The sequence below is a fragment of the Gracilibacillus ureilyticus genome, assembly GCF_900111195.1.
Classification (GTDB): Bacteria; Bacillota; Bacilli; order Bacillales; family Amphibacillaceae; genus Gracilibacillus; species Gracilibacillus ureilyticus.
This window is the reverse complement of record NZ_FOGL01000020.1, coordinates 11468-69138: the sequence shown is the minus strand read 5'-3', so window position 1 is coordinate 69138 and position 57671 is coordinate 11468. Positions and strand designations below refer to the sequence as shown.

The window sequence follows — 57671 nt, the reverse complement described above, 5'->3', positions numbered from 1 at the left end:
CGTTCTTCCTGTTCTATTATGGGTGATTGCATTGTTAAAGGGGGGTTTGCGTAAAAAATGAAAAAAACATTTTTGTTATTATGCTTCCTGTTTATCATGGCAGGCTGCCAGGACAGGATAGAGCTGGAACAGCAGTCTTATGTTATTGCAATCGGTATAGACAGTACAGACGATAAAGGGACTTATGAATTTACTTATCAAATGGCCAACCCGGAAGTAGGATCAGCTGCAGGGCAAGGGGGCTCAGAGGAACCGGCAACAGAAACAGTTACTGTTCAGGGATCTGACATACTCAGTGCGACATTTACTGCTAATTCCTTTGTATCCAAGAAGCTGACCCTTGACCATACGAAGGTAATTGTAGTTTCAGAAGAAACGGCAAGATCAGATGATTTTATCCGTGTGATTCAGTCTGCCTCCCGTACACCACAGGTAAGAAGACAGGTTCAGATGATTGTCTCTAAAGAAAAAGCATCTGACTTTATTAATAATAATAAACCATTACTTGAGACGAGACCACATAAATACTACCAGACAATGCTCACGCGTGCAATTGAAACAGGGATTGTCCCTGAAGCAACATTGCACCGTTTCTTTCAGATTACAGAAGGGGATGCAGATTTATTTCTTGGTATTTACGCAACAACAGAGAAATCTGATCAGAAAAGTGCCAGCGAAGGTGCGGAAGATAAGTATATAGCAGGGGAGATCCCGCAGATCGGCGGTTCGCCGACACAGTTTATGGGTTCAGCCGTTTTTAAAGAAGGAAAAATGATTGATATTATTACCGGGGAAGAAACACGGCTCGCTCATGCATTAGATCCTACTTTAAGAATGGAAGGTTACCTGGCTACTGTGCCTGACCCAATGATGCCAGATTACCGGGTAAGCTATGAATATTCCCAGGCAGAAATGCCGAAGATTGATATTCACTACCATAAGGATAAACCTACAACAATTAATGTGGAGATAGAATTTCAAATTGAAGTGATCGCCATTCCAAGTTTAGTTGAATATACCCAAAATGTAGCATACCGGAAGAAATTAGAGAAGGAAGTTGTTACAAGACTGGAACAAAACACAAAAGCACTGATCGAGAAGTCCCAAAAGGAATACCGTTCCGATCCATTTTACTGGTCACTTTATGTAAGGAAGTACTTCAAAGACATTCCTTCCTATGAAAAGGCGGACTGGCATAAAAAAATCTATCCTAATGCCGAGATAAATGTAACTTATACGCTGGATAAACTGGAATTCGGAAAAATGATTAATGATTCAAAATTAGATGAGGTGAGGGATTAAGAGTGAAAATAGTGTTGTTTGTTTTACTTTCAATATTTGTCATCTACCGGTCAGTTATCCATAGTATGCAAACATTTCATGCAGGAAATAAAATGGGGGGAATAGCCATTCTTTCTGTTATTCCCCCCGTTATTATTGTAACAATATGTATTTTAATGTTCCGCTGATCTCCGGCTTAAATGAACTGTGGAAAGGAACGGCCCTAGCAGGATTCGAACCTGCGACGCATTGTTTAGGAAACAAACGCTCTATCCCCTGAGCTATAGGGCCATTATTTCATCTGCACTTTTGTTATTATATAAGGTTAGCGGAGAGAAAATCAAGCACGAGGTCTTCGTACTGTCATTTCTCAAAATTCTTCCGTAATTCTGCTGATTTGTCTGTCGCCTTGTGTAAGCAGGCAATAACTGCTTGCTGGAACTCATGATCTGCTAATGCCTTTAATCCAGCTTCTGTAGTGCCGCCAGGACTGGTTATTTTCTCGCGGAGAGTTTTTGTGGAGTCTGGGCTTGTATTCAGCATTTCTGCAACACCTTTTATTGTTTGTACAATGAGTGGTTTCGCAATCTCCATATCTAACCCTTTCTCGTGCACAAACTGCTCCATTGCCTCTAACATATAGTAATAAAAGGCTGGTCCGCTTCCGGCAATTGCTGTAAATGCGTCCATTTCATCTTCTTTAATAATTTCCGTTGTTCCAACAGATTGAATAAGTGTTTCTACCAGTTTCATATTCTCCTCTGTTGCAAATTGTCCGCCTGTTATCGTTGTTGCTGATAAGCCAATCGTTGCAGAAGTATTCGGCATCACCCGGATGACAGGATTACTCTCATTTAACTGATTTTCAATAAAAGTTGTCGAAATTCCAGCTAATAAGGAAACGATCACCTTATCTTTATTCAGCCAGCTTTTTATTTCATCAGTAGCCTTCCGGATATCTTTCGGTTTCATTGCAAGAATAATGACATCACTTTTCGAGACAGCTTCCTGCTTATTGGAAGTTGTCTGAATCTGATATTTCTCAGCTAATTCTTTTAACCGCTCCTTGTTGGAGTGGTTTGTTGCAATAATTTGTTTTGCAGGGACAATATTATTTGCTGTCATGCCCGCAATAATTGCTTCAGCCATAGATCCTGCACCAAGAAAAGTAATTATCTGTTCCATCAATTGTTCATCCTTTTTATCGTATTAGATGTATCACTATTCTTCTAGTATAAAATAAAAAAACCGTTATGCAATGATAACGATTTTTTATCTATGTAATCTCCAATTTTGTGTATAAATAATGGCGGAGGAAGAGGGATTCGAACCCCCGCGGGCTTTGACACCCCTGTCGGTTTTCAAGACCGATCCCTTCAGCCGGACTTGGGTATTCCTCCGTATCTGACGACAAGTAATAATATAGCATATTATAAACCTGCCGTCAACATTTTATTCAATATTTTTTAAATCACTTATGAAATAACGGTTTTTCCGCCCATATACGGTACAAGAACCTCCGGTACTTTTACTGTACCATCTTCCTGCTGATAATTTTCCAAGATTGCTGCAACCGTACGTCCGATTGCTAACCCGGAACCATTTAATGTATGCACAAATTCCGGTTTGCCTTTTTCCTCGCGACGGAATCTTATTCCTGCACGGCGCGCCTGAAAATCTTCAAAATTAGAGCAAGAAGAGATTTCACGGTACGTATCATTACTTGGCATCCAAACTTCAATATCATATTTTTTCGCTGCAGTAAAGCCTAAATCAGCGGTACACATGCTCATTACTCTGTACGGCAGTTTTAGCAGCTGTAATACTCTCTCCGCATGGCCTGTCAGCTCTTCTAACACCTCATAAGAATCTTCAGGCTTAACAAATTGAACAAGTTCTACTTTATTAAACTGATGCTGTCTAATCAATCCTCTTGTATCCCTGCCGGCAGATCCCGCTTCTGAACGGAAGCTTGCACTGAATGCTGTAAATTTTTGCGGCAAATCGCCCACTTTTAAAATGTCATCACGGTAATAATTCGTAACAGGCACCTCTGCTGTTGGTACCAGGAAGTAATCCCATCCTTCAAGCTTAAATGCATCTTCTTCAAATTTAGGCAGCTGACCGGTACCTGTCATACTTGTTCTGTTCACAATGTACGGTGGCAGCATTTCTTCATAGCCATGTTCATCTGCATGTAAATCCATCATAAAGTTCATTAAGGCACGCTCTAATCTCGCACCCAATCCTTTGTAAAAAACAAAACGGCTTCCGGTTACTTTTGCTGCCTTTTCAAAATCCAATATACCTAATTGTCCAGCAATGTCCCAATGCGGTTTGTGCTCAAAATGAAATTCTGGTACTTCTCCCCATTTTCTTGCTTCAACATTGTCATCCTCTGTTTCGCCAATTGGGGTAGATTCATGTGGGATATTAGGAATAGAAAGCATTAACATTTCTAATTCCTCTTCAACCTGCTTCAACTCCTGATCAATCGTTTTAATTCGGTCACCAACTGTTTTCATTTCCGCAATCATATCATCTGCATCTTTCTTTTCCTTTTTCAGGACAGAGATCTGCTTAGATACTTCATTACGCTTTGCTTTTAATTGCTCCGTTTCTGCAATTAATTCCCTTCTTTTTTCATCAAGATCACCGAATTTATCCAAGTCGGTTAAATCTTCTCCTCTGTGCTGCAGTTTTTGTTTCACTTCCACAAAATTGTTACGTAACATTTTCATATCTAACATACGAAAAACCTCCTAAATTTATTAAAATATTTCCATTGCTTATCCATGTATCGGGAAATGTGCCTATATAAAAAACTCCCGCCCCTAATAAAAGATAGGGACGAGAGTTAACCCGCGATACCACCCTGATTGGAGATTTATATCTCCCAGCTTGATTACAATTAACGGCTTGTCACCGGATAAGCTTTTATTCGCACTTCCGCTTATCACTCAAGGATGGATTCACTCTATATACTTGTCAGTTCCCACCAGCCACTGACTCTCTGAAAAGTATGGTAGAGTTACTATTTCCTTTCAACGTTTTGCTTATTATACTCCTTGTAAAACAGGTTCATTCGCTTTTTCAACCATTTCTTTGAAATACGCTGTTAAACGATGATCATCTGTTAATTCCGGATGGAAGGCACTGCATAAGAAGTGCCCTTGTTTTGCTGCAACAATACTTCCTTTATATGTTGCCATTACTTCAACCTCTGGTCCTACTTCTACAATATATGGGGCCCTGATAAATACAGCTTCAAAGTCACTTGCTACACCTTTAATTTCTAATTCAGCTTCAAATGATTCACGCTGACGGCCAAATGCGTTGCGTTCCACCTTCATATCCATTAAACGGAGGTGAGCATTATCATTACCAACTATATCATTTGCCAGAAGAATTAAACCGGCACAAGTACCAAAGATAGGTTTCCCTTGTTTCCCAAAGTTGATTAATGGCTCAAGGAAGTCATATTTATCAATTAACCGTCTCATTGTAGTACTTTCTCCACCAGGGAGAATTAACCCATCAATTTCTTCCAGTTGCTCTTTATGTTTTATCACAATTCCTTCTGCACCTACTGCCTCAACAGAACGTATGTGTTCACGAATAGCTCCTTGCAGACCTAATACGCCTATTCTTACCATTTGTGTTTACTCCTCACTATTTACCAGCCGCGATCCTGCATACGTTGTTCTGGAGCAATTGTGCTAATTTCCAACCCTTTCATTGCTGTACCAATTCCTTTTGATACTTTTGCAATTAATTCGTAGTCTTCATAATGTGTTGTAGCTTCTACAATTGCTCTTGCAAAATTCGCGGGGTTATCAGATTTAAAAATACCAGAACCAACAAATACACCATCAGCACCTAACTGCATCATTAATGCCGCATCAGCAGGTGTTGCAATACCACCTGCAGCAAAGTTAACTACAGGAAGGCGTCCATTTTCCTTAATATCTAAAAGCACTTCATATGGTGCTCCTAATTCTTTTGCGTATGTCATGACTTCATCAACAGACATGTTTACCAATTGGCGAACCTGTGCATTTACTTCACGCATGTGACGAACAGCTTCCACGATATTTCCTGTTCCTGGTTCACCTTTTGTACGAAGCATTGCTGTACCTTCACCGATTCGGCGTGCAGCTTCACCAAGATTACGACAGCCACAAACAAATGGTACAGTATAATCTCTTTTATTCAGGTGATATACTTCATCAGCCGGTGTTAAAACTTCACTCTCGTCAATATAGTCAACACCCATTGCTTCTAACACACGCGCTTCCACGATATGACCAATACGAGCTTTTGCCATAACCGGGATGGATACGGCATTCATAACCTCTTCCACAATTGTCGGATCTGCCATACGTGCAACACCGCCTGCTGCGCGAATATCTGAAGGAACTCTTTCTAGTGCCATAACTGCAACTGCACCGGCTTCTTCTGCAATTTTAGCTTGTTCTGCATTAACAACGTCCATAATAACGCCGCCTTTTTGCATTTCAGCCATACCTCTTTTTACTCTATCTGTACCTACTTTAGACATGCTATGTTTCCTCCTAAATGTATAATCACTATTGAATGAAATACGAATCCAAATTATATCTATTACATTATATAACAAAAAAAACTTAAATGCCAAGTGCTGATATTGGAATTAGGTTACGTTAAATAGCTACAGCTTAATCAAATAACCCTTTTACAAAATCTGCAATCGAACCAAATAAATTACCAAAGAAGTCTCCAATAGCACCCATTGTCAACATGAACCAGTTTGCTTTCTCTACTGTTTCCGATGCTACCAGATCAACCTTCTGCTGTGCACCTATCCCGTTAAGGTAAGCAATCTCTTCTTCTCCGCTGTAGGAAAGAACAGCCTCGCCTATTTTGTCACCTTTCTCAATTGGTGCGGTAAGTTCACCTTCTTCATTCAGCAGACTTTCATCAATTTGATATTCAATATGATATAATTCTTCTTCGCCGTTTTTAACCATGGCAGTGACAGATTCTGCTGTTTCCAAATCCACTTCTTCCTCTTTCCCTTTTGCAACAGAAAGAGTTGATTCTCCATCTAATTGATATCCGGCAGGGAATAATTCTGTCTGGCTAAATTGAGAGAATCCGTATTCCATCAGTTTCTTTGTTTCTAAAAAGCGTTCGCCTTTGCTGTCCGTTTTCATCACGACAGTAATAACTCTCCGGTCACCTTGCTGGGCAGTACCTGTGAAACAGTATCCTGCTTCGGTAGTATAGCCTGTTTTTAACCCGTCAACGCCTTCATAACCGAACTGTGTAAAGTTATTATCTTCCCATGGCAGCATCCAGTTTAAATTTTCAAGCGGTCGGCCGTCTAATTCAGAACTTATCATACTGGAAAAATCGAGCGCTTCCGGATAATCATTAATTAAATGATATGCAAGCAATGCTGCAGAACGTGCTGATAAGAGATTATCTGCATCTGGTTCTGTTCCTTCCGGATAGTTTGCCCCTAAGTCAGCATTTGACAACCCTGTAGAATTGACGAATTGATATTCAGGAAGTCCCATTTCTTCAGCTTTTGCGTTCATCATTTTTACAAATTCAGATTCTGAACCTGCAATGAGTTCTGTCAATGCGATGGTTGTAGCATTATCAGAAATAATAGACATCCCTTCATATAATTGACGAACCGTATAGTTCTGATCCTGGATCAGTCCAATTCCGGAAAATGTCGGATCTGCCGAAATACTAAATGGATAATCACTTATCTGTGTTGTTGTTTCCCAGCTGATATCCCCATTATTTATTGCTTCGAGTACAAGATACTCTGTCATCATTTTTGTCATACTTGCAGGAGGTAGTAATTGATCTGCATTTTTCTGGTATAATATTTTACCTGTTTTGGCATCCACTACAATAGCAGATTCTGCACTGACCTCTAAAGATGTTGCTGCTTGTCCTTCAATTGGTTTTATTGCAAATGAAGCAATAAAAAGTAGTGTGATCATAAAAAGTATACTAATTTTCTTTGACAAATTTCTCACATTTTTTACCTCCAACAATTTTTTGCACGAAAACATTTTACCATAACTCCTTCAAATAGAAAATGACGCTATGTAATCATTCTTTAAATAGACAAATGTTCTGGAGGATAAATAGAGAAAAGCCTGCTTCCGTAAAAGTTGAAACAGGCTTTTTCCAGCTTCCCATCCATCAAATTATCAAGATACCAGGAAAAACGAATTATGAAATAGAATAATTCGGTGATTCTTTTGTAATTTGGACATCATGCGGGTGACTTTCACGAAGACCGGCACCAGTCATGCGGATAAATCTCGCATCATTGCGTAATGCTTCGATATCCTTTGAGCCGCAATATCCCATACCGGAACGCAGACCTCCAAGCAGCTGGTGAATCGTATCAGACAACGGCCCTTTATATGCAACACGTCCTTCAATACCTTCAGGCACAAGCTTTTTCACTTCATCAGACTCTTGGAAATAACGGTCTTTTGATCCGGATTTCATGGAAGTAATCGAGCCCATTCCGCGATATACTTTATAACGGCGTCCCTGGAATATTTCTGTTTCTCCAGGACTCTCAGACACACCTGCAAATAAACTTCCTAACATAACCGCATGTGCTCCTGCAGCAATTGCTTTTGTAATATCACCTGAATACTTAATTCCACCATCAGCAATAACAGGGATATTATACTTCGCTGCTTCTGTCGCACAGTCATTCACTGCTGTAATTTGCGGCACACCGACACCTGCAACGACACGAGTCGTACAGATCGATCCAGGGCCAATACCAACTTTAATTATGTTTGCTCCTGCTTCAATCAGTGCTTTCGTTGCTTCCGCTGTGGCGACATTCCCTGCGATAATATCGAGTTCTGGGTATGTTTCACGTACTTTTTTCACTTGTTCAATCACACCTTGTGAATGGCCGTGAGCTGTGTCAATAACGATCACATCCACACCTGCCTCCACAAGCTTCTCAATTCTTAGCATTGAATCTCCTGTAACTCCAACAGCAGCACCAGCTAACAGACGTCCCTGCTGGTCTTTTGCAGAGTGAGGGAATTCAATTACTTTTTCAATATCTTTAATTGTAATAAGCCCTTTTAATACGTTATTTTTATCGACTAATGGCAGCTTCTCAATTTTATGCTTCTGCAATATTTTACTTGCTTCTTTCAGTGTCGTTCCTACCGGCGCTGTCACTAGATTCTCACTTGTCATTACATCTGCAATTTTTATAGAATAGTCTTCAATAAATCTTAAATCGCGATTCGTTAAAATGCCGACAAGGACCTGTTCCTCATTGTTATTAACAATTGGTACACCTGAAATACGGAATTTCCCCATTAAGTGCTCCGCATCGTAAACCTGATGATCTGGAAGGAGGAAAAACGGATTGGTAATTACACCACTTTCAGAACGTTTGACACGATCAACATGTTCTGCCTGTGCTTCGATCGACATATTTTTATGTATAATCCCGATCCCGCCTTGTCTTGCAATCGAAATAGCCATTTCTGCTTCCGTTACAGTATCCATACCAGCACTTAAAAATGGTATGTTTAATGTGATTTTTTCTGACAGTTTTGTTTTGACAGATACATCCCTTGGCAATACATTGGATTCAGCTGGAACTAACAGTACATCATCAAACGTTAAACCTTCTTTAGCAAATTTGTCTTCTCTCACGGATAGACCTCCTTATATTAATTAAATCGGTATAATTGTGGAAAAACTTGCACTAAAAAATGAGGAAATGCTAAGTCTATTATGTCCCAAATTGATGGTAGACATTTCGCATGATTGAGGCATTTTCTTCTTAACTATTGTTAATTACAATACGACATGTTCATAGGATTTTCAACCTTTTTTTCTGATAAAAATATAAGCAAATTCAGTGATTATAATAAAATCAGTAATGTAAGAGTTTACATTAGGAGAAAACAAATTTATCATTCCCTCTGCAGCTTTAGTATATTTTGATGATAAGAACAAAATGCTGTAAATGACGCTGGGAAAGAAAAAAAACGAACGATCATTTCAGAGTCGTTCGTTTCGCTCCGTTAAAATACTTCGCTTTCCGCGGGAGTCTTCGTATTTTAACTACGCTTAGTATCTGCGTTCTATATTGGTTTATTTTAGATCTGCCTTACTTACGTTATATCTCTTCTCTTTTTGCATGTTTATGCTGATATAATCTTCTCTATAAACAGTGCTGGTTTATCTTTTAGGGAAATGATTTCATCATCTTCTATCAGCCTGACTATTGGTCTAATCGGTGTTTCCGGTTTGACATAGACTATCACAGCTTCCCTGCCGTCCGATAATACAACATTAGTGCCAATCGAATAATTTAGTAAGGTTTGAGCAAAAGTCTGCAGTAAAACATAATCAAATTTAGTGTGAGCTAATACCAGCATTTCTTCAATAACCTTGAATGGTGACTGTTTCTTTTTGTAATATCGCTCAGATGTCATTGCATGGTAGGTATCACTGATTGCCAGAATCTTTGCAAAAGGATGTATCTTTCCTTCTTTTACCCCTAAAGGATAGCCACTTCCATCCAGACGCTCATGATGCTGTAATATACTCAGCTTCACTTCTTTTGACAGTGCATTAATATGCTCAACAAGCCTGTAGGAAAGTGTTGGGTGTTTTTTGATCACCTCATACTCTGCTAAAGTTAAGCTGCCTTCTTTCTGTAAAATGGAACTGTCTAATCTTGCCATACCGCTATCTGCAAGAATCCCTGCAAGACCAACCTGGATCCATTCTTTATGGTAACCTACTTTTTTGGCAAGGTGGGCAGAAAGTATAGCAACAGAAATCCCGTGATGGAAGAAATAATCTTCCTTAGAGGCATGTTTGTGCAATAAAAACACATCTAATTGTATATCTTCAATGCACTCAAACAAAGGAACCAGCATTTTACGCAGTTCAATTAAATTAATTGGTGAACCTGATTGCCATTGATTAAACATCTTTTTATAAAGCTGAACTGCTGCCCTGTACATTGAAGCGAAATCTGCTGGTTTAGTCTCCGTTTCTTCCTTTTCCTGTTCTCTATCTTTCGGCTTAAAAATTGCTCCTGATACAAGTCTTTCAGATACCTCGATCGCCTTCACATTAAAATGCTGCAATACTTCAATATGTTTCTCCTCGATCACCGTATTGTTTAATACAATTGGATGTTGCGTTTTACCAGCCACTGCTTTCATTACTATACATCCTGGAACTAATTGATTTGGATGTACCTGCAAACGGACCACACCCCTACTCGTTATTTTGGTCAATATCTTCTACTGCCTGTTCTGCTAATTCTTCTGCTGCCTCATCTTCTGCTTCTGCAGCTTCCAGTTCTTCTTCTGGGTCAATTTTTGCAACTGTTGCTACTTTTTCTTCTTCCTGTAAACGGATGAGCCTTACCCCTTGTGTATTCCTGCCGGTCGTAGAAATTCCCTCAACCTGCATTCGAATAAGCACACCGGAAATGGTCATAATCATAATATCTTCTTCACCTGTCACTGCTTTCACTGCCATGACACGGCCGGTTTTCTCTGTGATGTTACAAGTAAAGATCCCTTTACCGCCACGATTTGTCTTACGGTATTCTTCCTCAGGAGTTCGTTTACCATAGCCGTTTTCGGTAACGTTTAAAACATAATCTCCTTCATTCAAAATCTCCATTGATACGACTTCATCATCATCGCGTAAGGAAATTCCTTTCACACCAGCCGCTGTCCTTCCCATTGAACGGATCTGGTCTTCTTCAAACCGGATAACATAACCATTTTTCGTACCAATTAAAATATCCTTTGTGCCGTCTGTTAAACGGACAGAGATTAATTCATCTTCATCCCTTAAATTGAGTGCGATCAATCCGCCTTTACGGATATTGGCAAACTGGGAAAGGGAAGTACGTTTTGAGATCCCGTATTTAGTTGTAAAGAACAGATTCCAGTCAGCATTAAACTCACTTACTGTAATAACTGCATTTATCCACTCGCCCTGTTCAACTTCTAATAGATTGATAATCGGAATACCTTTTGCTGTACGGTTAAATTCCGGAATTTCATAACCTTTTGAGCGATATACCTTTCCTTTGTTAGAGAAGAAAAGTACGGTGTCATGGGTGGAACATGAGACAAGATGTTCAACAAAGTCATCTTCATTCGTCCCCATTCCCTGGATACCCCGTCCACCTCTTCTTTGAGCACGGTAAGTCGAAGCTGGTAATCTCTTGATATATCCGCGATGGGTTAGTGTAATTACAATGTTTTCTTCCGGAATTAAGTCCTCATCTTCAATCATTTCCACACCGCCGCTCACGATTTCTGTACGGCGTTCATCATTGAAGCGTTCTTTAATTTCGATTAATTCTTCACGGATAATCTCAAGAATTTTTTCTTCATTAGCAAGAATTGCTTTTAACTCTTCGATTAATGCCTGAAGCTGGTTATATTCTTCTTCGATCTTTTCACGTTCCAGTCCTGTTAAACGCTGTAAACGCATATCAAGGATAGCCTGTGCCTGTTTCTCTGATAGTTTAAACTTATTCATTAAACCTTCACGGGCGATATCTGTCGTTTGAGACTGGCGGATCAATGCAATAATTTCGTCAATATGATCCAGTGCAATTCTTAGTCCCTCTAAAATATGGGCTCTTGCTTCTGCTTTATCCAGCTCAAACTTTGTTCTTCTTGTAATAATCTCTTTTTGGTGTTCCAGATAATATTCCAGACATTGCTTTAAGTTTAGAACTTTTGGTTGTCCATCAACCAATGCCAGCATATTAATACCAAATGACGTTTGCAGTGAGGTCTGTTTGAACAGGTTGTTTAACACAACATTTGGATTGGCATCACGTCTTAATTCGATAACAATCCGCATACCATTACGGTCAGATTCATCCCGTAAATCAGTAATACCTTCAATCCGCTTTTCCCTCGCTAACTCAGCAATTTTCTCAATCAGCTTTGCTTTGTTCACCTGATACGGTAGTTCTGTCACAATTATCCGTGCTTTTCCATTTGCCTGTTCTTCGATCTCTGCCTTTGAACGAATCGTAATGGCACCTTTTCCAGTTTCATATGCCCTTCTTATTCCGCTTCGGCCGAGGATTTGCCCCGCTGTCGGGAAATCCGGACCATGGATATAGTCTTCCATTAATTCAGAAATAGTAATTTCAGGATTTTTACTTACTGCCAGTATGGCATCAATTGTTTCTCCTAAATGATGTGGAGGAATATTTGTTGCCATCCCTACGGCAATTCCTGAAGCACCATTTACTAGGAGATTAGGAAATTTTGAAGGAAGAACTTTCGGTTCCCGCTCCGATCCATCATAGTTATCCATATAGTCAATTGTATTTTTATTAATATCCCGTAAAAGTTCCATCGAGATTTTTGACATTCTGGCTTCTGTATAACGCATCGCTGCAGGCGGGTCGCCGTCCACTGAACCGAAGTTCCCATGCCCGTCTACCAGCATATAACGGTAACTGAAATCCTGTGCCATCCTTACCATTGCTTCATAGACTGCAGAGTCCCCATGCGGGTGATATTTACCGATAACATCACCGACAATACGTGCTGACTTTTTATAAGGCTTGTCTGCATGCATTCCCTGATCATTCAATGCATATAAAATCCTTCTGTGTACCGGCTTCATACCATCTCTTACATCAGGCAGAGCCCTGGAAACAATAACACTCATCGCATAATCCAAAAAGGATGTACGCATTTCCTGTCCGATATTTATTTCTTGAACTTGTGGACGATTATTATCCACCATACAACATTACCTCCTATTCACTACAGCATTGCTGCAATGATGCTTCCTTTACATTACAAGGTTGCTTAAATATCTAAATTCTTTACATAGATTGCATTATCCTGAATAAAGTTACGTCTTGGCTCAACCTTATCCCCCATTAACATATCAAAAATCTGGTCAGCTTCCATTGCATCTTCTAAATGAACCTGCAGCAATGTACGTGTTTCCGGGTCCATTGTTGTATCCCAAAGCTGCTCTGCATTCATTTCACCTAACCCTTTGTAACGCTGCAAACCAGGTTTTGGCTGACTTGGCAGTTCTCTCAGCAGCAGATCCAGTTCTTTATCACTGTAAGTGTAATGAACAGCCTTTCCCTGTTTTACCTGGTAAAGAGGCGGCTGAGCAATATAAACATATCCATGTTCGATTAATGGTCTCATGAACCGGAAGAGGAATGTTAATAGCAATGTTCGAATATGCGCTCCATCGACATCGGCATCTGTCATGATAACAATCTTATGGTAACGCGCTTTAGTTATATCGAACTCTTCTCCAATTCCTGTCCCTAAAGCAGTAATAATTGTACGGATTTCATTATTGGAAAGAATTTTATCAAGTCTCGCTTTTTCCACATTCAGTACTTTCCCGCGTAATGGCAAAATTGCCTGGAAGTGTCTGTCTCTCCCTTGTTTCGCAGATCCGCCCGCAGAATCCCCCTCAACGATATACAATTCACTGATTGAAGCATCACGTGAAGAACAGTCTGCCAGCTTTCCTGGTAAACTTGAAACCTCCAAAGCTCCTTTACGCCTTGTTAACTCCCGTGCTTTCTTAGCAGCAAGCCGCGCTCTTGATGCCATCAAACCTTTATCAACAATAATCCGGGCAGTATTCGGGTTTTCGAAAAGAAACTTAGAGAAAAGTTCACTGAATGCAGCATCTGTAATAGTTCTCGCTTCACTGTTTCCAAGCTTTGTCTTTGTCTGTCCTTCAAATTGAGGATCAGGGTGTTTGATCGAGATAATGGCAGTTAATCCTTCTCTGACATCATCACCAGTCAAGTTAGGGTCATTCTCTTTAAACAGATTTTTCTTTCTTGCATAGTCATTAATTACTCGAGTTAGTCCTGTTTTAAAGCCGGATTCATGTGTTCCGCCTTCATGTGTACTAATGTTATTGGCAAAAGAATAAATATTGCTCGCAAATCCGTCATTATACTGCAGAGCAACCTCTACCTGAATGCCTGATTCCTCTTTTTCTGCATAAAACGGCTCATGAAGCACTTCTTTCGAACGGTTTAAATGCTCAACATATGATTTAATACCGCCTTCGTAGAAGAAGGTTTCCGGTTCTCTTTCCGGATCTCTCTTGTCTTCAATCGAAATAGTCAGCCCTTTATTTAAAAAAGCTAGCTCACGTAATCTTGTTGCTAACGTTTCATAACTATATACAGTTGTCTCTGTGAAAATCTCCGGGTCTGGTTTAAAATTTGTCCGCGTACCTGTTATATCAGTATCTCCAATAACCTTTAAGTCATCGTTTGGTTTCCCTTTTGAAAAACTTAAATGGTGTAACTTGCCGTCTCTATGAACAAATACTTCCAGGTCACTGGAAAGGGCATTTACAACAGATGCACCAACACCGTGCAGTCCGCCGGAAACTTTATAACCGCCTCCGCCAAATTTACCACCGGCATGTAATACGGTCATAATTGTCTCTACCGCAGGACGGCCTGTTTTTTCATGCAAACTTACAGGAATACCACGGCCATTATCCACTACTGTAATACTATTATCCTCTTCAATAATTACTTGTATATGGTCACAGTAACCAGCTAATGCCTCGTCAATACTGTTATCAACAATTTCCCATACTAAGTGGTGTAAACCTTTTTCATTTGTTGAGCCGATATACATCCCTGGTCTTTTCCGTACCGCTTCAAGACCTTCTAGTACCTGTATCTGATCAGCATCATATGCTTGTTCTCCGACTTTTTGTTCTTCCATTGCCATTTCACTTCACCCACATTCTCTTAATTTAATAATGGAAAAAAGCAAGATTATATGCTAATCCATCTCTTCTTCACTATTATCAGAGTAATTTTCCAGTTTACTTATAGTAGATATCATGCTTGCCCTTTTCTTAAGCGTCAGAACAGACAATGGACTATAGTAAACTTTATTTGTTGTTACAACAATAGATTTCACAGCAGATTCATCTGATACAACTGTCTGTTTTTTCTCATTGAGCTGTTGCAACATCTCATCATTAATCGTCGAAGAGCTAATTAAACTGTAGTCAATAATTGCTACAACATTCTCTGATTGAATAACATGGTCATCTCCAATATGAATAAACATCTTATCCCTACTTTTATCTCGTTATTTTTCCATTTTGCACCTGAAATATTTCTGCCTTTTTCAACGTCTCATGGTTAATCCCGTCAACACTTGTTGTTGATACAAATGTTTGTACTTTCCCCTCAATCGTGTCCAGTAAATGAGATTGTCTAAAGTCATCTAATTCACTTAAGACATCGTCAAGTAACAAAACTGGATAATCACCAATTTCCTGATAAATTAATTCAATTTCTGCAAGTTTCAAAGATAAGGCGGTTGTTCTTTGCTGGCCTTGAGAACCATATGTTTGCACATTTTTTCCGTTCACAAAGAATAGTAAATCATCTCGATGCGGGCCGATTAATGTCGTTCCTCTTTCCACTTCTTTTTCTTCTGCTTTTTTATAACTGTCAGTGAAAATCTGTTGGATCATTTCTTTCGGATCATCTTCTGATATTGGTATCGTGGTCTCATATTCAATCATTAACTCTTCCAGCCCACGACTGATCCCCTGATGAATATTAGAAGCCCACTTTTGCAGGTTTTTCAGAAAGATAAATCGCTTTTCAACGATAATGGTGGCATGTTCAATCATTTGCTCTGTCAGTACATGCAGCATTGTTCGGTCATTTTGCTGCTTTTTTTGCAGCTGCTTTAATAAATGATTTCTTTGCTTAAGTATTTTGACGAACTGACCTAAATGATATATATACATTGGCTGAATCTGACCAATTTCCATATCAATAAAACGTCTCCGTATTTGAGGACTTCCTTTTACTAAGTTTAAGTCTTCCGGTGCAAACATAACAATGTTCAATGCACCGATATAATCACTGAGACGTCTTTGTTCTAGATGATTTAATTTTGCCTTTTTGCCTTTATTGGATATAGAAATTTCCAGTGGGAATACCTGTTTACGTTTATACACACTACCTTCTATTTTAGCATAATTTTTGTTCCATTGGATTAATTCTTTATCTTTTGTTGTACGATGCGACTTAGAAAATCCGAGAACATAGATAGCTTCCATCAAATTTGTTTTACCTTGTGCGTTTTCCCCTATAAAAACATTTACCTTGTCATCGAATGTTGTGGATAATTCTTCATAGTTTCGATAATTTGCCAATTTCAGTGTTCTTATATGCATTCAGAGTTTCCCTCTCTATTTATAAAAACGTTACTTTTACTCACTTGCTTCAACAATAAAAGTACCTGCTTCTTCAATTTCTATTTTATCACCAGGATAAAGTTTTCTGCCCCGGCGGTTTTCTAATTCACCATTCACAAGCACGCCAGTCTCCTGCAGGAACACTTTAACCATTCCGCCTGACTCCAGAATGTTTGCTAATTTTAGAAATTGGCCTAACTGGATATATTCTGTATTAATTGCGATTCTTTCTTCCATCTTTAATCACCATCTTCTGTTGGGATAATTTATAGACATCCGGTCATTGTTTACCTTGTATTATTATAGCCCTTCTATCTATATTACTAAACATTTAGGGGGAATAAAAGCGAACATCCACGTAAAAGAGGAACAACGTTAATTGTTCCTCTCATACTAAAATGTTCTAACAGGTAAAATTAATTGTAAAATTTGTTCATGGTCAGTTGGTTTTATAATGAATGGACGCATTGCCCCTGTAAATTCTATTCTAACCTGATCTGTTTCCATAATTTTCAGTGCATCAATCATATATTTGGAACTGAAAGATATTTTTAAATCCTCACCTTGTATATTTTCTACTGTCAGTTCTTCTTCTACTTTTCCAATTTCAGGTGAATTACTTGATATTTCTATCATTTGATTGCCTATTGTTTGCAGTCGTATTACATTATTATGATTTTCTTTTGCTAATAATGACGCACGGTCTACTGCCTGAAGCAGCTGTTTCGTATTTGCAAGCAAAGTCGTTTTACTTTCTTCGGGAATCAGTCTGGCAGTTTCGGGATATTTTCCATCAAGCAATCGGGATAAGAAATACAGATGATTTGTCTGGAAGGCAATTTGATTGTCTGTCACACTTATATAAATCTTCTCTTCTGTATCATCTAAAATTTTACTTAACTCATTTAAACTTTTACCAGGAACAACAACCTGACTTTCAGGGAAATTATCTAAAGGAGTTTCCAATGGAATATTACTTGCAGCTAACCGATGAGAGTCTGTTGCTACAAATTTTAATTGTCCTTCTTCCACTCGTAAATTTACACCTGTCAGTATTGGCCTTGTTTCAGAAGTAGAAACAGCAAAAACGGTTTGTTTGATCATATTTTTTAATAAATTGATAGGCAGTTCAAAACTTGTATCTGTTTGGATCTGGGCAATTTGCGGATATTCTTCCGCATCCTGTCCATTTAAATGAAATTCGGCATGTCCTGATTTAATCGTCACCTGCAGTTGTTCATCCGTTTCGATCATTACAGTATCCTTTGGTGATTTCCGGATGATATCAGGGAAATACTTAGCATGTACAATAATTTCTCCCGCTTCTAATTCATCAATAAATTGAATACCTTCCTCTTCAACAGGTATGAATGATTCGATCGTAATGTCAGAGTTACTTCCCGTTAATTTAATTCCGTTATCTTTCACCTGGATTTTTAATCCCGATAATATAGGAATCGCAGTTTTGGATGAAATGGCTTTTGTTACGTGTTGGATACTCTCCATTAATTTATCGCGATTGATTGTTACTTTCATGTTAATCCTCCTTGAGGAAGTTATATTATATATTAATTATTAATAAAAAAATCGTAGTAATAGTAATAGGCACTGTGATTATGTGGATAACTTCAAAATTCTCTAGTTGAATTGAGTTATCCAGATGTGGATAAACTGTGCGTATAGTAAAACCACTTATCCACAAAACACACAGCGTAAAATACAATTAAAGTGATTTTAATTGTTCTTTAATATCTTCTATTTCTTTCCCTAGTAATTGATCTGTACCAAGTAATTTTGAAATTTTCTCATGCGCATGGATGACGGTCGTATGATCACGCCCGCCAAATTCTTCCCCAATTTTAGGTAAAGAGAAATCGGTAAGCTCACGAGAGAGATACATTGCAATCTGTCTCGGAAAGGCAATAGACTTTGTTCTTTTCTTTGCCGCAAATTCTTCTAATTTCACATTATATCTTTTCCCGACAGCTTCCTGGATATGTTGAATGGTAACAACTTTAGGTCTGGATGAAGGGATAATATCTTTAAGGGCTTCTGCTGCAAGGGATGCATCAATATCCTGATTCGTTAAAGATGAGTATGCAACAACCCTGATTAAAGCACCTTCTAATTCACGAATATTAGTATCAATTTGATTAGCAATATAAAGCATTACTTCGTTCGGGATATCAAGACCTTCTGCTTTGGCCTTTTTACGTAAAATAGCGATTCTTGTTTCTAAATCAGGTGGAGTAATATCTGTTATAAGTCCCCATTCAAACCGTGATCTTAACCGGTCTTCCAGTGTTGGTATTTCTTTTGGCGGTCTGTCACTTGATATAATAATTTGTTTGTTTTCTTCATGTAATGTATTAAACGTATGAAAAAATTCTTCTTGTGTTTGTTCTTTTCCTGCCAGAAACTGAATATCATCAATTAAGAGGACATCTACATTTCTGTATTTATTACGAAAATTGACAGCTTTATTATCCCGGATGGAGTTAATAAATTCGTTCGTAAATTTCTCTGAAGATAAATAGACTACTTTTGCAGAAGGATTATGGTCAAGCACATAATGTCCAATTGCATGCATTAAGTGTGTTTTTCCTAAACCAACCCCTCCATAAATAAATAAAGGATTGTACGCTTTAGCCGGTGCTTCTGCAACAGCAAGTGACGCAGCATGCGCAAATCTGTTCCCGGAACCAATAACAAAGGTTTCAAACGTGTATTTATTATTTAACATCGATTTAGGCGATGACTGATTCGATTGGTTAGGTATGACCGCTTTTTTCTGTGTTTGCATCTGGACCGTTTCGAGTCCGTCGGATGTTTCAGGAATAATAAACTTCACTGCTAATTTTGCACCAGTAATTTCATATAGCACTTCAGAAATAATATTTGTATATTTGGATTCGAGCCAATCTCTCGTAAATTCATTTGGTGCAGAAATAATAACAGTATCTTCCTGGATCTGTTCGATCAGCGTATTTTTCAACCATGTGTCATAGCTCGGTTTACTTACTTTATCTTTAATATTCTCTAGTGTTTTCTGCCAAAGATCTTCGATGTTCTCCAATTAAAAACCCTCCTCTCATAAACCCCTGCTTGCATTTTTTAAAAAGAATAAGCTGTGGATAATTTTTCACCGATAAAAAAGAGGAAAACTAAAAAAAATCAGTTTTCCACATACATGTGAATAATTAATTAAACAGAGTGTGAATTGTTGTCCACACATTATCCACACTCTGTGGATAAACTAGTATGGATAAATTATTATTAACAATATAAAACATATATATAGTATCAAAAAAAGCCAATTATTGCAATGTTTTATCAATACTTATCCACAAGTTAGACAAAATGTGAGTTGTTTTTATCCTCATGGGTAAAATATGTGCACAATTTGTCGATAATAGAATGAATAAGTCAAGACAGATGAAAAATCTATCCACAGGCCTTCTGTTATATAACAACCTAATATATTTTCTGTTATATAGCAGGGGATGTTATCAAAAAAATATAACTTTACATTGACTACTAACCTGATAGAAAGTATAATGAGTAAGACTGTCTAATCGATAATGATTTTTATCATTCCTCAGGGAGGTGCATATATAATGAAACGTACATTTCAACCAAATAATCGTAAACGTAAAAAAGTTCATGGATTCCGTGCGCGCATGAGCACAAAAAATGGACGCAAAGTACTTGCTCGTCGTCGTAAGAAGGGTAGAAAAGTATTATCTGCATAGGCCACTGATTTTGTCAGTGGTCTTTTTCTTCTTAAAATTTAGCGGAAAGAGAATTATAGTATGATTTTATAATGATGCTAAAATGTGACATAATAATAATGACGAGGTTAGTTTTGTAATGAGTAATGGAGGCGCTGGTAGTAATGAAGAAAGCATTTCGAATCAAAAAAAATAGTGAATTTCAAAAAGTATTCAAAAATGGCGCTTCTTTTGCAAACAGGCAGTTAGTTATTTATTATTTAAATAAGAGGGATCAGGCACATTACCGTGTTGGTTTGTCTGTCAGCAAGAAAATTGGTAATGCAGTTGTTCGGAATCAGATTAAACGATATTTAAGACAGGCATTTCTTGAATTAAATGAGGAAATACATGCAAGTTATGATATAATTATCATTGCTAGACAACCTGTAAGAGATTGTGACTTTCACGATGTAAAAAAAAGTGTCCAGCACTTGTTGTACAAGACAGGGTTGTTGATGAAAAAGTAATGAATACATAAAGGAACAGAAAAGAATGTGCAGGTTTAAGGAGGATAAAGATGCGTAAGAAGCTCCTGTTATTAACAGGTTTAGTAGCAGTATTAGTATTGCTTTCCGGCTGTACAGAGGTAGACCAGGATATTACAGCGGAAAGTGAAGGGATTTGGAACAGTTTTTTTGTTTATCCATTATCATGGTTACTAGTTAAAGTAGCTGAATTTTTCCAGGCTGATTATGGATACGGTTTATCGATTGTTATTGTTACGATATTAATTCGTTTGATTTTATTGCCACTAAATATAAAGCAATTAAAAAGTTCAAAAGCAATGCAGGAGATCCAGCCGGAATTACAGAAATTGAGAGAGAAATACAGCTCAAAAGATCAGCAGACACAAACGAAGCTGCAGCAGGAAACGATGGAGTTATTCCAGAAGAGCGGGGCGAATCCGTTAGCTGGATGTTTGCCGATTATTGTGCAAATGCCAATTCTGTTAGCATTCTATCATGCGATTATGCGTACAGGTGAGTTAGATAACCACGATTTCTTATGGTTTCAATTAGACCAGCCAGACCCATATTATATTTTGCCAATATTAACAGCTGTATTTACATTTTTACAGCAGAAATTAATGATGTCCGGAACGAACATGGCGCAGAACTCCATGATGCCGCAAATGACGTTAATGCTATACATCATGCCTGTCATGATTGGGGTATTTGCAATATTCTTCCCAGCAGCACTAGCATTGTATTGGGCAGTTGGTAACATTTTTATGATTTTCCAGACATTATTAGTGAAAAATCCGATGATGAAGAAAATGGATGATGAGAAGAATGCTACAGGAGGATCGAAGAAGTGAGACAAATAACTGCTACTGGACAAACAGTTGATGCAGCGGTCCAATCGGCATTACAGCAGTTAAACATCACAGAGGACCAGGCAAAGATTGAAATCATTGATGAAGGTAAAAAAGGGATTTTAGGTTTATTTGGTTCAAAGCCTGCAATAGTTAAAGTGATTCAAAATGAAAATCCAGCCGAAAAACTGGAAGAATATATCCGTAAAATTGTCAAGGAATTTGATGAAAGTCTTCAGGTAGAACTAACAGTGCAGAATAATCAAATTACATGTGAATTAAGCGGTGAGAAAATTGCCATGTTAATTGGCAAAAGAGGGCAGACACTTAATGCCATTCAATATTTAGCTCAATTGGCCATACATCAGTTTGCGGATAAATATTATACCGTCATTGTTGATGCAGAAGGTTACCGCGCAAGAAGGAAAGAAACATTAATTCAGTTAGCGAACCGTCTGGCAGAACGAGCAGTACAAACGAGGCGGAGTGTGAAAATTGAACCAATGCCATCATATGAAAGAAAGATTATTCATACAGCTTTGCAAAATAACAGAAAGATAACTACAGATTCAGAAGGAACAGAACCGAACCGGTATGTCGTTATCCATCCGGCAAAATAACCTTTTAATGAAATTATTTAAGTGTATGGTTAATAAGTACTAACTAAAAGCTGAACTATGATCGAATGAAATGATTCGAAGTAGTTCGGTTTTTTTGTGTTGACTGAAATTTAAAGGCACACCGGAATTGGCAGTTATCTAAATATTGTCTTCGTTAAGGCTGTGAATAACTGACTTTCCGTTTATTCGGCACTATTATTTTAAAAAAAGTTATACACATGTGGATAATTTAAATCGTAATATAAACACTAAAATTAGTGTGGATATCTTTTCAAAAGGGTACCTGTTATGATATTCTAATAAGTTAGTGGTAGTTTTTCTAAAAAAAGAAGTTAATGGGATATTTAACATAAATAAAAATGGGTTTATGGAGGTGAAAAAAGAATGGAGAAGGATACAATTGCAGCAATATCTACACCGATTGGTGAAGGGGCCATTGCCATTGTTCGTTTAAGCGGGGAGGAAGCAGTTTCTATTGTCAATCCTTTATTTGATGGGAAAGACCTGACAAATGTCGATTCCCATACGATTCATTACGGAAAGCTGCTCGATCCTGTTACAAGTGAGATGGTCGAGGAAGTAATGGTGACAGTGATGAAAGGACCGAAAACTTTTACAAAAGAAGATGTCATTGAAATTAACTGTCATGGCGGGTTAGCATCTGTAAACCGCTTGCTGGAAATTGTTTTATCAAGAGGAGCACGGTTAGCTGAACCAGGTGAATTTACGAAGCGTGCTTTTTTAAATGGAAGAATTGATTTATCGCAGGCTGAAGCAGTAATGGATTTAATTCGCGCGAAAACTGATAAAGCAATGAACATTGCATTAAAGCAATTAGATGGTAAGTTATCGAAATTAGTCAATCAACTTCGGCAATCACTAATAGAAACAGTAGCACATGTCGAAGTTAATATAGATTATCCGGAATATGATGATGTGGAGGAAATGTCGCATCAGTTATTACGGGAAAAGACAGAAGAAGTATACCAGGAGGTAGAGCGGCTGTTGAGCATGGCTCGCCAAGGTAAAATATTGCGGGAAGGTATTGCAACAGCAATTATAGGAAGACCCAATGTCGGGAAATCCTCTTTGCTTAATGCATTAGTACATGAAACGAAAGCAATTGTTACAGATATACCTGGTACAACAAGGGATGTAATTGAAGAATATGTCAACATTAGAGGAATTCCACTAAGGCTTGTTGATACGGCAGGAATCCGTGAAACGGAAGATATTGTAGAAAAGATCGGTGTAGAAAGATCAAGGAAAGTTCTTAAAGAATCTGATCTGATTTTACTTGTATTGAATTATGGTGAAACATTGTCTGATGAGGATCGACAGTTATTTGAAGCAATTAAAGGATTGGAATACATTGTAATAGTAAATAAAACAGATTTACCTCAGGCATTAGATATAGATGAAGTGAAACGTTTGGCCGGTAACCAGAAAGTAATTACAACAGCATTGATAGAGGATAAAGGTATTGATCAGTTAGAGGACGCCATTGCAGAGACATTTTTTGCAGGGGACATTGATTCAGGTGATCTTACTTATGTTTCAAATGTTCGCCATATTCAGTTGTTGCAGCAAACAATGAAAGCTCTGGAAGACGCAAAAGGGGCAATTGATGCCGGAATGCCGATTGATTTAGTCCAAATTGATGTAACAAGAGCATGGGAATTACTTGGTGAAATTGTTGGAGATACGGTACAGGACAGTTTGATCGATCAACTGTTTTCACAGTTCTGTTTAGGAAAATAAATGATAAAGAAAGAAGGAGAATCAGCAATGTCAACATATGAAGCTGGTCAATATGATGTAATAGTTGTTGGTGCCGGACATGCTGGAGTAGAGGCAGCATATGCCGCTGCAAAACGCGGGGCAAAAACATTAATGTTAACAATGAACTTGGATATGATCGCATTTATGCCTTGTAACCCGTCAATCGGAGGCCCGGCAAAAGGTATTGTTGTACGGGAAATTGATGCACTTGGAGGGTTAATGGGGAAAGTAATCGATAAAACCTATATCCAGATGAGGATGTTAAATACAGGGAAAGGCCCTGCAGTTCGTGCGTTAAGAGCGCAGGCTGATAAACCGCTCTATATTCAGGAAATGAAGAAAGCATTAGAACAGGAATCAAACATTACCTTAAGACAGGGAATGGTAGAGAAATTAGTAATAGAAGATGGAAAGTGTCAGGGTGTAATAACGGAAACGAAAGCATTATACCGTGCGAAATCTGTCATTATTACGACAGGTACATTTATGCGCGGGCGTGTCATTATAGGGGATATATCTTATGAAAGTGGTCCAAACAACCAGCGTGCAAGTGTGAAGCTGGCTGAGAATCTGGAAGAACTGGGATTCGAATTAGTCCGCTTTAAAACAGGGACACCACCAAGGGTCATTAATCATTCCATTGATTACAGCAAAACGGAAATTCAGCCAGGTGATGAAAATCCACAGCACTTTTCCTATGAAACAACAGAAGCAATTACGGACCAGATCCCTTGCTGGCTGACATACACGAATGAAAATACACACAACATTATTAATGAAAACCTTGGTTTGTCTGCAATGTATTCAGGGATGATTAAAGGAACTGGCCCGCGTTACTGTCCATCCATTGAAGATAAAATTGTCCGGTTCCATGATAAGCCGCGGCATCAGATTTTCCTTGAACCAGAAGGAAGAAACACAGAAGAAGTATATGTTCAAGGTTTATCTACTTCATTACCGGAGTATGTGCAGAGGGAAATCCTCAGAAGTATACCAGGTCTCGAAGAAGCAGAAATTATGCGGGCAGGATATGCCATTGAATATGATGCGGTCGTGCCAACACAATTATGGCCAACACTGGAAGTAAAAAATGTCGAAGGTGTTTTCACTGCAGGTCAGATTAATGGTACGTCAGGCTATGAGGAAGCGGCAGGCCAGGGGATTATGGCAGGGATTAACGCTGCGGCAAAAGCATTGAATAAAGACACACTTATTTTAGATCGTTCTCAGGCATATATCGGTGTGTTAATAGATGATTTAGTGACAAAAGGAACAAACGAACCTTATCGCTTATTGACATCACGTGCCGAATACCGTCTTTTACTAAGACATGACAATGCTGATTTACGATTAACGGATATTGGCTACAAGCTTGGATTAATTTCGGAAGAACGTTACCAACGCTTTGAAGAGAAAAAACGTCTCATTGAAGAAGAAAAACAGCGTCTGCAGGAAATCCGTTTAAAGCCAACTGAACAATTACAGTCATTGATGGAACAAATTGGCGGAACTCGATTAAAGGATGGTATTTTGGCATATGATCTGTTAAAACGTCCGGAAGTAACATATGATATCATCGATCAGGTTTGCCCGCCGGAACTTGATTTAGCTGATGATGTGAAGGAACAAGTAGAAATCCAGATTAAATATCAGGGATATATCGTCAAATCGAATCAGCAAGTAGACAGAATGAAGAAGATGGAAAATAAGTTAATTCCAGACAACATTGATTATGATGCTATTAGCGGTATCGCAACAGAAGCAAGAGAGAAACTGAAAAAAGTTCGCCCACTGTCTGTTGCACAGGCTTCGCGTATAGCTGGTGTCAATCCAGCTGATGTGTCGATTTTACTTGTATATATTGAACAGGGAAATGTAGCAAAGGTTTCAAATGAATAATTGATTTACCTTTAAGACGCACTTAAACAAAAGGAGCATGTATTTCTATGAATGTAAATGCTTTTCGGGAACAGTTAAAACAGAAAGGAATTGAGCTGTCTGATCACCAGATGGCTCAATTTGAAACATATTATCAATTATTGGTCGAGTGGAACGAAAAAATGAATTTAACAGCAATAACGGAAAAAGAAGAAGTTTACGTGAAGCATTTTTATGATTCCATTTCGGCGGCATTTTATTTTGACTTTACAAAGGATATTCATTTATGCGATGTAGGTGCTGGGGCAGGGTTTCCGAGTATTCCGCTAAAAATTTGTTTTCCTAACATTCATGTGACAATCGTGGATTCATTAAAAAAAAGGATTACTTTCTTAAACCATTTAGCAGCAAACCTGGGATTGGAAGGGGTATCATTCCATCATAACAGGGCGGAAATTTTTGGACAGGATGAACAGTTTCGCCACCGCTATGATGTCGTGTTAGCACGTGCTGTGGCAAGAATGTCTGTGTTAAGTGAATTATGTTTACCTTTAGCCCGTACAAATGGTGTATTTATTGCAATGAAAGGGTCAAATGCTGCAGAAGAAATGAAGGATGCTGATGCTGCTATTGAATTGCTTGGCGGAAAACTGGACAAGATTGAAACATTCCAATTACCAGAAGACAATGGGGAGAGAAATATTGTCATTCTAAATAAAAGAAGAAAAACACCAAAGAAATTCCCGCGTAAGCCAGGGGTTCCTAATAAAACACCGCTATCTTAAAATTTTGTCTAAAAATATTGTTATGAAAAGTAAATATTACGAATATTTTACTATCTTATTTCAATTTGTTTATGATAAAATAAGAATAGAGATTATAAGTGCATGTTCCACGTGAAACATTTTGGAATATGGATCGGCTTCTTTGACTTGCTTTCATGAATAAAGCAAGTTTTTCTGACGGAGATGGTTAGCTTCAAGTGCCAGCTGCTAATCGGGCGCTTTTCTGATATCATTTGTTACTATTATTCGGTTAAGTTTTATGAAGGTGGTGTTTGTTTATGTTACACCCATTTGGTCGGTTATTTGGTATGGGAGATAAAGTAGACGATATAGAGAATTTGGAAGAGGATGTAACCGTTGATCATGATGAGGTAGTTTTTCTTCCAATATCGAGTATTCAGGCAAATCAATATCAGCCAAGGTCAATTTTTGATGATGAAAAAATAAAAGAATTAGCCCAGACATTACAGACACATGGGTTGATTCAGCCAATAGTCGTCAGGCCTGTAGAAAATACGGAAGATCAATATGAAATTATTGCAGGTGAGCGGCGCTGGCGGGCAGCAACGAGTTTAAACTGGGAAACAATCCCGGCGATTATCAGGGAAATGTCAGATAAAGAGACGGCATCTGTTGCATTAATAGAGAATTTGCAGCGTGAAGAGTTGACCGTAATAGAAGAAGCGAAAGCCTATTTAAAATTGATAGAATTGCATCAGTTAACACAGGAAGCTCTTGCTCAAAGGCTTGGAAAGAGTCAGTCAACGATCGCAAACAAGATGCGCTTATTGAAGCTGCCGGAGGAAGTGCATCAGGCAATATTAGAAAAGAAGATAACGGAAAGACATGCGAGAGCACTTATACTTTTAAAAGACGAAGAGCAGCAGTTAAAAGTCTTAGAGAATATTATTGAAAGAGATTTAAATGTTAAGCAGACAGAGTCATATATAGAGAAGTTAATGACTGATAATAAGCCGAAGAAGAAACCTAGATTAAAAGGAATTAATAAAGATATGAGAATTGCTATGAATACAATCAGGCAATCTCTGAATATGGTTTCTGAAACGGGGATTGATCTGGAGACAGATGAACAGGACCTTGATGATTATTATCAGATTACGATAAAAATTCCAAAGAAGAAATAAACAATATTCACTCATCTGGAACATAAAGGTGGGTGAATTTTTATATTAACTAAAAGGAAGCTTAGCAGGTATTCTCGATTGGACGGCCATCATTCGACAGGATGTGTGCGAATATACTAATAAATGAAAAAATAAATATAAATTTTTAATGTTTTAAGAAAAAATAAAAATAGTAGTGTTATAATAGAGTAGAAAATTTGAAAAGTTGCAAGAGGTAGGTGACGTCATGGGAAAAGTCATTGCGATAGCGAATCAAAAAGGTGGCGTAGGAAAAACTACTTCATCTGTCAATTTAAGTGCATGTCTGGCACATTTAGACAAGAAAATACTCCTCGTGGACATAGATCCGCAAGGAAATTCGACAAGCGGATTAGGGGTAAATAAGGCAGATGTTGATTCATGTGTTTACAATATATTAGTAGATGATATAGATGTATCTGAAGTACTGGTACAAACTAAGATGAATAATTTAGATATCATTCCTGCAACGATCCAGTTAGCAGGTGCTGAAATCGAGTTAGTTTCCACCATATCACGTGAGATACGTTTAAAGAAAGCAATCGATAGTTTAAGAGATCAGTATGATTATGTAATTATTGATTGCCCACCATCATTAGGGCTGTTAACTATTAATGCATTAACCGCAGCTGACTCGGTATTAATACCAGTCCAATGTGAGTATTACGCATTAGAGGGATTAAGCCAGCTGCTAAATACCATCAGGTTAGTCCAAAAACACTTAAATCAGGATCTGGCGATTGAAGGAGTACTTTTAACAATGCTTGATGCCAGAACAAATCTCGGTATTCAGGTAATTGAAGAGGTGAAGAAATACTTCCAAAGTAAAGTTTACCAGTCCATTGTACCGAGAAATGTAAGGCTGGGTGAAGCACCAAGTCACGGACAGCCGATTATCACATATGATCCACGATCAAAAGGAGCAGAGGTATACTTAGATTTAGCAAAGGAAGTGATTGCTAATGGCTAAAGGGTTAGGGAAAGGTTTAGATGCGTTTTTTTCTGAAATGGATGAGAAGTCAGAAGAGTTGATTGAAGAAATTTCTTTAGCGAAATGTCGCCCTAATCCTTATCAACCTCGTAAGGTATTCGAAGCGGACGCTATTGAAGAGTTAAAGGAATCGATCCTGCAGCATGGGGTGCTTCAGCCTGTTATTGTTAGAAAAAGTGTACGGGGCTACGAAATTGTTGTAGGAGAACGAAGGTACAGAGCTGCTAAAGAGGCAAATTTAAAAACAATACCTGCTATTGTAAAGAAGTTAACAGATGATCAAATGATGGAATTTGCTCTGCTGGAAAATATTCAGAGAGAAGATTTAACTCCTATTGAGGAAGCAAATGCATATGACCGTCTGATTAATGAACTAGGGATTACTCAGGATACATTAGCACAAAGGTTAGGAAAAAGCAGGTCACATATCGCTAACCTAATCCGTCTTTTGAGCCTGCCTGAAGAAGTTATTGCAAAAATAAATCATGGCACTATATCCATGGGGCATGGCCGAGCATTGCTAGGACTTAAGGATAAAGAAAAAGTAATTCCTTTAGCAAATAAAATTTCTGCAGAAAAGTTAAATGTAAGACAAGTAGAAGCATTGATTCAATCACTGAATGAACAAAAGAAGAAAAAGGCAGAAAAGAAAGTAAAGAAGGATATATTCCTTGAAGAGAAAGAAAATCACTTGAAAGATTACTTTGGCACAAATGTAAAAATAAACCGTGGTAAACGAAAAGGTAAAATTGAAATTGAATTTTTCTCAGAGGACGATTTGAATCGTATCCTTGATAAAATGGAAAGTTAAATGAAATGACAAAAGTCTGATCATGCTGTGTAAAGGTGATCAGGCTTCTTCATGTTGTGAGCAGAGGATTGGAGTTGACAGAATGGCATTATTCGGCACTCTAGTTAATGGTGCATTCATTGTAGCAGGGACTTGTATTGGTTTAATTTTCACCAACATACCTGAACGGATAAAACAGACCGCATTGCAGGGGATTGGATTAGTTGTCGCATTAATCGGTCTGCAAATGGCGATTCAGGCAGAAAACATTATTATGATATTGCTAAGTATATTAATTGGGTCAATGATCGGTACAGCGATGCAGCTGGAGAATCAGTTAAACCGATTCGGGCAGAAATTGGAGAGTAAAGTATCAAAAGAGAGTAAAGGAAATGTGACGGAAGGTTTTGTGACAGCTACCCTGATTTTTGTTATTGGTGCGATGGCGATTATTGGAGCACTGGATGGCGGGTTAAGAGGGGACCATGAAGTATTAATTACAAAAGCTTTTTTAGATGGCTTTATGGCAATGGTGTTAGCATCAACTCTTGGATATGGTGTGATCTTTTCAGTGATCCCAGTTGTCCTTTATCAGGGAACTATCGCTTTATTAGCTGTACAAATAAATAAATGGATACCTGATCAGTATCTCGAATTATTTATATCAGAAATGACGGCACTTGGTGGTTTGCTGATTTTGGCGATTGGTTTAAATATACTGAATTTGACGAAGATTAAGATAGGGGATTTCTTACCAGCTGTCATTTTATTTATTATATTTTTCTTCGGATACCACATGCTTGTATAACTTTTAGATAGAATCATTTACATTTCCTCATAGCTAAAGCACTTGAAGCATACTTTTATACTAAGTATGTTGGATTGATGGGGGAGTAGCTATGTGGAGAGCTGGTTTTAAATGGATGTTCTTAATTATCGGAACAATGATTGGTGCTGGTTATGCATCCGGGAGAGAATTGTGGCAATTTTTCGGAAATGAAAGTGGACTAGCTATTCTGCTGTTTATGCTTCTGTTTATAGCGGGTGTCTATATTATTATGTATATTTGCTATTCGTACAAGACCACCAGTTACTTAACAGTATTGGAAATATTAATAGGGAAAAAAACAGCGAAATATTATGATGTACTCATCTTTTTTTATTTAGTATCCACCACTGTCGTCATGATAGCAGGGAGTGGAGCAACGTTTGAGGCATTCTTAATTCCTTCATGGATCGGTATAATTTTTATTGTTTGTATTATGATCATTGTATTCATTCGAGGTATTCAGGGTGTGATCACATTAAATTTATGGATTTTACCTGTGCTCATTATTGGTCTGTTATCTGTGTTAATAATGTACTCGATTGATGAAGATTTATCATATATTATTGATTGGGATCATCAGCATAACTGGTATGCTGCTTTTACATTTACTGCACTGAATATCTTATCGATACTAGCAGTACTCGGGGCAGTAGGGGAGAAGATGAAAACAAAAGGTGAAATATGGATTGCAAGCATTGGAAGCGGCCTTATTTTAGGAATTATTTCGTATATTTACAATAACAGTTTGATCCAGATTTCAGAGATTATTATTTTATATGAAATTCCATTGTTCGCTATTTTGAAAAACTATCCTGCTTATACTTATATAGTGATGTCGATCTTGTTATGGTCTGCAATTTTCACAACAGCAGTGTCCGGATTATTAGGAATTGTAACAAGACTTCGTACACTTATTACAATGGAGTTATGGAAAATAGCAACAATTACTTTAATTGTTTTGCTTCCGTTAACCCAGATAGGTTTCTCCACTTTAATTGCCTGGATTTATCCGATATACGGAATTGTTAACCTGGTTTTATTAGCAGCAATATTACTTTTTCCATTGAGCAAAAAAATAATTCCAAAAGATACGTTATGATTTTCCAGTTTTCTATATTATAATAGAAATTAGAATCAATATAGCAAGAAGGTGACTGAATGGAACGGAAAGAGTTTCAATTAAATGATATTGTAGAGATGAAAAAAGCCCATCCATGTGGGGAAAACCGTTGGAAAATTATCCGGATGGGGATGGATATCCGGATAAAATGTGAAGGCTGTGGTCATAGTGTGATGCTGCCACGGCGGAGATTTGAACAGAAGATGAAAAAGGTATTGCAACGTGCGGAATAAAAAATGTTTCACGTGGAACATTTTTGCAGTTTCTCCTTCAAAGTAGAGGAGAGTGGGTTTAAATACTGCAGAAAAACCCTGAGATTGCAGATAGTTATATAAGAAAACAGCTATTTTTTAAACTTGTCAATCATTACAAGTAAAACTATAATTGGTATGACCGAAACGTTCATATGGACGGTAATCCTTAAGGAGTGAAAGTTTAATGGCATTGACAGCAGGAATCGTTGGTTTGCCTAACGTGGGTAAATCAACTTTGTTTAACGCAATAACACAAGCTGGAGCAGAATCAGCAAATTATCCATTCTGTACAATTGATCCCAATGTAGGGATTGTAGAAGTCCCTGATACAAGATTACAGAAGTTAACAGAATTAGTAAAACCGAAAAAAACAATTCCAACTGCATTTGAGTTTACCGATATTGCAGGGATTGTAAAAGGTGCGAGTAAGGGCGAAGGATTAGGAAATCAGTTTCTTTCCCATATTCGTCAGGTTGATGCAATATGTCATGTTGTCCGCTGTTTCCAGGATGAAAATATTACACACGTCAGCGGGAAGGTAGACCCGATTTCTGATATTGAAACAATTAACCTTGAATTGATTTTAGCAGATTTAGAAACGGTGTCTAAGAGACTTCAACGGGTGGAAAAACTGGCGAAGCAAAAAGATAAAGAGGCATTAGCGGAATTTGACGTATTATCAAAATTAAAAGATGCGTTCGAAGAGGAAAAACCTGCAAGAGCTGTAGAATTTAATGAGGAACAGCAGAAGCTTGTGAAAGGTCTTCACCTGTTAACAAGTAAATCTGTCCTTTATGTAGCAAACGTAGGAGAAGATGAGTTACTAGATGCGGACAGCAATGAGAATGTACAAGTTGTAAAAGACTTCGCTGAGAAGGACGAGGCAAAAGTAATTGTAGTTAGTGCAAAAGTAGAATCAGAAATAGCTGAACTTGATGGCGAGGAAAAGGAAGAGTTTTTACAAGAGTTAGGTATTCCTGAATCTGGCTTAGATCAGTTAATAAAAGCAACCTATCAATTACTTGGTCTTGCAACGTACTTTACGGCTGGTGAGCAGGAAGTTCGCGCATGGACATTTAAAAAAGGAATCAAAGCACCACAGGCTGCCGGTATTATTCACAGTGACTTTGAAAAAGGTTTCATTCGTGCAGAAACAGTTTCCTATGATGATTTAGTAGAAGCTGGATCAATGCAAGTGGCAAAAGAAAAAGGAAAAGTAAGATTGGAAGGTAAAGAGTATTTGGTGAAAGATGGAGATGTCATGCATTTCCGCTTTAACGTATAGTCTGGATCACCTGCAGGCATATTTATTTTAAATTATATTTGCATTGGTATGCAGTATTTGGTATAATATCTTATTGTGAGTAATGACATATATTACTCCTTGCTCTATTGCTAATAAATAGAGCCGCTAAGACCAAAAGGAGGTGCAAAACGGATGAATAAATATGAAATCATGTACATCATCCGCCCGAATATCGAAGAGGAGGCTCAAACTGCTTTAATTGAGCGTTTTAATGGAATCCTTACAGATAATGGTGCGGAAATCGAGAAAGTTGAAGAAGTAGGTAAGAAACGTCTTGCTTATGAAATCAATGATCATCGTGATGGTTACTACGTAGTTATCAACTTAAAAGGTGATGAAGCAGCAATTAACGAATTCAATCGTCAAGCGAAGTTCTCTGATGATATCATTCGCTACATGGCAGTTCGTGAAGACGATCAATAATAAGGAGTGGTTCTGATGTTGAATCGTGTCGTACTTGTCGGCAGGTTAACGAAAGACCCAGACTTACGTTATACACCAAGTGGAGTAGCTGTGGCTAACTTTACCATCGCAGTTAATCGCCCCTTCTCTAATCAGCAGGGACAGCGTGAAGCCGACTTTATTAACTGTGTTGTTTGGAGAAGGCCAGCAGAAAACCTAGCCAATTTTATGAGCAAAGGCGGATTAATTGGTGTGGATGGTCGTGTTCAGACACGAAGCTATGATGATCCTGATGGAAAACGTGTTTTTGTAACAGAAATTGTTGCCGATTCTGTACAGTTCCTTGAATCAAAAGGCGGTTCACAAGGAGGACAATCTGGAGGCCAGGGATCCCAAGGTTATAATCAAAACCAGGGACAGAATCAACCTAATCAATATAATCAAAATAACAACAATCAAAATAATTCAAATAATCAGGGAAATAACGGTGGTGACAATCCATTCCAGGATAGTGGAGAACCGATCGATATTTCTGATGATGATTTACCATTCTAATTTCAAACATCAAAGGAGGTTATGAACAATGGCAGCTCGTCGTGGACGCGCTAAGCGTCGTAAAGTGTGTTATTTCACAGCGAACGGTATTACACACATTGACTATAAAGATGTTGAACTTTTAAGACGTTTTGTTTCTGAACGTGGGAAAATCCTTCCTCGTCGTGTAACAGGAACTTCTGCAAAATATCAACGTAAATTGACAAGAGCTATTAAACGCGCTCGTCAAATGGCTTTATTACCATACGTAAGTGAATAATACTTCGAAAGAGACACTATAGGATTTCTCCTGTAGTGTCTTTTTTTTGTTTTGTTAGAGATATAGTTTCCATTCATAAGGCAGCTATTGCCTGTTATTCTGATCCAGATCAATTGATTATTTACTTGCTGACCGAACATTACCTTATCTAATTGTTCGGTTTTGGTTTCAATAATTTTAATAATGTAAACGGAAACCATATATTTTAAATTGAAAACCGAATAATAGGTAATAAAATCTTGACAAAAACCCTCATTCTGCTATGATAGAAAAAACTAAAAGATACATTATATGATTAAATTTTTTGTTAATTCAAACAATTTATCATCGCACCTGCTATTATAATGATGTTATAATAGAGAATGAATGAAATGGACAGTTGATAGAAAGTGAAATATTTCACGTATCATCATACAGCGATAAAAATATTGGAGGGACAATCATGGCATTTAAAGTATTAATAAGTGATCCATTAAGTGAAGATGGAATCCAACCATTAAGAGAAGCAAATGATATTGAAGTGGATGTACAAACAAATTTATCACCAGATGAGCTGGCAGAGAAGATCGGCGATTATGATGCACTTCTTGTCCGCAGTCAGACGAAAGTAACAAGAGATATTATCAGCCAGGCGAAGAAATTGAAAATCATTGGCCGTGCTGGTGTTGGGGTAGATAATATTGATTTAAGTGCAGCAACAGAATTTGGAATCATTGTAGTGAATGCACCTGATGGAAATACTAATTCAGCAGCTGAACATACTGTTGCGATGTTAATGTCTTTAGCACGTAAGATTCCTCAGGCATATGCTGCATTGAAAAATGGTAAGTGGGATCGTAAAACACACGTAGGTGTGGAGTTGAAAGGTAAAACATTAGGTGTAATTGGTATGGGAAGAATTGGTGCGGAAGTGGCAGCACGTGCAAAAGGACAGCGCATGAACGTAATTGCCTATGATCCGTTCTTAACAAAAGAAAGAGCAGATAAATTAGGCATCGATTTTGGCTCAGTAGAAGACGTTATTACAGTTGCTGATTTTATTACAGTACATACACCTCTTATTAAGGAAACGAAACATATGATTAATAAGGATGCTTTTGCCAAAATGAAAGATGGCGTAAGAATCATTAACTGTGCACGTGGCGGAATTATTGATGAAGATGCATTGTATGAGGCGATCAAATCAGGCAAGGTTGCAGGCGCAGCACTGGATGTATTTGAAGAAGAACCAGCAACTGACCACCGTCTGTTGGAATTACCTGAAGTAATTGCCACACCACACTTAGGTGCGAGTACAGTAGAGGCACAGGAAAATGTGGCAATAGATGTAAGTCATGATGTTGTCCGCTACCTGACAGAAGGTGTAGCACGTAATCCGGTTAACTTACCTTCTGTACCAAAAGAAGTACTGAACAAAATTGAACCATATTTCCATTTATCAGAAAAGCTTGGAACATTTCTCACTTACTTCACAAGTGGTGTAGTGGAAGAGATCAATATCTCTTATTCAGGAGAATTAACAGAGCTGGAAGTTGCACCATTAACACGTAACACGATTAAAGGGCTGTTAAAACGCCACCTTGGTGACCATGTCAATGATGTGAATGCATCTTATTTAGCGGAAAAACGAGGCATTCAGGTAAATGAAAATAAATCTTCATCGCCTAAAGGATTTACAAATTTACTAAAAGTAGAAGTGAAAACAAAAGATGTTACCCGTTCTATTGCAGGTACTTTACTAAATGGCTTAGGACCTCGCATTGTTCAGGTTGATGCATACAGTGTCGATGTTGTGCCGGAAGGTAACCTCGTTGTTATTAAGCACAATGACCGTCCAGGTGTTATCGGAAAAGTCGGAAGCATGTTTGCCGAAAAAGGTATCAATATTGGTGCAATGCAAGTAGGCCGTTCTGATGTGGGCGGGGAAGCAATTATGATCCTGTCTGTTGATAAATATTTAGAAGATGCTGAAATAGAGGCATTAAAACAAATCGATGAAATAGAAAAATTAACAGCAATGGAGCTTTAATCTAACTAACCTTATTTATTATTATAATTAACACACAAAACGCTCAGATTTCTGAGCGTTTTGAATTATCATATCTAATTCCTCTTCAATTATTGTACTTAATTAACGGACTAATACCTGTCCCGATGGCAGTACCAATAAGAGCAGATACGGAATAGATACCAATTGCCATTCCATCCCACCGGCCAATTCCAAAAATACTGTATAGAAAGAGACCGGAAAATATGACAATGAGAGCTGCAGAGACAATATACAAAACCACTCGTTTTATAAACTTTGCTAATAAACAAATGAATGTGGCAACAAAAAAACAAACTAAAATTATTGGCAGCCAACCCTCCAAATATAGTGCATGCAAGCCATCCACCTCCGATACTTATTTTAATGCGGATCTCCCAATTGCTCCTCATTTTACTTGCTTTAGAACTTGAACATTTCCTGTTGATCAGTTCCATCCAGTTATTTGAGTTAGCCTTTTTCCTCTAATATATACTTTAACATAATATCCCAAATAACTTTAAGGCAGTCAAAAAAACAGGAGTACAAAATGCTCATTGTTTTGTACTCCTGTTTAGTATTTTCTCTCCCTTTACTGACAACATCAGCATGAAATGGAGCTCTCTTTATTGGATAATATCAAATAACTCTTCTAAATGTTTGATTTCATAGGTTGGCTTTACATCTGTAGGAGTTTTATTCTCACGATTGATCCAGACGCTTTTAATTCCTGCCCTGTTAGCACCTAATATATCTGTCATTAAGTTATCACCAACCATGATTGCATCATCTTTATCTGCTTTTGCTGTTTCAAGAACATGTTCAAAAATGCTCGGATCAGGTTTCCCTTTACCAAAGTCGCCGGAAATAATGATATAATCAAAATAAGGTCTTAGTTCAGGTGTGATCGTTAATTTTGTGTTTTGCAGATCAGGAGATCCATTTGTTAACATAATTAACTGATAGTTTCCCTGCAATTTTTTTAATACGTCAAATGTTTCCTCATAAACGAAAGGATTCTTTTTACGGTTTTCCGGAAACTGTTCAGCTAAATAAGCACCATATTCAGCATCATCTATCCCAACCTGCTTCAAACCGTTTGTCCAGGCATCTTTTCGATAGGTTGGTACAATCTCTGCCATCTTTTTAAAATATGTATGATCATCAAGGAAATTTCCCCAAAGACCTTCAAATGGATTGATTCCGATCATCTGGGTAAATTCATATGTTTCATAGCTTTGGTATAATTCTCTGGCCTGCTCTCTTACGGCAGCTTCCAGTTCCTCCTGATCGACCCCATACTTATCTGCTGCCAGCTGGCAAGTCGCTGCAAAGGCTTCTTTCACACTTCTTTTATCCCATAACAACGTGTCATCAAGGTCAAAAATAATCGTTTTTACCATATTCATTCCTCCTCCTGTCATTTCTCTACCGTTCTTATTATAATAGAAAGATGGGTAATTCGCATAGGATTAAATAAAGAGGTTCTGATAGCATGAAAGGGATACTTCGTTTATAATGCTAAGATATATGGGTTCATTTTAGGGGGACAGGTAATGAAAGAAAATTCGATAAATAAAAACTACTTCTTCTATATAATAATGTATATCATGTTATTATTAATTTGTGGACTGATTCCGTTAATGCAAATGATCTTGATCTTCCTGCTGCCGATACCAGTCGTGCTGTTAGTGTTACAGTATAACCGGAATTTATTATCCCTCTCAATCGGTGTTATCATTATTTTCAGTATCATTGTTTTTCCCGTTTTATCGATACCGAATAGTATGATTGCCGTCTTAAGCGGGCTATTGATAGGTTTTTCCATGAAAAAACAGCAGCATCCATACGAAACCTGGTCTAAAGGGACAATGGGTTATTTACTTGGTTTAGTTGGTGTATATGTATTTATAGAGGCAGCATTGGGAATTTCCATTAAAGATTCATTTACAAATGCAATGGATGACTCCATTCAAATGACAGAGCAAATTATTCAGATGATTGGAATACCTCAATTATCTGCGGATGATCTGAATTTAATCAGGGAGCAAATGTTAGCATTCCTGCAGCTGCTTCCAGTCGTAATGGTTGCCATATCGATGGTGCTTGCGATAATCACCCAATGGCTTTGTTACAAATGGGTGAATAAAACAAATGAAGAAAAGCTCTCTTTTCCGCCATTTCGAGAGTTCCAGCTGCCCAAACTGATATTATGGATCTATTTTCTGACATTGATCTTTTCTCTCTTTAGTGCGGAAAACGGGATTAGCCAGATGATATTAGTGAATGTATCAAATTTAGCGGGAATTTTATTGATTTTACAAGGTTTGTCATTCATTTTTCATTACAGTTATGTGAAGAATAAATCGAAGGCACTCCCTGTTATGAGTATTATCATCGTCATATTTTTTCCGGTGATGGGGCTTTATTTGGCTCGAATCTTAGGTATAATTGATTTAGGATTCGAATTGAAAAAGAGAGTTTCTGAGTAAGATACGTATGCTTTAGTTAGGAGCTGAAAGAAATGCCGTTAGAATTCTTCAAGAAACCTAAAATAGGCAGACATATTATAGGCATTTATCTATTATCCTTTATTCTGTTAGTCATATTATTTTACTATCATTGGATCTTAGGTATTGTAATGAGTGTTTTTTATACTATTTCGTTATATTACAGTATAAAGAAAGAAGAACAATTAGTTAATCAGACAGAGGCATATATCTCTACTATATCTTACAGGGTAAAAAAGGTAGGAGAGGAAGCTCTGCTGGAAATGCCTTTCGGGATTGTCCTCTACGGAGAAGAAAATCAGATTGAGTGGGCGAATCCGTATATGAATCAGTTTTCCGAAGAAGAAACACTGGTAGGGGAAGATCTGGAGATATTATCAGATGAGATTATACCTCAAATGAAAGATACTAATAAAGAGAGCTTCTGGCTGCATATCAATAACTCTGACTACCAGGTTTATAACAAAAGGGACGACCGGCTGTTATACTTCTTTGATCGCACCAGACAAACAGAATTACAGCAGCTTTATCATCAGGAAAGGACCGTGCTTGGTATTATCTTCCTCGACAATTATGAGGAGATTACACAGAATATGGATGATACAGCAAAGAGCCAGATAAATTCCCAGGTAACTTCACACTTGAATAACTGGTCGAATGAGAATGGGATTTATTTAAAAAGGATTTCACAGGAACGCTTTCTGGCAGTATTTAATCAACAGATCCTGGAACAACTGGAGAAATCCAAGTTCGAAATACTCGATAATGTAAGGGAGCTGATCACAGACAGTAGTGTTCCGCTTACCCTAAGTATCGGGATTGGACTGGGCAGTGAAACATTGCCATCATTAGGTGAGCTAACTCAATCAAGTCTTGACCTGGCATTAGGCCGGGGTGGTGACCAGGTTGTTGTGAAAGATGAACAATCAGGGAAAGTCCGTTTTTACGGCGGAAAAACAAATCCGATGGAGAAGCGGACAAGAGTAAGAGCACGGGTTATTTCCCATGCATTGAAAGAGTTAGTAAAAGAAAGCGATCAGGTGCTCATTATGGGGCACAGGGCGCCAGATATGGATTCTGTTGGTGCATCAATCGGCGTATTGAAGATTGCTTTGGCTAATGATGTGGAAGGTTTTGTCGTTCTTGATGAAAATGATATTGATACAGGTGTCCAGCGGCTGGTTGATGAAATTAAAGAAGATGACGAACTATGGTCACATTTCATTGACCCTGAATCCGCACTGGATATTGTAACAAAGGATACACTGCTTGTTGTGGTAGATACACATAAGCCTTCCATTACCATTGAAGAAAAGCTTGTTAATAAAACAGAGCGTGTCGTTGTGATCGATCATCACAGAAGAGGAGAAGAATTTATTGAGGATCCTACACTTGTTTATATGGAACCATATGCCTCTTCGACTGCAGAGCTTGTAACAGAGCTGCTGGAATATCAGCCGAATAAATTAAAGCTGAATATGCTTGAGTCAACAGCACTGCTTGCAGGAATTATTGTTGATACAAAGAGTTTCACATTAAGAACAGGTTCGAGAACGTTTGATGCAGCTTCCTATTTGCGCTCACGAGGAGCAGATACCGTTCTTGTACAGAAGTTCCTCAAAGAGGACCTTGATATTTATGTGAAACGGAGCCGTTTAATCGAGAATACGAACATCTATCGCGGAAATCTTGCTATTTCTGTTGGAAATTACAGAGAAACTTATGGACCTGTCGTCATCGCACAAGCTGCAGACACTTTATTAACTATGACAGGGATCGAAGCTTCATTTGTTATTTCTGAGCGGCAGGATGGAAGAATTGGTATAAGTGCCCGCTCACTTGGCAAAGTCAATGTTCAGGTAATTATGGAAAAAATGAACGGCGGCGGTCATTTAACGAATGCTGCCACACAACTTGACGATATGTCTGTTATTGATGTATATGAGTGGCTAAAAGAGATAATTGATGAGTATTACGAAGGAGGAGATCAGGAATGAAAGTAATCTTAACACAAGACGTTAAAGGAAAAGGGAAAAAAGGTGAGGTAAAAAACGTATCTGACGGATATGCAAGAAATTTCCTTTTCAAAAATAACATGGCAGTTGAAGCAAATCAGGCAAATATGAGTGCATTAAAAGCACAGAAAAACAAACAGGCAAAACAGGAAGAAGAAATAGTGAATGAGGCAAAACAGTTAAAAGAAAAGCTGGAAAAACTGGAAGTAAAGCTTACTGCCAAATCAGGTGATGGGGGACGATTATTCGGCTCCATTACAAGTAAACAGATTGCAGAAGAGTTAAAAAAATCCCATAATATAAAAATGGACAAGCGTAAAATTGAATTAGACCAGCCAATCCGTTCTCTAGGATATACAAATGTACCAGTAAAACTTCATCCCGAAGTCTCAGGAACAATAAAAGTACACGTTGTAGAAGCATAAAAATGAAGCTGGGATAAAATATTTTATTAGCACAATAATCCGAACTATTGTCGTCAAATAGTTCGGATTATTCTTCTTGAATGAGATGTTCTACCATCGCTCCGCAAAGACACTCGCTTTCACCCAAGGGCATAAGTGCGACATCTACTCAAGTAAAAATCGCTTTTGTAGTGTCTTCTTTACTGCGGGCAAGGCTTCGTTACACCGTCATCATTTGGTTTTGAGTAAATTGATTTAATTTAGTACACGCATCATTTTTTTTACGTCAAAAAATTACCATAGCTTTTCTTTGCAGAAATTTATATAATAGTATTCTTATAGATATATATCCTGAGAGGTGAAATAAATGAGTGATGCATTACAAGGCCGGACACCACCACAGAATATGGAAGCAGAACAAGCAGTATTAGGTGCGATTTTTTTAGAGCCTGATGCGCTCTCAACTGCTTCCGAAATTTTGCTGCCCGAAGATTTCTACAGGGCAAGCCACCAGATCATTTTCCGTGTAATGATGACATTAGCGGACAAAGGTGAACCGATCGATATTGTAACAGTAACGACCAGTTTGTCGAATAATAAACAACTGGACGATGTCGGCGGTGTTTCTTATTTAAGTGATTTAGCAAATGCAGTGCCGACAGCCGCAAACATTGTTTACTATTGCAGGATTGTTGAAGAGAAATCCATTCTGCGCAGGTTGATCAGGACGGCAACAGATATTGTAACAGACAGTTTTGACAAAGAAGATGAAGTAGAAGAAGTATTGAACGAATCGGAACGCCGTATTCTGGAAGTTTCGAACCGGAAAAATTCTTCAGCTTTTAAAAATATAAAAGATGTATTAATAGATGTGTATGATAATATAGATCAATTGCATAAAAATAAAGGGGAAGTTACTGGAATTGCGACAGGCTTCCGCGATTTGGACCGGATTACATCAGGGTTCCAGCGTAATGACTTAATTATCGTTGCAGCAAGACCATCTGTTGGTAAGACCGCCTTCGCACTTAATATAGCTCAAAATGTAGCGATCCGGACAGATGAAAATGTAGCGATATTCAGTCTTGAAATGGGGGCAGATCAGTTAGTTTCACGTATGCTTTGTGCGGAGGGAAATATTGATGCCCAAAGATTAAGAACAGGTGCATTAGAAGAGGAAGATTGGCGTAAACTATCTCTTGCGATGGGAAGTTTGTCAAATGCAGGGATTTTTATCGATGATACACCAGGTATCCGGGTTAGTGAAATCCGTTCGAAATGCCGAAGATTGAAACAGGAGCACGGACTTGGCATGATCTTAATTGATTATCTGCAGCTTATTCAGGGTAGTATTAATTCAAAAGAGAACCGTCAGCAGGAGGTTTCTGAAATTTCCCGTTCATTAAAAGGACTGGCAAGGGAATTAAACGTTCCTCTTATTGCCCTGTCTCAGTTATCCCGTGGTGTGGAATCAAGACAGGATAAACGACCGATGATGTCCGATTTACGTGAATCGGGAAGTATTGAGCAGGATGCAGATATTGTTGGATTTTTATACAGAGATGATTATTATGACAAAGAATCTGAGAAACAGAACATTATAGAAATCATTCTGGCAAAACAGCGGAACGGTCCTGTTGGTACAGTAGAGCTTGCCTTTGTAAAGGAATATAATAAGTTTGTTGATTTGGAGCACAGATACCAGGACAGTGATATACCACCAGCATAAGACCAGTATAGTTTTCTATACATGGTCTTATTTTTTTATGAACATTAACTGGGAACTTTGTAATATGCGTTAATAGAAAAGCGGGGGCATTTCTCGTGTCATATTTTTCTAAATTGCATTAATCGGTCCGTTCCTTTCTAAAAATGTTAATTGTTTTGCCATATAGTGTGGGGAGTAGGTCATTCCGGTTTGTACCCAGTATTTGATTAATCCAATACTTGCGGCTGCTACATAATGGACAACAATATCTCTTGGGACTTTAGCGTTATTTTCATTTGGAGCCAGCTGGGCTAAAGTATCGGCTACAAAATGCTGGATACTGATAGTCATTTGATTCTGAAATAAAGTAATGCCATTTTCACCTAGCATGGTTTTAAAAAAAGATTGGTGGTCGTACACGAACTGAAAAAGTTGTAAGTAAACACTGTTAGTTTCATCTTTGTGTGTGACTAATTCTTCCCGTTTATTAGGTGCTACTGCTTCAATAAAATCTTTTAACATAGTATCGATTGTTTGTTCTAGCAAATCATATTTATCATGGTAATGCTGATAAAATGTGACCCTATTTATTTCTGCCTTTTCTGCAAGATTTCTCACTGTAATTGCCTCAAATCCCTTAACCTCAATTAATTCAATTAATGCCTCCTTTAAAAATTTCCGTGTTTTTTTCACTCTTGGATCTACCTTTTTCATTACAATTACCCCCAAATTGTTAATTATTACAGATAAAAATTACATTAATTTCGAATGTGTTGTTTTTACTACAAAATGCTATCAATCATCTATTGTACGGCCTTTATGGTCTATTTATAATGAGATTATACAACACGTTGTAGTAAAAACATACACTATGTAAATTTTATAGAAGGAGAAGAGGGAGTATTTTATGAAGAAAGTACAAACAGATGTGATTGTTGTAGGGGCTGGTCCGTCGGGTTTAATGGCAGCAAATCAATTGAGCCATTATCAAATCGACTATGTTTGTATCGAAAAAGAAAAGAATCGCTCTGTTTTTTCAAAAGCAATGGGTATCCATGCAAGAACACTAGAAATGCTGGATTTGCTTGGAATTACTGATTCATTTATCGAGCGTGGCTACCCGGGACATGGGGCAAAACTATATATGGGCGAACAAAAGGCATCTTTATTAGCCTTGCATCAAATCGAAAGCAGATTTCCCTATATGCTTGCTATTCCTCAAACAGAAACCGAAGAGATACTTGAAAACCATCTTAATAACAAAGGTGGAGCAATTAATAGAGGAGAAGAACTAATAGATGTAATAAATAATAATGAAAGTGTTGTTGTAACAGTAGTAAAAGATGGTGAGATAATCGAGTATCAGGGACAATATCTACTCGCATGTGACGGTGCCCACAGTAAGGTAAGAGAGAGGTTAGGGGTTGAATTTATCGGGGATAAAGAAGGAAAGACATTTTTTCTTGGAGACGTGGAAACATCAACAGTGGATCATTCCATGATCACTGGTTTTATTAATGAAAGAGGTGCAATTGTTTTTTTCCCATATCTGAATGGAACATTTCGAGTAGTAGGACTAGATCTTTCCATACAAGGAAAAAGAAAAAAACATGATAAACTTTTATTACAAGAATTGAAACAAAGTATTGATTACGTAGCAAATACATCGATTGAGATCGATGATGCAAAGTGGCTCACTTATTTTGGAACCGCCCATAAGCAAGTGAAAAATTATCAGTATGGTCGCGTCTTTTTTGTTGGAGATGCAGCCCATATTCATAATCCGCTTGGAGGCCAGGGGATGAATTTAGGTTTACAAGATGCAACAAACATCTGCTGGAAACTTTCAACGGTTATAAAAGAACATGCAGAAACAGCATTACTTGAAACCTATGATCAAGAACGACGGCCGATAGCAAAGGATATTCTACAACAGACCAGCCGTTTATTAAGGTTTATATCGACAAAAGCAACAGTTGGGAAGTTTCGAAATTATTTGACGAAAGGGTTGTTAACAAGTTCCAGAATTCAATATCATATTGCCAATAACTTATCTCATATTAAATATCATTATGATTCCACACCCATCAATAAAAGGTTGGCAGACTCCCGGTTGAAAATGAACAGTTTACAAGCTGGTGACAGAATTCCAGATATTTTATTTTTATATAAAGAAGTACCAGATAGAAGGTTATATCATTTGCTGCAAGAACAGTCATTTCTTTGTTTTGTCTATATGGAAGAACAAACAGGAGATGTCATAAGGTATGCCAACCTTCTGGAAGAGCAAATATCCAGTAAATTTGGTGACTTGGTACAAACATTTCTTGTAGTCAAAGGTGGGGTTCCAAATATGGAGGGCAATCAACTGCCGGTTATTTATGATGTTTACAGAGAATTTGAACAGAAACTTACGTTACGTAATGGCCATACTATGTTTATCCGTCCTGATGCCCATGTAGGGTTTCATACTATAGAACAGGATAATGAGGCGATTCTCGCTCGCATGCACAAATTTCTTAATAAAGCACCACATTAGGCGGATTTTTACTAGTGAAGAAATGGACTAAGAGCAATAGAGCATTCATATATTGAATGTTCTATTTTTGTGTGAAGAACGGACGTATTATTGAAGTCATGTTAAGGGATAACCACTAAGTTCGGAGCCGTACTAATTTGTACCAATTCCACTTTATACGAACAATGCAGATGATAATCAGAAAAATGTTCGTGTGTAAAATTGACATTGGCCAGTTTGATTGATAAAATTATTAACGTGTTAATAAAATGATTAGGCGGAGGTGCCGTATATGTCTTCAGTAGTAGTAGTGGGAACACAGTGGGGAGACGAAGGTAAAGGAAAGATTACAGATTTTCTTTCACAAAATGCGGAAGTTGTAGCAAGATACCAAGGTGGAAATAACGCAGGTCATACAATTAAATTTGATGGGATTACATATAAATTGCACTTGATTCCTTCAGGGATCTTCTTTGATGATAAAATTTGTGTATTAGGAAATGGAATGGTTATCGATCCGAAAGCACTAGTAGAAGAATTAGCATATTTGCATGACAAAGGTGTGAGTACAGATAATTTACGTATCAGCAATCGCGCTCATGTCATCTTGCCATATCACTTAAAATTAGATGCACTTCAGGAAGATGAAAAAGGTGTTAATAAAATCGGTACAACACGTAAAGGGATCGGTCCTGCTTATATGGACAAAGCAGCTCGTGTCGGTATCCGAATTGCAGACCTTTTAGACAAGGAAGCTTTTAAAGAGAAGCTTGAGAGTAACCTGAAAGAGAAAAACCGTCTGTTTGAAAAAGTATACGAAACAGATTTAGTGAAAATAGAAGATATTTTAGAAGAATATTATGAATATGGTCAGCAGATTAAAAAATACGTTGTCGATACATCTGTTGTGTTAAATGACGCATTAGATGACGGCAGACGTGTATTATTTGAGGGTGCACAAGGTGTTATGCTGGATATCGACCAGGGTACGTATCCTTTCGTTACATCATCCAATCCGATTGCAGGTGGTGTAACAATCGGTTCCGGTGTTGGCCCGTCAAAAATTAACCATGTTGTTGGTGTATCGAAAGCCTACACAACACGTGTTGGTGATGGACCATTCCCGACAGAGCTTGAGAATGAAGTTGGTGACCGCATCCGTGAAGTAGGGAATGAGTATGGGACAACAACAGGACGCCCTCGCCGTGTAGGCTGGTTTGACAGTGTTGTTGTAAGACATGCCCGCCGTGTCAGCGGAATTACGGACCTTTCTTTAAACTCTATTGATGTTCTTACAGGAATTGAAACATTAAAGATATGTACTTCTTACAAGTATAAGGGTGAGATTATGGAGGAATTCCCTGCAAGCTTGAAAGTCCTTGCAGAATGTGAGCCGGTATATGAGGAGCTTCCAGGTTGGACGGAAGATATTACGGGTGTAAAAAATCTCCATGAACTTCCGGAAAATGCACGTCATTATTTAGAACGAGTGTCACAACTGACAGGTATTCCTTTATCTATTTTCTCTGTTGGACCAGACCGTTCACAGACAAATGTAGTACGAAGTGTTTACAGCTAAATAGAATGCATAATGGATAAACCGGGCGATAATAATCGTCCGGTTTTTTTGGCAGGATACGAACACTTATTTTTAATTTTCTGCCATTTAAATATAGTTTCTCCGTCTTTTCTCTTATATTTCCTTCATTTTTGATTAATCGACAAAACTTATGTTAATTTATGGAAGTTATTATACAGTTATGTTACATTACGGTGTAAAGCCTTTTCACCTAATATTGTTATATGTTACCTTAATAAAGGTGATTCATTCGAATTAAAGATATTAATGGATCATTTTAGGGAAATAGGAGGAAAAGCACGATGCGAGAAAGTAAAATCCAGAATATAAAGAAAACAGTTAGAAACACAATGCTAGCTGGTTTAATAGGATTCGGTATTGCCGCTCCAACTGTATCCGCTGATGAAACAGCATTATCGGAAATCTATCATGTATATGTAGATGGAGAGCATATCGGAATAGTAGATGACCAGCAGCAAATTGCTAACTTTGTAGAACGCAAGCTAGAAAACTTAAAAGAAGAAACTCAACATTCAGAATATACGTATACAATTGATGAGAACATTACATATGTTCCAGAAACAGTTTTTACCGCTCAGACAACAGAAACGGAAGTAATTGATTACTTAGAAGAAGAATTGACGGTAAAAGTGGAAGCAAGTGCACTAATTGTTGGCGGTGAAACAGTTGGTTACTTCGCCAATGAGAAAGAAGCAGAACAGGTAATTCAGGCATATAAAGAAAAATTCGTCAGTGCAGAAGTTTTAGACAGACTTGAAAACAGTTCTGAATCTGAAGCAATATCTGTTGGAGAGTCACGAATTACGGATGTCAGTTTAACGGCAGATTTTTCAACAAAGGATGAGAAAGTGGCAGCAGCTGAAGTGTTAACAGTTCAGGAAGGGTTGACACTTTTAGAAAAAGGTACGCTGGAAAACAAAAAATATACTGTAGCGGAAGGCGATGTTCTTGGTTCCATTGCATCCAAACATGATCTGACGCTGGATCAGTTAATGGAGCTTAACCCGGGGTTGACTGAAGACTCTTTAATCCAGATTGGCGATGAGCTGAATGTTACGGTATTAAAGCCATTTGTTGAAGTAATAGTAACAGAGGAACAAAAGACAGAAGAGACGATTGAATTTGAAACTGAAATTGAAGAATCAGAATCTATGTACAAAGGCGACGAAGAAGTAAAGCAGGAAGGTTCTGACGGCGAGAAAGAAGTACAATACCAAATCCAGAAAATTAATGGAAAAACAGTTAACAAAGAAGTAGTGAAAGAAACGGTTACGAAAGAAGCTGTTAATGAAGTGATTGTGAAAGGAACAAAAGTAGTTCCATCACGCGGATCTGGAGATTTTCACTGGCCGGCAGTCGGTGGCTACATTTCCAGCCATATGGGTGAACGTTGGGGCTCACACCATAAAGGCATCGATATTGCAGGTGTAGGCGACCGTTCCATCTTAGCAGCTGATAACGGAACAGTAGTTTCAGCAGGTTGGGATAACGGCGGTTATGGCAACAAAATAGTTATTGACCATAACAATGGATATCGCACCGTTTACGCACATCTATCTTCAATCAGTGTTTCTGCTGGTCAAACAGTGGAAAAAGGCAGTACGATCGGTGTAATGGGTACAACAGGTAACTCTACTGGTATCCATCTCCATTTCGAAGTATATCAAAATGGTTCATTAATTAATCCAGCCGGTCTTTTCTAGAACATATAATATATTTACCCTAAAATGATAATTTTAAACCCTTGTTACCGCATAGTAGCAGGGGTTTTTCGTTTCAATATCACTACAGCCAGAAGACCCGATTATTAGAACAACCGCTCATTGATAATCATTCTATCATTTTTGCTGATTGGAAATGATTTGTTAAGCGGATTAAATGGAGAAGAAAAGACATTTGAGCAAATATCAGTTAAAATAGATAATTAGGAAAGTATACTAAAAACATTTTATATAAAAAAGGACGTGCTTTTATGAGTCAGAAAATATTAGTTGTAGATGATGAAAAGCCGATTGCCGATATATTAAAGTTCAACTTAGAAAAAGAAGGCTATGATGTAATTTGCGCATATGACGGGGATCAGGCGATAGAATATGCGATCAATGAAAACCCTGATTTAATTCTGCTGGATATCATGCTGCCAAACAAGGATGGAAATGAAGTCTGCCGTGAGGTAAGAAAAACACACAGCATGCCAATTATTATGCTGACAGCAAAAGATGCAGAAATAGATAAAGTCCTGGGACTGGAACTAGGTGCTGATGATTATGTGACCAAACCTTTCAGTAATCGTGAACTTATTGCAAGGGTGAAGGCGAATCTCAGAAGACTGAATCAGGAACCGGATCAGCAAAAACGTGATACAAATGATATTACAATTGGTTCCTTAGTGATTCATCCGGATGCCTATACTGTCACAAGAGATGGAAATTATATTGAGTTAACACACCGTGAGTTTGAATTGCTCCATTACTTGGCACGGCATATTGGGCAGGTAATGACACGGGAACACCTTTTAGAAACCGTCTGGGGATATGATTATTACGGAGATGTCCGCACAGTAGATGTTACGGTGCGACGTTTACGTGAGAAAATTGAAGACAACCCAAGTAATCCTTTATGGATTGTTACACGAAGAGGTGTCGGTTATTATTTGCGGAATCCTGAGCAGGAGTAATCTTTCATGAATAGAGTAGGTTTCTTTCAATCGATTCGACTGAAGATAATTATTGTTTTGATACTGTTTCTGTTATTAGCTATTCAGGTTGTTGGGGCGTATTTCGTTAACAAGCTTGAGGATAACCTGAATAAGAACTTTGAAAGCAATTTTGAGGAAAGGGTGCAGATACTTGTAACCAACCTTGAGGAAGTGTTAACGAAAGATAGAACTGGAGATGAAGATGGCCCGACATTGCAGGATGAAGTAAAGGATATTATCAACAGGTACTCTGCTGATATTTTTACAGATTTGCAGGTAGTGGATACCCAGTTGCGTGTAATAGGGGCTGACGGTAGACTTGAACGGATTGGGAAAAGGGTCACAGGTGACAGTAATATAAGCGTAGCCCTCCAGTTTGACCAGCAGGAGGAGGAATTATTCCGCAATCAGTATAATAATGATCGAACATTAAGGCGGACGGTTCCGATTGTTGATAGTGAAACCGGCAACCCTGTAGGTGTGTTGCAAGTGGATGCGTCAATTGAGGAAATATATACTCTATTAGAAAATGTGACACAGATATTCCTTAATGCAACCATGCTGGCAATTGTTGTGTCGATTGTACTCGGTTTTCTTGTTGCACGGTCGATTACGAAACCAATCACCGAGATGCGAAAGCAGGCAATGATAATGGCACGGGGAGACTTCTCGAAAAAAGTTAACGTATATGGAGCAGATGAAATTGGCCAATTGGCGATTACCTTCAACAATATGAATGATCGGTTAAAGCTTGCTAACCAGACGACGGAAGAAGAAAGACGCAAACTGAGCTCAGTACTCTCCAATATGTCCGATGGGGTAATTGCGACAGATGAAAATGGGGCAATTACATTAATTAACGGCCCTGCTTCCAACATGATCGGCATTGCTCCTGAAGAGGCAAAAGGCCAAATGATCGTAGAAGTTCTGCAAATGGAAGACAAGGTAATTGATGTAAAAGAGCTGGAAGAGACAGGATCTCTGACCATTGATTTTAGTACAGATGAGGAATTATTTTTAGTGAAGGCAAATTTTTCTATTGTTCAGGATGAAGAGGAAACATTTACGGGTCTTATTACAGTTATTAGTGATGTAACCGAACAGGAAAAAGTGGAAAGAGAACGACGGGAATTTGTTTCCAATGTATCCCATGAACTGCGGACACCACTCACAACAATGAAAAGTTACATCGAAGCATTAAACGAGGGTGCATGGGAAGATAAAGAATTGGCACCACATTTCTTAAATGTCACTCAAAATGAGACAGACCGGATGATCCGTCTTGTGAATGATTTACTTCAATTATCGAAGATGGATCATAAAGATAAGACAATGAATAAAGAACAGACAGACCTTGTCCCGTTAGTTCATCATATTCTGGACAGGTTTGATATGAATAAGACAGAACTGATCGATATCGAAAGAAAAGTACCTGATGAGAAAATTGAGGTCTGGATTGATACAGATAAGATTACCCAGGTTATCGATAATATTATGTCAAATGCGATAAAGTACTCTCCGGAAGGTGGTAAAATTACTTTCCAGTTAATCAGAGAGCGAAAGCGGATTAAAATCAGCATACAGGATCAGGGGCTGGGAATTGCAAGAGAAAAGGTAGACAAGATCTTTGAGCGTTTCTACCGGGTAGATAAAGCAAGATCGCGTGAATTAGGTGGTACTGGTTTAGGACTTGCCATTTCCAAGGAAATTATCGAAGCACATCATGGTCATATCTGGGCCAACAGTAAAGAAGGACAAGGCACAACCATCTATTTTACACTACCACTAATGAATTTAAAGCGGGGTGGTAGAAGATGAAATTCGAATTAGCGAAAACGATTATTCTCACCTTTCTTGTTGGACTAAGCTTTCTGTTAACATTAGCGATATGGAATTATGACCGTGCCTATGAGGTTGCTGAAGATGCTGATCAGACAACAGAAGCAGAATTGGCAGGCATGGAGGAAAATAAAAAGAATTTGATTGAGCCATATCAGATTGTCTTTCATACAAATGGAACGACTGTAGGATACGAAAATAAAAAAGAAGAACTTGAAATATTCGACTATGTTTCCAATCTTCATTTATACGACTTTAAGATGCTTGAGGAAAATAACCGGATCGATGAGTCTGTTGATTATGTGGAACTTGTTTTTCCGACATCCATGCCATCAAGCTATATAGCTGAAATCATTTCTACTGAGGGACCAGTATCCATCGATACCCAGTTTAAAAGCATTAAACTCTTTTTAGACGAAAACAGAGACTCTAATCAAATCATCTTTGAAAACAGTGATCCTTACGGAATTGATATAAGGGCAAATATCCAGAACATGCCACAAGTGATTGAACATTTTAACCAATTGCTGCTTGTGGGGGATTTTATCACATATTTGCCTGTCGAAGTGCGCAATAGCCAGACGATATATATCCCGAAAGATGCAAATATTAAAGGGAAGAAGTTTCGTTACACTACGATCAGCCCGGATACACAGACGTTCCAAAGTATCTTTTTCCAAAACCCTCAGGATGTGGCAAATTCACCGAACCCTGAAGGTGGCCAGACTTATTCAGATGGAACAAGGCAAATGGTAGTCAGAGGATATTTTATGGAATTTACTGATTTTTCAACTGATGACATCACACAAAATGAACAGATGGAAGGTACTGCCATACAGGGGATTGGAGACCAGCTTCTCACTAATTCGTTAGAGCACATTAATTCACACAATGGCTGGTTTACAGAGAAGTCAGAGAACATTAAGTACCGTTTATATGATCTGAATACATCTTTACGTAATATAAAGTACCGGATGGTCTATAATAATTACCCTGTTTTCTCATCAAATTCCCTTGAGGATATTGCTACAATGTCACTGGAGTACCGCAATGGCAAAGTTTTTAAATATACGAGACCACTGATGATATTAGCACAGTCATATGACCGGTCAGACAGAAAACTGATGAGTGCGGAGGAACTGGTAGCTTTTCTTGAAGAAAGCGAGCAGTATGAAATGAACCGGATATTAAATATCCAGTTAGGTTACCGGATTGAACAGCAGGAGCAGGTATATGATCTAATCCCGACATGGTGTGTGGAAACATATAATGGCTGGGAGATTATAACGAGGGATATGGTTGTAGATCAAGGAGGGCAGAGAAATGCAGTGGGGACAAATTAAAACACTTTTCATTTTATGCTTTCTTATCCTTGATATTTTCTTATTACAGCAATTCATTAAAAATCAGCAGACAGTATCTGTTTTACCCGAAGCATCGTTAGAAGAGAATATCCAGGGGAATATTGAAGGACTTGATAACATTCCTGAGGAACCTACAGAGGCGTCGATGCTTTATGCACAGCGGAAAGAACTGTCAGAGGACGATATGACTGCCCTTGAGGAATTACCAAACCAGGACATGCTAATCATCGAGGATCACCTGATCATCTCAAGATTTGATGATCCTGTTGCTTTCGATATTGACGAAGCCGGAGATAACATTGTAGAGAACATCTGGAATGATGAAAGTTATGACCTGGAAAATTATATTCTTGATGAAAAGACAAACACGTATCTATTTTTTCAAAAAATAGATCACCCGATTTTTTATAATTTGAGTGGTGTCCTGATGATTCATGTCAATGAGGATGGTGACATGACTTCATATGTCCAGACAATCCTCGAGAAAGCAGAAGAGCAGCCTGAAGAAAAATATGGTCTGGCAAATCCAATGAAAGTTATCTCAGATTTGTTCAGACGTAACAGCATTCAGTCAGGTTCTACTATATCAAAAATGGAATTTGGCTATCACAACTTATTGCCATTACCAAATGGTGTACAAGTATTAATCCCTACATGGGGAGTGGAAGTAAATGACTCTGAATATTATTATGCAAACGCAGTAGAGGGACATATTTCAACAAGAGACGAGAACGAATTTGTTTCAGAAATGAGAAATGATATACAGGAGTATGTCGTAAGTGATATTGGGGCGATTCAGCCATTGGACCCTGATTGGGAACAGCAGGATATCACACAGTTTCTGAATCAATTGCTACAGAATATCGAGTTATCAGATGGAGTGAACTAGAATGACCTTTCAATTTAGTGTTTTAGCTTCCGGAAGTACGGGGAATGCTTTCTATATAGGAACAGATAAGGAAAAAATATTAGTAGACGCAGGTTTAAGCGGAAAAGAAATGACAAGGCTTTTTGAAGAAGTGGATATTGACCCAGGACAACTTTCCAAGATATTAGTTACACATGAACATAGTGACCATATTAAGGGTCTTGGTATCTTCGCAAGAAAGTATAATTTACCGATCTATGCCAATGAGAAAACATGGAAAGCTATGGAGAATTCCATCGGGAAAATAACAACAGACCAAAAGTTTTTATTCAATATGGAAGAAACTAAGACATTTGGTGATATAGATGTGGAATCATTTGCAGTGTCACATGATGCGGCTGATCCGATGTTTTATGCCTTTCATCATAACGGGAAAAAAGTGGCCCTTGTCACTGACTTAGGCTATGTGTCAGAAAGAATTAAGAAAACAGTAGAAGGTGCAGATGCCCTTATTTTTGAAGCAAATCATGATGTGGAAATGCTCCGGATGGGTCGCTATCCATGGAGTGTGAAGCGGAGAATCCTCGGTGATTCCGGCCACGTATCAAACGAAGATTGTGCACTTGCACTGAAAGATATAATTGATGACAAAACAAAACGTATTTATTTGGCACATTTAAGTAAAGATAATAATATGAAGGAATTAGCACGCATGTCGGTAGAGCATGGCCTGAACGACTACGGTTTTTCTGTTGGCGATCATATCAGTTTACATGATACAGATCCGAAAGTGCCTACACCTTTATATGATGTTGGTTAATTTCTTAGCATATTATAAGGATAATCAATAAAAAATGGCAAAGGGTGACCAAATTGGGATACTATGATGATCATTATCCAAGACAAAAAAGCAGAAAAAGCAACTGGATGATTCCTTTAGTTATTGGTCTGGTACTTGGTGCGTTTTTATTTGCGCTCGTATTGCCTGCCCTTGTAAAAAATGATTTGTTACCATATGAAGTGATCATTGGGGAAAAACAAGCAATAAATGCAGACCAGGATGGTAATGAAGATCCTAATAATGTGCCATCAGATGTCCAGAATGTCCAGGTTGATATTTCATCAAATATAACGGACATTGTGACAGAAGTTTCACCGGCAGTCGTAGGTGTTGTAAATATTCAGTCACAATCAAATTTATGGTTTCAGGAACAGTCCGGTGAATTAGGTACAGGATCTGGAGTGATTTACAAAATTGATGGAGACAAAGCGTTCATTGTAACAAACCACCATGTGATCCAGGGTGCAGACCAGGTAGAGATTGTATTATCTGATGAGGAAAAAGTGGAAGCACAGTTAATCGGAAGTGACATGTATACAGATTTAGCTGTTGTGGAAATGGATGCAAATCATGCGGAAAAAGCAATTGAACTGGGGCAATCAGATAATGTCCATGTCGGAGAGCCTGCAATTGCGATTGGTAATCCTCTCGGAATGTATTTGTCTGGTTCTGTAACCCAGGGGATTATCAGCGGGAAGCAGCGTGCAATCCCACAGGACTTTAATGGAGACGGAAGAGCAGACTGGCAGTCAGAAGTTATCCAGACAGATGCAGCAATTAACCCCGGAAACAGTGGCGGGGCATTAATAAATATGCAAGGGCAATTAATCGGAATTAATTCAATGAAAATTGCTGAATCATCTGTAGAAGGTATCGGATTTGCGATCCCGATCGATGATGCCAGACCAATTATCGAAGAATTAGAACAAACAGGGGAAGTAACCAGACCATTCTTGGGAGTAGAGGCATATTCCTTAAATGAGGTAGCAGAAATCGAATGGGAAAGAAGTTTAAACTTACCTGATGAGGTGGAGCAAGGAATATATATCCGAAGTGTGGAACCATTGTCACCTGCCGATGAAGGCGGATTACAGGCATATGATGTGATTACAGAACTAGATGGAGAGCCTGTTGGAGACATTGTTGATTTAAGAAAACACCTATATGAAAAGAAAACAGTAGGAGAAGCACTAACCGTTGTTTTTTACCGGGAGGGTGAAAAACAGGAAACAACCGTTGAGTTAACAACGTTAGCGTATGAATAAGAAGTGTGGATAAAAGTGAGCAACAAGCTTTTATCCACACTTTTATTTTGTTTATCCACAAACTGTGGATGACATGTGAATAGATGTATGTATATTGTACTAGAATTTATGTTCTGTACAATATATGTACACGGAAATGTGGGTATGTGGATAAGTTTGTGGATATGTGATGAATTTCGTTATTAACATGTGAATAATTATAGGGATTCAGGACGTTATGTGGATAAATTGGAGGATCTAGTTTGATTTTTACACAGGATGATAGTATCTTTAGATGAGTATGAATCATAGATGAGGTGATGGAATAATGTATAAAGAACCAATTTTCTTGCAGCCGGTATTTCAGGAACGGATTTGGGGCGGGAAAAAGTTACACACAGAATTTCACTACGCGATACCATATGAACGGACTGGAGAAGCATGGGCCATTTCCGCACATCCGAACGGACCTAGCAAGATCATCAATGGTCCTTTAGAAGGGAAAAATCTGCTTGACGCATGGGAAAATCATGGAGAGCTTTTTAATAAATCAAGTGATAATAATGAGGCATATCCATTATTGATAAAAATCCTTGATGCAGATGATAACTTATCTGTACAGGTTCATCCTGATGATAAATATGCCCGTGAACAGGCAAATGAAGCATACGGAAAAACGGAATGCTGGTATGTGCTGAGTGCAGAAAAAGGATCAGAATTAATTATCGGCCATCATGCCCAGACAAAAGAAGAATTAGAGGCACTTATAGATGATGGAAAATGGGATGAGCTATTGCGGAAAGTACCTGTAAAAGCAGGTGATTTTGTTTATGTGCCAAGTGGTACGATTCACGCGATTGGCAAGGGAATTGTCATATTAGAAACACAGCAGAGTTCTGACATCACTTATCGGGTATATGATTATAATCGGACAGACGCAGTAGGAAATACAAGAGAACTGCACCTGAAGCAGGCTAAGGAAGTAACGACAGTTCCACATGAGACCCCTCAGTTAAATCAGACAGTTGAAAAAAATCAGGGATTGGTTAGCAAAAAGCTGGTGGAGGAGAAGTATTTTACCGTTTACCACTGGAAGCTGGAAGGATCTGTTGAAAAAGTAAGGGATAATGATTTTCTTCAGGTAAGCCTTGTCGAAGGTGAAGCTGTAGTAACAGTAAATGGACAAAGTTATACGATTAAAAAAGGCGATCACTTTATCATCCCGGCGACAGTGGACAAATACAAATTAGAAGGCAATGGAGAATTTATTGTTTCACATACATAAACTATTTTATAGAAAAATCGCCCCAATGGTAATGGGGGGCGGTTTTTTTATATCCTTTCTTGTAAATACAAACATTTAATTTTCCGAAAGATATTTATAGCTGAAGTACAAGATGATGAAGACATGATTATTCAGCAACTAAGGAAATGCGTAATTGAAAAGCCCAGAAAGCAGGAACGGAAACGCTACGCAAGGAAATCGGTGCCTCTTTAGTGCTGCTGAAAGCCATCGCATGAGGGGAAAGTAGGAGCGAAGAAGTTCGGATGCGTTCTGAAAGCCATCGCGTCGGGAAAAATTGGAGCGAAGAAGTTCGGAGGTGATCTGAAAGCCATCGCGTCGGGAAAA

Annotated in this window: 51 protein-coding genes, 2 tRNA genes and 1 other annotated feature (1 of these 54 cut by a window edge); of the genes, 34 read left to right on the top strand and 19 right to left on the bottom strand. The window is 38.1% G+C overall.

The features are described 5' to 3' along the window. A protein-coding gene (locus BMW36_RS16830) for a GerAB/ArcD/ProY family transporter (RefSeq protein ID WP_089743269.1) crosses the window boundary here: on the top strand, positions 1 to 61 show its end. The gene continues 1031 nt to the left of window position 1, outside the view; only the last 61 of its 1092 coding nucleotides appear in the window; its start codon lies beyond the left edge, outside the window; the stop codon is at positions 59 to 61. Continuing rightward, positions 58 to 1302 (top strand): Ger(x)C family spore germination protein, encoded by a 1245-nt coding sequence (locus BMW36_RS16825; protein WP_089743266.1) that lies wholly within the window; start codon positions 58 to 60, stop codon positions 1300 to 1302. The genes BMW36_RS16830 and BMW36_RS16825 overlap by 4 nt, the downstream gene beginning before the upstream one ends. A gap of 197 nt (positions 1303 to 1499) precedes the next feature. Here the strand turns inward: BMW36_RS16825 and BMW36_RS16820 are convergent. From BMW36_RS16820 to dnaA, 16 genes are all read right to left on the bottom strand, one after another. Beyond that, positions 1500 to 1572 (bottom strand) — tRNA-Arg (locus BMW36_RS16820). 72 nt (positions 1573 to 1644) lie between these two features. After that, entirely contained in the window at positions 1645 to 2466 is an 822-nt protein-coding gene (gene proC / locus BMW36_RS16815) for a pyrroline-5-carboxylate reductase (protein WP_089743264.1), read from the bottom strand. A 122-nt stretch (positions 2467 to 2588) separates the two neighbouring features. After that, a tRNA-Ser gene (locus BMW36_RS16810) sits at positions 2589 to 2681 on the bottom strand. 75 nt (positions 2682 to 2756) lie between these two features. After that, complete coding sequence (serS, locus tag BMW36_RS16805) at positions 2757 to 4031, bottom strand: serine--tRNA ligase (RefSeq protein WP_089743262.1); 1275 nt, start codon at positions 4029 to 4031, stop codon at positions 2757 to 2759. Between the two features lie 93 nt (positions 4032 to 4124). Beyond that, positions 4125 to 4338: a binding site (T-box leader), on the bottom strand. 2 nt (positions 4339 to 4340) lie between these two features. After that, positions 4341 to 4937: a pyridoxal 5'-phosphate synthase glutaminase subunit PdxT gene (pdxT, locus tag BMW36_RS16800; RefSeq protein WP_089743261.1), complete on the bottom strand. Its 597-nt coding sequence runs from the start codon at positions 4935 to 4937 to the stop codon at positions 4341 to 4343. Between the two features lie 20 nt (positions 4938 to 4957). Continuing rightward, positions 4958 to 5842, bottom strand: a complete 885-nt coding sequence (pdxS, locus tag BMW36_RS16795) for a pyridoxal 5'-phosphate synthase lyase subunit PdxS (RefSeq protein ID WP_089743258.1) — start codon at positions 5840 to 5842, stop codon at positions 4958 to 4960. Positions 5843 to 5978: 136 nt separating this feature from the next. Beyond that, positions 5979 to 7319, bottom strand: coding sequence for a serine hydrolase (locus BMW36_RS16790; protein WP_245711730.1), 1341 nt, complete (start codon positions 7317 to 7319; stop codon positions 5979 to 5981). Between the two features lie 199 nt (positions 7320 to 7518). Beyond that, positions 7519 to 8991 (bottom strand): IMP dehydrogenase, encoded by a 1473-nt coding sequence (gene guaB / locus BMW36_RS16785; protein ID WP_089743256.1) that lies wholly within the window; start codon positions 8989 to 8991, stop codon positions 7519 to 7521. Positions 8992 to 9485: 494 nt separating this feature from the next. After that, positions 9486 to 10520: an HD-GYP domain-containing protein gene (locus tag BMW36_RS16780; RefSeq protein ID WP_245711729.1), complete on the bottom strand. Its 1035-nt coding sequence runs from the start codon at positions 10518 to 10520 to the stop codon at positions 9486 to 9488. 55 nt (positions 10521 to 10575) lie between these two features. Beyond that, complete coding sequence (gene gyrA, locus BMW36_RS16775; RefSeq protein WP_089743252.1) at positions 10576 to 13095, bottom strand: DNA gyrase subunit A; 2520 nt, start codon at positions 13093 to 13095, stop codon at positions 10576 to 10578. A 65-nt stretch (positions 13096 to 13160) separates the two neighbouring features. Beyond that, positions 13161 to 15083 carry a DNA topoisomerase (ATP-hydrolyzing) subunit B gene (gyrB, locus tag BMW36_RS16770; RefSeq protein ID WP_217640966.1) on the bottom strand — a complete coding sequence of 641 codons (1923 nt, stop codon included), beginning with the start codon at positions 15081 to 15083 and terminating at the stop codon, positions 13161 to 13163. Positions 15084 to 15143: 60 nt separating this feature from the next. After that, positions 15144 to 15437 (bottom strand): extracellular matrix regulator RemB, encoded by a 294-nt coding sequence (gene remB, locus BMW36_RS16765; RefSeq protein WP_089743248.1) that lies wholly within the window; start codon positions 15435 to 15437, stop codon positions 15144 to 15146. Between the two features lie 13 nt (positions 15438 to 15450). Beyond that, positions 15451 to 16563: a DNA replication/repair protein RecF gene (gene recF, locus BMW36_RS16760; protein ID WP_089743246.1), complete on the bottom strand. Its 1113-nt coding sequence runs from the start codon at positions 16561 to 16563 to the stop codon at positions 15451 to 15453. A gap of 36 nt (positions 16564 to 16599) precedes the next feature. Continuing rightward, a complete protein-coding gene (gene yaaA / locus BMW36_RS16755; protein ID WP_089743244.1) occupies positions 16600 to 16821 on the bottom strand; it encodes a S4 domain-containing protein YaaA in 222 nt (73 codons plus the stop codon). Between the two features lie 156 nt (positions 16822 to 16977). Then, positions 16978 to 18120: a DNA polymerase III subunit beta gene (dnaN, locus tag BMW36_RS16750; RefSeq protein ID WP_089743242.1), complete on the bottom strand. Its 1143-nt coding sequence runs from the start codon at positions 18118 to 18120 to the stop codon at positions 16978 to 16980. A 187-nt stretch (positions 18121 to 18307) separates the two neighbouring features. Beyond that, positions 18308 to 19660: a chromosomal replication initiator protein DnaA gene (gene dnaA, locus BMW36_RS16745; protein WP_089743240.1), complete on the bottom strand. Its 1353-nt coding sequence runs from the start codon at positions 19658 to 19660 to the stop codon at positions 18308 to 18310. Between the two features lie 541 nt (positions 19661 to 20201). Between dnaA and rpmH the strand changes: the two genes are divergently transcribed. From rpmH to serA, 18 genes are all read left to right on the top strand, one after another. Then, positions 20202 to 20336, top strand: a complete 135-nt coding sequence (gene rpmH / locus BMW36_RS16740; RefSeq protein WP_018933824.1) for a 50S ribosomal protein L34 — start codon at positions 20202 to 20204, stop codon at positions 20334 to 20336. Between the two features lie 143 nt (positions 20337 to 20479). After that, the gene (gene rnpA / locus BMW36_RS16735; RefSeq protein ID WP_089743238.1) at positions 20480 to 20824 is read left to right on the top strand and encodes a ribonuclease P protein component; all 345 of its coding nucleotides are present in this window, start codon (positions 20480 to 20482) and stop codon (positions 20822 to 20824) included. Positions 20825 to 20874: 50 nt separating this feature from the next. Continuing rightward, a complete protein-coding gene (gene spoIIIJ, locus BMW36_RS16730) occupies positions 20875 to 21675 on the top strand; it encodes a YidC family membrane integrase SpoIIIJ (RefSeq protein ID WP_089743236.1) in 801 nt (266 codons plus the stop codon). After that, the gene (jag, locus tag BMW36_RS16725) at positions 21672 to 22292 is read left to right on the top strand and encodes an RNA-binding cell elongation regulator Jag/EloR (RefSeq protein WP_089743235.1); all 621 of its coding nucleotides are present in this window, start codon (positions 21672 to 21674) and stop codon (positions 22290 to 22292) included. The genes spoIIIJ and jag overlap by 4 nt, the downstream gene beginning before the upstream one ends. A gap of 384 nt (positions 22293 to 22676) precedes the next feature. Continuing rightward, entirely contained in the window at positions 22677 to 24053 is a 1377-nt protein-coding gene (gene mnmE, locus BMW36_RS16720; RefSeq protein ID WP_089743233.1) for a tRNA uridine-5-carboxymethylaminomethyl(34) synthesis GTPase MnmE, read from the top strand. 27 nt (positions 24054 to 24080) lie between these two features. Beyond that, a complete protein-coding gene (gene mnmG, locus BMW36_RS16715) occupies positions 24081 to 25973 on the top strand; it encodes a tRNA uridine-5-carboxymethylaminomethyl(34) synthesis enzyme MnmG (RefSeq protein WP_089743292.1) in 1893 nt (630 codons plus the stop codon). Positions 25974 to 26020: 47 nt separating this feature from the next. Then, the gene (gene rsmG / locus BMW36_RS16710; RefSeq protein ID WP_089743231.1) at positions 26021 to 26737 is read left to right on the top strand and encodes a 16S rRNA (guanine(527)-N(7))-methyltransferase RsmG; all 717 of its coding nucleotides are present in this window, start codon (positions 26021 to 26023) and stop codon (positions 26735 to 26737) included. A gap of 278 nt (positions 26738 to 27015) precedes the next feature. Continuing rightward, positions 27016 to 27882 carry a nucleoid occlusion protein gene (gene noc / locus BMW36_RS16705; RefSeq protein WP_089743229.1) on the top strand — a complete coding sequence of 289 codons (867 nt, stop codon included), beginning with the start codon at positions 27016 to 27018 and terminating at the stop codon, positions 27880 to 27882. A 226-nt stretch (positions 27883 to 28108) separates the two neighbouring features. Beyond that, entirely contained in the window at positions 28109 to 28870 is a 762-nt protein-coding gene (locus BMW36_RS16700; RefSeq protein WP_089743227.1) for a ParA family protein, read from the top strand. Beyond that, positions 28863 to 29702, top strand: coding sequence for a ParB/RepB/Spo0J family partition protein (locus BMW36_RS16695; protein ID WP_089743225.1), 840 nt, complete (start codon positions 28863 to 28865; stop codon positions 29700 to 29702). Before BMW36_RS16700 ends, BMW36_RS16695 begins: the two co-directional genes overlap by 8 nt. An 82-nt stretch (positions 29703 to 29784) precedes the next feature. After that, positions 29785 to 30489: a DUF554 domain-containing protein gene (locus BMW36_RS16690; protein ID WP_089743223.1), complete on the top strand. Its 705-nt coding sequence runs from the start codon at positions 29785 to 29787 to the stop codon at positions 30487 to 30489. A gap of 91 nt (positions 30490 to 30580) precedes the next feature. Beyond that, positions 30581 to 31609: a YkvI family membrane protein gene (locus BMW36_RS16685; protein WP_089743221.1), complete on the top strand. Its 1029-nt coding sequence runs from the start codon at positions 30581 to 30583 to the stop codon at positions 31607 to 31609. A gap of 59 nt (positions 31610 to 31668) precedes the next feature. After that, positions 31669 to 31863 (top strand): DUF951 domain-containing protein, encoded by a 195-nt coding sequence (locus tag BMW36_RS16680; protein WP_089743219.1) that lies wholly within the window; start codon positions 31669 to 31671, stop codon positions 31861 to 31863. A gap of 205 nt (positions 31864 to 32068) precedes the next feature. Beyond that, positions 32069 to 33169, top strand: a complete 1101-nt coding sequence (ychF, locus tag BMW36_RS16675) for a redox-regulated ATPase YchF (RefSeq protein ID WP_089743217.1) — start codon at positions 32069 to 32071, stop codon at positions 33167 to 33169. Positions 33170 to 33322: 153 nt separating this feature from the next. Then, a complete protein-coding gene (gene rpsF, locus BMW36_RS16670; RefSeq protein ID WP_089743215.1) occupies positions 33323 to 33613 on the top strand; it encodes a 30S ribosomal protein S6 in 291 nt (96 codons plus the stop codon). A 15-nt stretch (positions 33614 to 33628) separates the two neighbouring features. Beyond that, the gene (gene ssb, locus BMW36_RS16665; RefSeq protein ID WP_089743212.1) at positions 33629 to 34147 is read left to right on the top strand and encodes a single-stranded DNA-binding protein; all 519 of its coding nucleotides are present in this window, start codon (positions 33629 to 33631) and stop codon (positions 34145 to 34147) included. 28 nt (positions 34148 to 34175) lie between these two features. Continuing rightward, positions 34176 to 34406: a 30S ribosomal protein S18 gene (rpsR, locus tag BMW36_RS16660; RefSeq protein WP_054788569.1), complete on the top strand. Its 231-nt coding sequence runs from the start codon at positions 34176 to 34178 to the stop codon at positions 34404 to 34406. A gap of 442 nt (positions 34407 to 34848) precedes the next feature. Beyond that, positions 34849 to 36435, top strand: a complete 1587-nt coding sequence (gene serA, locus BMW36_RS16655) for a phosphoglycerate dehydrogenase (RefSeq protein WP_089743210.1) — start codon at positions 34849 to 34851, stop codon at positions 36433 to 36435. A gap of 85 nt (positions 36436 to 36520) precedes the next feature. Here the strand turns inward: serA and BMW36_RS16650 are convergent, their stop codons facing one another. Further along, positions 36521 to 36793 (bottom strand): YesK family protein, encoded by a 273-nt coding sequence (locus BMW36_RS16650; protein WP_175480508.1) that lies wholly within the window; start codon positions 36791 to 36793, stop codon positions 36521 to 36523. Between the two features lie 265 nt (positions 36794 to 37058). Next, the gene (locus BMW36_RS16645) at positions 37059 to 37835 is read right to left on the bottom strand and encodes an HAD family hydrolase (RefSeq protein WP_089743206.1); all 777 of its coding nucleotides are present in this window, start codon (positions 37833 to 37835) and stop codon (positions 37059 to 37061) included. Positions 37836 to 37988: 153 nt separating this feature from the next. Between BMW36_RS16645 and BMW36_RS16640 the strand changes: the two genes are divergently transcribed. From BMW36_RS16640 to dnaB, 4 genes are all read left to right on the top strand, one after another. Continuing rightward, positions 37989 to 38924, top strand: coding sequence for a YybS family protein (locus BMW36_RS16640; protein WP_089743204.1), 936 nt, complete (start codon positions 37989 to 37991; stop codon positions 38922 to 38924). Between the two features lie 32 nt (positions 38925 to 38956). Further along, on the top strand, positions 38957 to 40939 hold the full coding sequence (locus BMW36_RS16635) for a DHH family phosphoesterase (RefSeq protein ID WP_089743202.1): 1983 nt from the start codon (positions 38957 to 38959) through the stop codon (positions 40937 to 40939). After that, positions 40936 to 41382, top strand: coding sequence for a 50S ribosomal protein L9 (gene rplI / locus BMW36_RS16630; RefSeq protein ID WP_089743199.1), 447 nt, complete (start codon positions 40936 to 40938; stop codon positions 41380 to 41382). The genes BMW36_RS16635 and rplI overlap by 4 nt, the downstream gene beginning before the upstream one ends. Positions 41383 to 41728: 346 nt before the next feature. Continuing rightward, the gene (gene dnaB / locus BMW36_RS16625) at positions 41729 to 43090 is read left to right on the top strand and encodes a replicative DNA helicase (protein WP_089743197.1); all 1362 of its coding nucleotides are present in this window, start codon (positions 41729 to 41731) and stop codon (positions 43088 to 43090) included. A 108-nt stretch (positions 43091 to 43198) separates the two neighbouring features. Here dnaB and BMW36_RS16620 read toward each other — a convergent pair whose 3' ends face one another. After that, positions 43199 to 43783, bottom strand: a complete 585-nt coding sequence (locus BMW36_RS16620) for a TetR/AcrR family transcriptional regulator (RefSeq protein ID WP_089743195.1) — start codon at positions 43781 to 43783, stop codon at positions 43199 to 43201. 193 nt (positions 43784 to 43976) lie between these two features. On the opposite strand from BMW36_RS16620, the gene BMW36_RS16615 reads away from it, so the two are divergent. From BMW36_RS16615 to manA, 10 genes are all read left to right on the top strand, one after another. Beyond that, positions 43977 to 45608 carry an FAD-dependent monooxygenase gene (locus tag BMW36_RS16615; RefSeq protein ID WP_089743192.1) on the top strand — a complete coding sequence of 544 codons (1632 nt, stop codon included), beginning with the start codon at positions 43977 to 43979 and terminating at the stop codon, positions 45606 to 45608. Between the two features lie 271 nt (positions 45609 to 45879). Next, on the top strand, positions 45880 to 47166 hold the full coding sequence (locus tag BMW36_RS16610; RefSeq protein ID WP_089743190.1) for an adenylosuccinate synthase: 1287 nt from the start codon (positions 45880 to 45882) through the stop codon (positions 47164 to 47166). Between the two features lie 302 nt (positions 47167 to 47468). Further along, positions 47469 to 48890, top strand: coding sequence for a M23 family metallopeptidase (locus BMW36_RS16605; protein WP_089743188.1), 1422 nt, complete (start codon positions 47469 to 47471; stop codon positions 48888 to 48890). A 269-nt stretch (positions 48891 to 49159) separates the two neighbouring features. Then, complete coding sequence (gene yycF, locus BMW36_RS16600) at positions 49160 to 49864, top strand: response regulator YycF (protein WP_089743186.1); 705 nt, start codon at positions 49160 to 49162, stop codon at positions 49862 to 49864. Positions 49865 to 49870: 6 nt separating this feature from the next. Then, a complete protein-coding gene (walK, locus tag BMW36_RS16595; protein WP_089743184.1) occupies positions 49871 to 51703 on the top strand; it encodes a cell wall metabolism sensor histidine kinase WalK in 1833 nt (610 codons plus the stop codon). Beyond that, positions 51700 to 53067 carry a YycH family regulatory protein gene (locus BMW36_RS16590; RefSeq protein ID WP_089743183.1) on the top strand — a complete coding sequence of 456 codons (1368 nt, stop codon included), beginning with the start codon at positions 51700 to 51702 and terminating at the stop codon, positions 53065 to 53067. Before walK ends, BMW36_RS16590 begins: the two co-directional genes overlap by 4 nt. Beyond that, on the top strand, positions 53048 to 53977 hold the full coding sequence (locus BMW36_RS16585; RefSeq protein WP_089743181.1) for a two-component system regulatory protein YycI: 930 nt from the start codon (positions 53048 to 53050) through the stop codon (positions 53975 to 53977). The genes BMW36_RS16590 and BMW36_RS16585 overlap by 20 nt, the downstream gene beginning before the upstream one ends. A 1-nt stretch (position 53978) precedes the next feature. Then, positions 53979 to 54776 carry an MBL fold metallo-hydrolase gene (locus tag BMW36_RS16580; RefSeq protein ID WP_089743179.1) on the top strand — a complete coding sequence of 266 codons (798 nt, stop codon included), beginning with the start codon at positions 53979 to 53981 and terminating at the stop codon, positions 54774 to 54776. 53 nt (positions 54777 to 54829) lie between these two features. Continuing rightward, positions 54830 to 56062: a S1C family serine protease gene (locus tag BMW36_RS16575; protein WP_089743177.1), complete on the top strand. Its 1233-nt coding sequence runs from the start codon at positions 54830 to 54832 to the stop codon at positions 56060 to 56062. A gap of 307 nt (positions 56063 to 56369) precedes the next feature. Further along, positions 56370 to 57326 (top strand): mannose-6-phosphate isomerase, class I, encoded by a 957-nt coding sequence (gene manA / locus BMW36_RS16570; RefSeq protein ID WP_089743175.1) that lies wholly within the window; start codon positions 56370 to 56372, stop codon positions 57324 to 57326. The last annotated feature ends 345 nt before the right edge of the window (positions 57327 to 57671 follow it).

Coding starts and splice junctions, on each gene's coding strand:
- pdxT (WP_089743261.1), bottom strand. CDS start 4,937: ATGGTAAGAATAGGCGTATTAGGTCTGCAAGGAGCTATTCGTGAACAC.
- remB (WP_089743248.1), bottom strand. CDS start 15,437: ATGTTTATTCATATTGGAGATGACCATGTTATTCAATCAGAGAATGTT.
- pdxS (WP_089743258.1), bottom strand. CDS start 5,842: ATGTCTAAAGTAGGTACAGATAGAGTAAAAAGAGGTATGGCTGAAATG.
- serA (WP_089743210.1), top strand. CDS start 34,849: ATGGCATTTAAAGTATTAATAAGTGATCCATTAAGTGAAGATGGAATC.
- rplI (WP_089743199.1), top strand. CDS start 40,936: ATGAAAGTAATCTTAACACAAGACGTTAAAGGAAAAGGGAAAAAAGGT.
- BMW36_RS16580 (WP_089743179.1), top strand. CDS start 53,979: ATGACCTTTCAATTTAGTGTTTTAGCTTCCGGAAGTACGGGGAATGCT.
- gyrB (WP_217640966.1), bottom strand. CDS start 15,083: ATGGAAGAACAAAAAGTCGGAGAACAAGCATATGATGCTGATCAGATA.
- rpsF (WP_089743215.1), top strand. CDS start 33,323: ATGAATAAATATGAAATCATGTACATCATCCGCCCGAATATCGAAGAG.
- BMW36_RS16640 (WP_089743204.1), top strand. CDS start 37,989: ATGAAAGAAAATTCGATAAATAAAAACTACTTCTTCTATATAATAATG.
- gyrA (WP_089743252.1), bottom strand. CDS start 13,095: ATGGTGGATAATAATCGTCCACAAGTTCAAGAAATAAATATCGGACAG.
- BMW36_RS16615 (WP_089743192.1), top strand. CDS start 43,977: ATGAAGAAAGTACAAACAGATGTGATTGTTGTAGGGGCTGGTCCGTCG.
- yycF (WP_089743186.1), top strand. CDS start 49,160: ATGAGTCAGAAAATATTAGTTGTAGATGATGAAAAGCCGATTGCCGAT.
- proC (WP_089743264.1), bottom strand. CDS start 2,466: ATGGAACAGATAATTACTTTTCTTGGTGCAGGATCTATGGCTGAAGCA.
- BMW36_RS16690 (WP_089743223.1), top strand. CDS start 29,785: ATGGCATTATTCGGCACTCTAGTTAATGGTGCATTCATTGTAGCAGGG.
- serS (WP_089743262.1), bottom strand. CDS start 4,031: ATGTTAGATATGAAAATGTTACGTAACAATTTTGTGGAAGTGAAACAA.
- manA (WP_089743175.1), top strand. CDS start 56,370: ATGTATAAAGAACCAATTTTCTTGCAGCCGGTATTTCAGGAACGGATT.
- rnpA (WP_089743238.1), top strand. CDS start 20,480: ATGAAGAAAGCATTTCGAATCAAAAAAAATAGTGAATTTCAAAAAGTA.
- BMW36_RS16685 (WP_089743221.1), top strand. CDS start 30,581: ATGTGGAGAGCTGGTTTTAAATGGATGTTCTTAATTATCGGAACAATG.
- mnmE (WP_089743233.1), top strand. CDS start 22,677: ATGGAGAAGGATACAATTGCAGCAATATCTACACCGATTGGTGAAGGG.
- BMW36_RS16590 (WP_089743183.1), top strand. CDS start 51,700: ATGAAATTCGAATTAGCGAAAACGATTATTCTCACCTTTCTTGTTGGA.
- mnmG (WP_089743292.1), top strand. CDS start 24,081: ATGTCAACATATGAAGCTGGTCAATATGATGTAATAGTTGTTGGTGCC.
- rpmH (WP_018933824.1), top strand. CDS start 20,202: ATGAAACGTACATTTCAACCAAATAATCGTAAACGTAAAAAAGTTCAT.
- BMW36_RS16610 (WP_089743190.1), top strand. CDS start 45,880: ATGTCTTCAGTAGTAGTAGTGGGAACACAGTGGGGAGACGAAGGTAAA.
- BMW36_RS16825 (WP_089743266.1), top strand. CDS start 58: ATGAAAAAAACATTTTTGTTATTATGCTTCCTGTTTATCATGGCAGGC.
- recF (WP_089743246.1), bottom strand. CDS start 16,563: ATGCATATAAGAACACTGAAATTGGCAAATTATCGAAACTATGAAGAA.
- BMW36_RS16695 (WP_089743225.1), top strand. CDS start 28,863: ATGGCTAAAGGGTTAGGGAAAGGTTTAGATGCGTTTTTTTCTGAAATG.
- rpsR (WP_054788569.1), top strand. CDS start 34,176: ATGGCAGCTCGTCGTGGACGCGCTAAGCGTCGTAAAGTGTGTTATTTC.
- spoIIIJ (WP_089743236.1), top strand. CDS start 20,875: ATGCGTAAGAAGCTCCTGTTATTAACAGGTTTAGTAGCAGTATTAGTA.
- BMW36_RS16635 (WP_089743202.1), top strand. CDS start 38,957: ATGCCGTTAGAATTCTTCAAGAAACCTAAAATAGGCAGACATATTATA.
- BMW36_RS16780 (WP_245711729.1), bottom strand. CDS start 10,520: ATGAAAGCAGTGGCTGGTAAAACGCAACATCCAATTGTATTAAACAAT.
- BMW36_RS16605 (WP_089743188.1), top strand. CDS start 47,469: ATGCGAGAAAGTAAAATCCAGAATATAAAGAAAACAGTTAGAAACACA.
- walK (WP_089743184.1), top strand. CDS start 49,871: ATGAATAGAGTAGGTTTCTTTCAATCGATTCGACTGAAGATAATTATT.
- dnaN (WP_089743242.1), bottom strand. CDS start 18,120: ATGAAAGTAACAATCAATCGCGATAAATTAATGGAGAGTATCCAACAC.
- ssb (WP_089743212.1), top strand. CDS start 33,629: ATGTTGAATCGTGTCGTACTTGTCGGCAGGTTAACGAAAGACCCAGAC.
- noc (WP_089743229.1), top strand. CDS start 27,016: ATGTTACACCCATTTGGTCGGTTATTTGGTATGGGAGATAAAGTAGAC.
- dnaB (WP_089743197.1), top strand. CDS start 41,729: ATGAGTGATGCATTACAAGGCCGGACACCACCACAGAATATGGAAGCA.
- rsmG (WP_089743231.1), top strand. CDS start 26,021: ATGAATGTAAATGCTTTTCGGGAACAGTTAAAACAGAAAGGAATTGAG.
- BMW36_RS16645 (WP_089743206.1), bottom strand. CDS start 37,835: ATGGTAAAAACGATTATTTTTGACCTTGATGACACGTTGTTATGGGAT.
- BMW36_RS16585 (WP_089743181.1), top strand. CDS start 53,048: ATGCAGTGGGGACAAATTAAAACACTTTTCATTTTATGCTTTCTTATC.
- BMW36_RS16620 (WP_089743195.1), bottom strand. CDS start 43,783: ATGAAAAAGGTAGATCCAAGAGTGAAAAAAACACGGAAATTTTTAAAG.
- yaaA (WP_089743244.1), bottom strand. CDS start 16,821: ATGGAAGAAAGAATCGCAATTAATACAGAATATATCCAGTTAGGCCAA.
- BMW36_RS16680 (WP_089743219.1), top strand. CDS start 31,669: ATGGAACGGAAAGAGTTTCAATTAAATGATATTGTAGAGATGAAAAAA.
- ychF (WP_089743217.1), top strand. CDS start 32,069: ATGGCATTGACAGCAGGAATCGTTGGTTTGCCTAACGTGGGTAAATCA.
- BMW36_RS16700 (WP_089743227.1), top strand. CDS start 28,109: ATGGGAAAAGTCATTGCGATAGCGAATCAAAAAGGTGGCGTAGGAAAA.